The 49,964-nt window shown below is 58.1% G+C and carries 49 protein-coding genes and 1 pseudogene (1 of these 50 running past the window's edge); 20 read left to right on the forward strand and 30 right to left on the reverse strand.

The annotated features are described in order from the left end of the window. The 6 genes from rpmH to ACP39K_RS17915 form a co-directional block, all read left to right on the forward strand. Positions 1-26: the 3' portion of a 50S ribosomal protein L34 gene (gene rpmH / locus ACP39K_RS17890; RefSeq protein WP_000831330.1), read on the forward strand. 115 nt of this gene lie to the left of the window's left edge; the window shows 26 of its 141 coding nt (coding positions 116-141); its start codon lies beyond the left edge, outside the window; it ends in the stop codon at positions 24-26. 17 nt (positions 27-43) lie between these two features. Then, a complete protein-coding gene (gene rnpA / locus ACP39K_RS17895; RefSeq protein WP_004933883.1) occupies positions 44-403 on the forward strand; it encodes a ribonuclease P protein component in 360 nt (119 codons plus the stop codon). Beyond that, on the forward strand, positions 367-624 hold the full coding sequence (yidD, locus tag ACP39K_RS17900; RefSeq protein WP_004933881.1) for a membrane protein insertion efficiency factor YidD: 258 nt from the start codon (positions 367-369) through the stop codon (positions 622-624). The genes rnpA and yidD overlap by 37 nt, the downstream gene beginning before the upstream one ends. A gap of 2 nt (positions 625-626) precedes the next feature. After that, positions 627-2,264: a membrane protein insertase YidC gene (gene yidC / locus ACP39K_RS17905; protein WP_016929601.1), complete on the forward strand. Its 1,638-nt coding sequence runs from the start codon at positions 627-629 to the stop codon at positions 2,262-2,264. Positions 2,265-2,360: 96 nt separating this feature from the next. After that, the gene (gene mnmE, locus ACP39K_RS17910; RefSeq protein WP_060444897.1) at positions 2,361-3,725 is read left to right on the forward strand and encodes a tRNA uridine-5-carboxymethylaminomethyl(34) synthesis GTPase MnmE; all 1,365 of its coding nucleotides are present in this window, start codon (positions 2,361-2,363) and stop codon (positions 3,723-3,725) included. Between the two features lie 147 nt (positions 3,726-3,872). Further along, complete coding sequence (locus ACP39K_RS17915; RefSeq protein WP_273837140.1) at positions 3,873-4,673, forward strand: MBL fold metallo-hydrolase; 801 nt, start codon at positions 3,873-3,875, stop codon at positions 4,671-4,673. 10 nt (positions 4,674-4,683) lie between these two features. Here the strand turns inward: ACP39K_RS17915 and ACP39K_RS17920 are convergent, their stop codons facing one another. Then, positions 4,684-5,805: an amino acid permease gene (locus ACP39K_RS17920; RefSeq protein ID WP_161545154.1), complete on the reverse strand. Its 1,122-nt coding sequence runs from the start codon at positions 5,803-5,805 to the stop codon at positions 4,684-4,686. A gap of 57 nt (positions 5,806-5,862) precedes the next feature. Beyond that, a complete protein-coding gene (locus tag ACP39K_RS17925; RefSeq protein ID WP_161545153.1) occupies positions 5,863-6,756 on the reverse strand; it encodes a hypothetical protein in 894 nt (297 codons plus the stop codon). 193 nt (positions 6,757-6,949) lie between these two features. Here ACP39K_RS17925 and ACP39K_RS17930 point away from each other — a divergent pair. The 4 genes and pseudogenes from ACP39K_RS17930 (at position 6,950) to ACP39K_RS17945 (ending at position 9,909) form a co-directional block, all read left to right on the forward strand. After that, positions 6,950-7,051, forward strand: a pseudogene (locus ACP39K_RS17930). A gap of 275 nt (positions 7,052-7,326) precedes the next feature. Further along, positions 7,327-8,052 carry a 4'-phosphopantetheinyl transferase family protein gene (locus ACP39K_RS17935; RefSeq protein ID WP_033639103.1) on the forward strand — a complete coding sequence of 242 codons (726 nt, stop codon included), beginning with the start codon at positions 7,327-7,329 and terminating at the stop codon, positions 8,050-8,052. Between the two features lie 161 nt (positions 8,053-8,213). Beyond that, positions 8,214-8,780, forward strand: a complete 567-nt coding sequence (locus tag ACP39K_RS17940) for an NADPH-dependent FMN reductase (protein ID WP_004933859.1) — start codon at positions 8,214-8,216, stop codon at positions 8,778-8,780. A gap of 76 nt (positions 8,781-8,856) precedes the next feature. Then, positions 8,857-9,909 carry an alpha/beta hydrolase gene (locus ACP39K_RS17945; protein ID WP_033639104.1) on the forward strand — a complete coding sequence of 351 codons (1,053 nt, stop codon included), beginning with the start codon at positions 8,857-8,859 and terminating at the stop codon, positions 9,907-9,909. A gap of 35 nt (positions 9,910-9,944) precedes the next feature. On the opposite strand, the gene ACP39K_RS17950 is transcribed toward ACP39K_RS17945, so the two are convergent. Then, positions 9,945-11,282, reverse strand: a complete 1,338-nt coding sequence (locus tag ACP39K_RS17950) for an NCS2 family permease (protein WP_004933851.1) — start codon at positions 11,280-11,282, stop codon at positions 9,945-9,947. Positions 11,283-11,516: 234 nt separating this feature from the next. Here ACP39K_RS17950 and ACP39K_RS17955 point away from each other — a divergent pair, with 234 nt between their 5' ends. Next, on the forward strand, positions 11,517-11,921 hold the full coding sequence (locus ACP39K_RS17955) for an NUDIX hydrolase (protein WP_033639105.1): 405 nt from the start codon (positions 11,517-11,519) through the stop codon (positions 11,919-11,921). 46 nt (positions 11,922-11,967) lie between these two features. Continuing rightward, positions 11,968-12,636: a 6-phosphogluconate phosphatase gene (gene yieH, locus ACP39K_RS17960; RefSeq protein WP_016929610.1), complete on the forward strand. Its 669-nt coding sequence runs from the start codon at positions 11,968-11,970 to the stop codon at positions 12,634-12,636. On the opposite strand, the gene ACP39K_RS17965 is transcribed toward yieH, so the two are convergent. The 23 genes from ACP39K_RS17965 to asnC all read right to left on the reverse strand — a co-directional run bounded on the left by ACP39K_RS17965 (position 12,633) and on the right by asnC (position 35,261). Beyond that, the gene (locus tag ACP39K_RS17965; protein WP_033639106.1) at positions 12,633-13,373 is read right to left on the reverse strand and encodes an amino acid ABC transporter permease; all 741 of its coding nucleotides are present in this window, start codon (positions 13,371-13,373) and stop codon (positions 12,633-12,635) included. The genes yieH and ACP39K_RS17965 overlap by 4 nt on opposite strands. A 1-nt stretch (position 13,374) precedes the next feature. Continuing rightward, entirely contained in the window at positions 13,375-14,088 is a 714-nt protein-coding gene (locus tag ACP39K_RS17970; protein ID WP_016929611.1) for an amino acid ABC transporter permease, read from the reverse strand. Positions 14,089-14,169: 81 nt separating this feature from the next. Continuing rightward, complete coding sequence (locus tag ACP39K_RS17975) at positions 14,170-15,009, reverse strand: ABC transporter substrate-binding protein (RefSeq protein WP_016929612.1); 840 nt, start codon at positions 15,007-15,009, stop codon at positions 14,170-14,172. 168 nt (positions 15,010-15,177) lie between these two features. After that, positions 15,178-15,912 (reverse strand): phosphate signaling complex protein PhoU, encoded by a 735-nt coding sequence (phoU, locus tag ACP39K_RS17980; protein ID WP_016929613.1) that lies wholly within the window; start codon positions 15,910-15,912, stop codon positions 15,178-15,180. Between the two features lie 11 nt (positions 15,913-15,923). Beyond that, positions 15,924-16,694 (reverse strand): phosphate ABC transporter ATP-binding protein PstB, encoded by a 771-nt coding sequence (pstB, locus tag ACP39K_RS17985; protein ID WP_016929614.1) that lies wholly within the window; start codon positions 16,692-16,694, stop codon positions 15,924-15,926. 54 nt (positions 16,695-16,748) lie between these two features. Beyond that, the gene (gene pstA, locus ACP39K_RS17990) at positions 16,749-17,639 is read right to left on the reverse strand and encodes a phosphate ABC transporter permease PstA (protein ID WP_004933824.1); all 891 of its coding nucleotides are present in this window, start codon (positions 17,637-17,639) and stop codon (positions 16,749-16,751) included. A 1-nt stretch (position 17,640) separates the two neighbouring features. After that, on the reverse strand, positions 17,641-18,597 hold the full coding sequence (gene pstC, locus ACP39K_RS17995; RefSeq protein ID WP_016929615.1) for a phosphate ABC transporter permease PstC: 957 nt from the start codon (positions 18,595-18,597) through the stop codon (positions 17,641-17,643). 91 nt (positions 18,598-18,688) lie between these two features. Further along, complete coding sequence (gene pstS, locus ACP39K_RS18000) at positions 18,689-19,729, reverse strand: phosphate ABC transporter substrate-binding protein PstS (protein ID WP_004933819.1); 1,041 nt, start codon at positions 19,727-19,729, stop codon at positions 18,689-18,691. A gap of 335 nt (positions 19,730-20,064) precedes the next feature. After that, entirely contained in the window at positions 20,065-21,894 is a 1,830-nt protein-coding gene (gene glmS, locus ACP39K_RS18005; RefSeq protein WP_028128067.1) for a glutamine--fructose-6-phosphate transaminase (isomerizing), read from the reverse strand. Positions 21,895-22,043: 149 nt separating this feature from the next. Then, entirely contained in the window at positions 22,044-23,417 is a 1,374-nt protein-coding gene (glmU, locus tag ACP39K_RS18010) for a bifunctional UDP-N-acetylglucosamine diphosphorylase/glucosamine-1-phosphate N-acetyltransferase GlmU (RefSeq protein ID WP_033639107.1), read from the reverse strand. A gap of 290 nt (positions 23,418-23,707) precedes the next feature. Beyond that, the gene (locus ACP39K_RS18015) at positions 23,708-24,127 is read right to left on the reverse strand and encodes a F0F1 ATP synthase subunit epsilon (protein WP_004933814.1); all 420 of its coding nucleotides are present in this window, start codon (positions 24,125-24,127) and stop codon (positions 23,708-23,710) included. Between the two features lie 20 nt (positions 24,128-24,147). After that, positions 24,148-25,530 (reverse strand): F0F1 ATP synthase subunit beta, encoded by a 1,383-nt coding sequence (gene atpD / locus ACP39K_RS18020; protein ID WP_004933813.1) that lies wholly within the window; start codon positions 25,528-25,530, stop codon positions 24,148-24,150. Between the two features lie 32 nt (positions 25,531-25,562). Beyond that, positions 25,563-26,426: a F0F1 ATP synthase subunit gamma gene (gene atpG, locus ACP39K_RS18025; RefSeq protein WP_004933811.1), complete on the reverse strand. Its 864-nt coding sequence runs from the start codon at positions 26,424-26,426 to the stop codon at positions 25,563-25,565. Positions 26,427-26,485: 59 nt separating this feature from the next. Next, positions 26,486-28,027: a F0F1 ATP synthase subunit alpha gene (gene atpA, locus ACP39K_RS18030; RefSeq protein WP_016929618.1), complete on the reverse strand. Its 1,542-nt coding sequence runs from the start codon at positions 28,025-28,027 to the stop codon at positions 26,486-26,488. 12 nt (positions 28,028-28,039) lie between these two features. Further along, the gene (atpH, locus tag ACP39K_RS18035) at positions 28,040-28,573 is read right to left on the reverse strand and encodes a F0F1 ATP synthase subunit delta (protein ID WP_015376133.1); all 534 of its coding nucleotides are present in this window, start codon (positions 28,571-28,573) and stop codon (positions 28,040-28,042) included. Positions 28,574-28,587: 14 nt separating this feature from the next. Further along, a complete protein-coding gene (gene atpF / locus ACP39K_RS18040) occupies positions 28,588-29,058 on the reverse strand; it encodes a F0F1 ATP synthase subunit B (RefSeq protein WP_004933804.1) in 471 nt (156 codons plus the stop codon). A 57-nt stretch (positions 29,059-29,115) separates the two neighbouring features. Beyond that, the gene (atpE, locus tag ACP39K_RS18045; RefSeq protein ID WP_004093904.1) at positions 29,116-29,355 is read right to left on the reverse strand and encodes a F0F1 ATP synthase subunit C; all 240 of its coding nucleotides are present in this window, start codon (positions 29,353-29,355) and stop codon (positions 29,116-29,118) included. A 49-nt stretch (positions 29,356-29,404) separates the two neighbouring features. Next, positions 29,405-30,184 carry a F0F1 ATP synthase subunit A gene (gene atpB / locus ACP39K_RS18050; protein ID WP_015376132.1) on the reverse strand — a complete coding sequence of 260 codons (780 nt, stop codon included), beginning with the start codon at positions 30,182-30,184 and terminating at the stop codon, positions 29,405-29,407. Positions 30,185-30,206: 22 nt separating this feature from the next. Next, positions 30,207-30,590 (reverse strand): F0F1 ATP synthase subunit I, encoded by a 384-nt coding sequence (atpI, locus tag ACP39K_RS18055; RefSeq protein ID WP_004933796.1) that lies wholly within the window; start codon positions 30,588-30,590, stop codon positions 30,207-30,209. 639 nt (positions 30,591-31,229) lie between these two features. Continuing rightward, positions 31,230-31,850, reverse strand: a complete 621-nt coding sequence (rsmG, locus tag ACP39K_RS18060; RefSeq protein ID WP_015379471.1) for a 16S rRNA (guanine(527)-N(7))-methyltransferase RsmG — start codon at positions 31,848-31,850, stop codon at positions 31,230-31,232. A 138-nt stretch (positions 31,851-31,988) separates the two neighbouring features. Continuing rightward, entirely contained in the window at positions 31,989-33,878 is a 1,890-nt protein-coding gene (gene mnmG, locus ACP39K_RS18065; protein ID WP_033639108.1) for a tRNA uridine-5-carboxymethylaminomethyl(34) synthesis enzyme MnmG, read from the reverse strand. A 380-nt stretch (positions 33,879-34,258) separates the two neighbouring features. Further along, positions 34,259-34,699, reverse strand: coding sequence for an FMN-binding protein MioC (gene mioC / locus ACP39K_RS18070; protein ID WP_016929621.1), 441 nt, complete (start codon positions 34,697-34,699; stop codon positions 34,259-34,261). 100 nt (positions 34,700-34,799) lie between these two features. Further along, positions 34,800-35,261: a transcriptional regulator AsnC gene (gene asnC, locus ACP39K_RS18075; protein ID WP_004933786.1), complete on the reverse strand. Its 462-nt coding sequence runs from the start codon at positions 35,259-35,261 to the stop codon at positions 34,800-34,802. A 155-nt stretch (positions 35,262-35,416) separates the two neighbouring features. On the opposite strand from asnC, the gene asnA reads away from it, so the two are divergent. Then, a complete protein-coding gene (gene asnA, locus ACP39K_RS18080) occupies positions 35,417-36,409 on the forward strand; it encodes an aspartate--ammonia ligase (RefSeq protein WP_016929623.1) in 993 nt (330 codons plus the stop codon). A 4-nt stretch (positions 36,410-36,413) separates the two neighbouring features. Here asnA and viaA read toward each other — a convergent pair whose 3' ends face one another. Continuing rightward, complete coding sequence (gene viaA / locus ACP39K_RS18085; protein WP_004933781.1) at positions 36,414-37,877, reverse strand: ATPase RavA stimulator ViaA; 1,464 nt, start codon at positions 37,875-37,877, stop codon at positions 36,414-36,416. A gap of 2 nt (positions 37,878-37,879) precedes the next feature. Continuing rightward, entirely contained in the window at positions 37,880-39,388 is a 1,509-nt protein-coding gene (ravA, locus tag ACP39K_RS18090) for an ATPase RavA (RefSeq protein WP_103086431.1), read from the reverse strand. Positions 39,389-39,671: 283 nt separating this feature from the next. Between ravA and kup the strand changes: the two genes are divergently transcribed. The 7 genes from kup (at position 39,672) to rbsR (ending at position 47,524) form a co-directional block, all read left to right on the forward strand. Then, positions 39,672-41,540 (forward strand): low affinity potassium transporter Kup, encoded by a 1,869-nt coding sequence (kup, locus tag ACP39K_RS18095; protein ID WP_015379467.1) that lies wholly within the window; start codon positions 39,672-39,674, stop codon positions 41,538-41,540. Between the two features lie 170 nt (positions 41,541-41,710). Then, a complete protein-coding gene (rbsD, locus tag ACP39K_RS18100; RefSeq protein WP_016929625.1) occupies positions 41,711-42,130 on the forward strand; it encodes a D-ribose pyranase in 420 nt (139 codons plus the stop codon). 7 nt (positions 42,131-42,137) lie between these two features. Next, positions 42,138-43,643 (forward strand): ribose ABC transporter ATP-binding protein RbsA, encoded by a 1,506-nt coding sequence (gene rbsA, locus ACP39K_RS18105; RefSeq protein WP_016929626.1) that lies wholly within the window; start codon positions 42,138-42,140, stop codon positions 43,641-43,643. Positions 43,644-43,649: 6 nt separating this feature from the next. Then, a complete protein-coding gene (gene rbsC / locus ACP39K_RS18110) occupies positions 43,650-44,618 on the forward strand; it encodes a ribose ABC transporter permease (protein WP_004933766.1) in 969 nt (322 codons plus the stop codon). Between the two features lie 24 nt (positions 44,619-44,642). Further along, complete coding sequence (rbsB, locus tag ACP39K_RS18115; RefSeq protein ID WP_025304729.1) at positions 44,643-45,530, forward strand: ribose ABC transporter substrate-binding protein RbsB; 888 nt, start codon at positions 44,643-44,645, stop codon at positions 45,528-45,530. Between the two features lie 61 nt (positions 45,531-45,591). Then, the gene (gene rbsK / locus ACP39K_RS18120; RefSeq protein WP_497008739.1) at positions 45,592-46,518 is read left to right on the forward strand and encodes a ribokinase; all 927 of its coding nucleotides are present in this window, start codon (positions 45,592-45,594) and stop codon (positions 46,516-46,518) included. Positions 46,519-46,522: 4 nt separating this feature from the next. Then, positions 46,523-47,524 carry a ribose operon transcriptional repressor RbsR gene (gene rbsR / locus ACP39K_RS18125; RefSeq protein ID WP_025160301.1) on the forward strand — a complete coding sequence of 334 codons (1,002 nt, stop codon included), beginning with the start codon at positions 46,523-46,525 and terminating at the stop codon, positions 47,522-47,524. On the opposite strand, the gene mdtD is transcribed toward rbsR, so the two are convergent. Together mdtD and ACP39K_RS18135 are read right to left on the reverse strand one after the other, a co-directional pair. Continuing rightward, the gene (mdtD, locus tag ACP39K_RS18130) at positions 47,521-48,936 is read right to left on the reverse strand and encodes a multidrug transporter subunit MdtD (protein WP_025160302.1); all 1,416 of its coding nucleotides are present in this window, start codon (positions 48,934-48,936) and stop codon (positions 47,521-47,523) included. The two genes, rbsR and mdtD, sit on opposite strands and share 4 nt — an antisense overlap. Before the next feature lie 67 nt (positions 48,937-49,003). Then, positions 49,004-49,693: a FadR/GntR family transcriptional regulator gene (locus ACP39K_RS18135; RefSeq protein WP_004933751.1), complete on the reverse strand. Its 690-nt coding sequence runs from the start codon at positions 49,691-49,693 to the stop codon at positions 49,004-49,006. Positions 49,694-49,964: the final 271 nt, after the last annotated feature.

Below are 49,964 nucleotides of genomic sequence, written 5' to 3' on the forward strand. Positions count from 1 at the left end.
GTGCTCGTCTGACTGTTTCTAAGTAATAAAGCTAACCCGCTGAGTGGTTAAGCTCGCTTTTCCCAGGGAGTTACGTTTGTTAACTCCCACTCATTTCACTTTCGTCTTCCAGCAGCCACAACGGGCTGGCACGCCGCAAATCACCATCCTCGGCCGCCTGAACCAGCTGGGGCATCCCCGCATCGGTCTTACCGTCGCCAAAAAACACGTCAAACGCGCGCACGAGCGTAATCGGATCAAACGCCTAACCCGCGAGAGCTTCCGCCTGCGCCAGCACGAATTACCGGCGATGGATTTTGTCGTGGTGGCCAAAAAGGGGATAGCGGATTTGGATAACCGCGCGCTGACGGAAGCTTTGGATAAATTATGGCGTCGCCACTGTCGCCAGGCTCCCGCATCCTGATCGGGCTGGTGCGGGCCTATCAGCTCGTCATCAGCCCGCTGCTAGGGCCTCGTTGTCGCTTCCAGCCGACATGCTCTCATTACGCAATTGAGGCATTAAGCAGGTTTGGCATGATAAAAGGCAGTTGGTTAGCATTGAAACGCGTATTAAAATGCCACCCTTTGAACCCAGGTGGCGATGATCCGGTGCCGCCAAAAACCGACGATAACAGAGAACACTAACGATGGATTCGCAACGCAATCTTCTTCTCATCGCTCTGCTGTTCGTGTCTTTCATGATCTGGCAGGCATGGCAAACGGACAATGCTCCGCAGCCGGCCGCACAGACCACGCAACAGACTTCGAACGCAGTAGCCGGTGATGCCGCCAGCCAGGCCGTGCCAGCCAGTGGTCAGGGTAAGCTGATTACCGTGAACACCGACGTGCTGTCACTGACCATCAACACCCGTGGTGGCGATATCGAGCAGGCTAAACTGTTGGCCTACCCGGATACTCTGGGTTCATCGACTCCGTTCCAACTGCTGGAAACCACCCCGTCGTTCGTCTATCAGGCGCAAAGCGGCCTGACCGGTAAAAACGGCCCGGACAACCCGGCCAACGGCGAACGCCCGCTGTATCAGGCGGCGCAGGACAGCTACACCCTGCCGGAAGGCCAGGACGAGCTGCGCATCCCGCTGACCTACACCGATAAAGACGGCGCGGTCTACACCAAGACCTTCGTGCTTAAACGCAACCACTATGCGGTCGGCGTGGATTACAGCATCGACAACAAAGGCGCGACGCCGCTGGAGCTGACCCTGTTCGGCCAGCTGAAGCAGACCACCGAATTGCCTAAGCACCGCGACACCGGCAGCAGCAACTTCGCGCTGCACACCTTCCGCGGCGCGGCGTACTCGTCCAGCGAGGACAAGTACCAGAAATACGCGTTCGACAAAGATGAAAACCTGAGCGTCACCACCAAAGACGGTTGGGTCGCCATGCTGCAGCAGTACTTCGCCACCGCGTGGGTGCCGGCGACCAAGGGTGACAACACCTTCTACACCGCCAAACCGGGTGACAACCTGTCCACCATCGGCTTCAAATCTACGCCGGTCGTGGTGCAGCCGGGCGCTCAGCAGCAGCTGAACGCGACCCTGTGGGTCGGCCCGGAGCTGCAGGACCAGATGGCCCAGTTGGCGCCGCACCTGGATCTGACCGTGGATTACGGTTGGCTGTGGTTTATCTCCCAGCCGCTGTTCAAACTGCTGAAGTTCATCCACGGCTTTATCGGTAACTGGGGCTTCTCCATCATCATCATCACCTTCATCGTGCGCGGCATCATGTACCCGCTGACCAAGGCGCAGTACACCTCGATGGCGAAAATGCGCATGCTGCAGCCGAAGCTGCAGGCGATGCGCGAGCGCATCGGTGATGACAAACAGCGCATGAGCCAAGAGATGATGGCGCTGTACAAGGCGGAGAAAGTGAACCCGCTCGGCGGCTGCCTGCCGCTGATCATTCAGATGCCGATCTTCCTGGCGCTGTACTACATGCTGATGGGTTCGGTCGAGCTGCGCCACGCGCCGTTCGCCCTGTGGATCCATGACCTGTCGGCGCAAGACCCGTACTACATCCTGCCAATCCTGATGGGCGTGACGATGTTCTTCATTCAGAAGATGTCGCCGACCACCGTGACTGATCCGATGCAGCAGAAAATCATGACCTTCATGCCGGTGATCTTCACAGTATTCTTCCTGTGGTTCCCGTCCGGTCTGGTGCTGTACTACATCGTCAGCAACCTGGTGACCATCCTGCAGCAGCAGCTGATTTACCGTGGTCTGGAAAAACGCGGCCTGCACAGCCGCGACAAGAAAAAAAGCTAAGCGTAGTGTAGGGGTTCGGCGCGCCGACCCTTGCAGTAACACCAAAGGCGGTCATTAGACCGCCTTTTTGCATCTTAATCGTCAGAGAGAACCGTTATGAGCACCACCGATACCATCGTAGCCCAAGCCACCCCGCCGGGACGCGGCGGCGTCGGCATTCTGCGCATTTCCGGAAGCAAGGCCAAAGACGTCGCCCTGGCGTTGCTCGGCAAGCTGCCGAAGCCGCGCTACGCTGACTATCTGCCGTTCCGCGACGCCACGGGCGCCACCCTCGATCAGGGCATCGCGCTATGGTTCCCGGGGCCGAACTCCTTTACCGGCGAAGACGTACTGGAGCTGCAGGGCCACGGCGGGCCGGTGATCCTCGATCTGTTGCTCAAGCGCGTGCTGGCGCTGCCCGACGTGCGCATCGCGCGGCCCGGCGAGTTCTCCGAGCGCGCGTTTCTCAACGACAAACTCGATTTGGCGCAGGCCGAAGCGATTGCCGATCTGATCGACGCCAGCTCCGAGCAGGCGGCGCGTTCGGCGATGAACTCGCTGCAAGGCGCGTTTTCCACCCGCATCCACCAGCTCGTGGAAGCGCTCACTCACCTGCGAATCTACGTGGAAGCGGCGATCGACTTCCCGGACGAGGAAATCGACTTCCTGTCCGACGGTAAAATCGAGGCGCAGCTCAACGACGTCATGGCGGATCTGGACAGCGTGCGCGGCGAAGCGCGCCAGGGCAGCCTGCTGCGTGAAGGGATGAAGGTGGTGATCGCCGGGCGCCCCAACGCCGGCAAATCGAGCCTGCTCAATGCGTTGGCCGGGCGCGAGGCGGCGATCGTCACCGATATCGCCGGCACCACCCGCGACGTCTTGCGCGAACATATCCATATCGACGGCATGCCGCTGCACATCATCGACACCGCCGGCCTGCGCGACGCCAGCGACGAAGTGGAACGCATCGGCATCGAACGTGCATGGAACGAGATCGAACAGGCCGACAGGGTGCTGTTTATGGTTGACGGCACCACCACCGCCGCCACCGAGCCGGCGGAGATCTGGCCGGAGTTTATGGCGCGCCTGCCAGGCACGTTGCCGATCACCGTGGTGCGCAATAAGGCCGACATCACCGGTGAAACGCTGGGTCTGACGGAAGTGAATAACCACTCACTGATTCGCCTGTCGGCCCGCACCGGCGAAGGCGTCGATGTGCTGCGCGATCATCTTAAACAGAGCATGGGCTTCACCAGCAACATGGAAGGCGGCTTCCTGGCGCGCCGCCGCCACCTGCAGGCGCTGGAACTGGCGGCGCAGCACCTGGTGCAGGGCAAAGAACAGTTAGTGAGCGCTTACGCGGGGGAGCTGTTGGCCGAAGAACTGCGCCAGGCGCAGCTGGCCCTGAGCGAAATCACCGGCGAATTCACCTCCGACGATCTGCTGGGCCGCATCTTCTCCAGCTTCTGTATCGGCAAGTAACACCGCCAGACGCCTTCACGGCCGGGACAAGCCCTTGTTCCGGCCGTTTTTCTTTTCCGCTCTCGCTCTGCGCGCCTGCTCACAGAGCCGCCGCAGCGTCCCGCGCTATACTGGCCAGTCAGGAATCTCTCTCAGGAACGAGTCAACATGGCATTGACCCTCAAGGTATTGCTGGAAAACCGCCGCGCCGCCGGCGCCAACCCGCTATTGCAGGCCAAGGCCGGGTTAAGCCTGCTGATTGAGGACGAGACGACGTCCATACTGTTCGATACCGGCCCCGACGACAGCTTTCTGCGCAATGCGGCGCTGATGGGTGTCGATCTCTCCCGTATCACCGCAACGGTGCTCTCCCACGGCCACTATGACCACTGCGGCGGCGTCGCCTGGCTGCCGGACAACAGCCGTATCATCTGCCACCCGCAGGTCGGCGATGAGCGCTATGCGGCGCTGAAGGTGCTGGGCCACACTCGGAAAATCAAAAAGCTCTCTTTGGATATCGACTACTCACGCCACCGCATGCAATACAGCCGCGAACCGCTGGCGATCGGCGATCGCTTTATGTGGTCAGGCGAAATCGCGGTGCCCGCACCCCGCGCCTACGGGGTGATCGCCGGGGAGAACGCAGCGGTAGATTACGTTATTGACGAAGGGGTGCTGATTTACAAATCGGATCGCGGTCTGGTGATCGTGACCGGCTGCGGGCACCGAGGGATCGTGAATATCGTGCGCCATTGCCAGCAAATCACCGGAATCGACAGGATCCACGCCTTGATCGGCGGTTTTCATCTGCGCTGCGCTTCCCCGCGCACGCTCTGGCGCGTCCGCCGTTTTTTACGGCAGCATCAGCCGGAAAAGATCATGGGCTGCCACTGTACCGGCGCCTGGGGCCGACTATGGCTGCCGGCAGGGATCGCGCCGGCCACCGGCGATACGCTGGTTCTGGATTAAGCGTGCCGTTTTACACCAACAACGTCGCGATTACCGCGATGCCGGAGCCCAGCACGACGACGCCGATCCCCTTTTGCCTACCGTCGCCCCGTAGCAAAAAATACAGTGATGGGATGAAAAAGACGGTCATCACGATAACGGGTATCGACCAGCCCGAGATGATCTTGATAATGCTCGGGTTGATCGTACCAATAAACGTACAGACAACGATATTCCCTGCGATGATTCTCTTTTTGCCCGCCACGCCGAAGGACGTAATGCCATCGATCACGCCGGTCAACGTGCCGATATAGGCGCCGCCGGTCAGTAAACATAGCAACAGGGCAGCGCCTAACCACGCCATGGCGCTGCCGGTCAAACCGGCGGTATAAAACAGCGCATCCACATTGCGGCTGTTAATGATTGAGATGTCATCCAGCGTCAGCAAACGGCTGATGGCGATAACGATCATGACGATAAACGCCATGATCAGTACCTTGCCAAACAGAATACTGCGTGCCTGCGGTCGCACGGCGCTTTTCGCAAAGCGCTGGATGCACGGGGTAAAGTTAAATGTAAAAAGAAAAATTGGCAGCAGCAGCCACGTCTGCAATGAAATGCCAGGCGACGCCTGCACCGCCTGCCGCCCCCCTGCAGGTTGTAACAGGAAAAACACCGCCAGGATCGCCACCAGTACGATAGAAACCAGTGCCATTCTGGAAATCAGGTGCTCGACTCGCTGACTAAACGCCAACCATGCCGCCGACAGCGCGGCACTCAGCAACAGCGAAATGCCGCCCCTAACCCAGAATCCGTTGTGGAAAAAAGACGCGACGACGTTGACCAAAGTGATGAAATTTATCAGCACGATAATAATCATCGACAAAATAAACAGCACACAGACGATTGCCGCTGCCCGCTCGCCGATAAACGTCGATGATGCCGCCAGGAAATCTTTCTCCGGGTGCGAAATGATGAATTTGAAAAAAAGATAGTGCGCCATCATCGATACCGACATGGCGATAACGATAAACAGCATGAACACCTTCATCCCCAGCACGCCCGGCCCCACCGCCTGCGGCAAAAAGAAAATCCCGGCGCCGAATGCCGTGGAGAAGAAAGTGACTGGCCAATACAAGTGTGAGATTTTCATGATGATGCTCAACCATCATGGCTATGCGCGACACATAGCCAGTTGGCACAAAAAATGTCATTCGAAACAGGATTTGCCGAAGAAGACCAGCAAAGAAGGCAAGGCGAAGTTATCGTAAAAAGTCGCGGCCGCACGATAGCCGTTAAGCACGTTGACGCGTGAACACAGCGGAAAAACGCCAATATGCGACGTATAATTATCAAAGATTTTATTGGAGGAAATACGATACCGAATGGCCCTGAACGTCGCGGCATTTCCCGCCGCGCAGGTCGGTTTATTTTCCTTGATGATATCGAACGCGTGTTCACCCACCGTCATCTTCACATTTCCGTCTTGGCGCTGAAAATACGCCTCTTTATCCATACGGTTTTTAATGTGGCGTTTAAAGCGATCCGCCATGTTTTTCTCACTGACATAAAATGCATTGATATCAATGCCATGACGTTGATTAGACGCCAGAATGTAGTCGTTTATTTTTTCCGGAATGATGTACGGCGATGTCGCCATCTTCCTGAATTCGTTAGCGCCGTCTATCTCGCTGCCATCGCTTTTTTCCATATAGAAATCATTTATTTCCATCAAGAAGTCAGGCTGAACACCGAGCCGTCTGATGGATTCGGCAATGTAGTCAATGCAGAAGCGCGCGGACTTTTCCACTTCACTGCTGACAGAAAAACGATCGTCCAAATTAACCACGGTATGCCCACCGGAAATCACCACCTTATCCGTCAAAAAAGACGATGCCAGCGCGATGAGGTCTTCAACGTTGTTATTTGAAACCTCATTGTTGATAACCTCAGCGATCCCATTCTGATCGGCTTTGTAGACGATAAAGCGATCTTCACCCTTCCAACCTTTTTTGCAGTTACATTTATATTCTTTAAAAACAACACGTTCAGCTGTCTTATAAAAATCGGCGCTTTGCAGCGGCATTAATTCGAGATCTGGCATACCCTTCTTCCCTATTCGTAGCCAATGACGCCAACTTTTTATAACAATAGCTAATGTAAATTTAGTGACCTGACTCTGATAATTAATAAACACCTACAATAAATAGGGTTTTTGTGGGTTTGGTCACATTTTCAAGTTCAGGTTATTTTAACCATTTTTATTATGTGGTTTTATATTTCCAACAAACGAATGCGGAGAGGTGGGCGAGTGGTTTAAGCCAGATTTAAGAAACTAACCGTTTCTTAAATCCACACGAGTCATCGTGTCGTAGGTTCGAATCCTGCTCTCTCCGCCAACTTTTTCTTATCAGGCGGTATTTTATGGGTTCATTGGACGCCGTCGATTCGAAAGCGGCTGGCTTCGGAACTGATTAATTTTATGTACGACCCCATTACGCAACGCGATTTGAGGTCTGAATAACCTTCGCCTTGCATGCCCCCATTCCCTCCTGCACAGCGCAAAAGCCAACAAATCGGATAATCCGCATAGTGTTTTTTGATGATAAATCCTCAACTTAGTCTTAATCTAACACCCCTGCGTTCTTAGCGACCCTCTGTCATGGAGTGAACAATGGCGTGTCATTTTGCCCGATGGACCCCGGCCTCCGCTGTCCTGGATACCCAGAGACTCTCCGACGAAGTGATAGCCGCCACCCGCACCTTTTCCGTTAAGCGCCGCACGCGCTACCTGCAAGGGCGCATTCTGCTCGCCGAAATGATGTTCTACCTGTACGGCCTGCCGACGCTGCCCCCCATCGCCACCACGCCGACCGGCCGCCCCTGCTTCGCCGATCATCAGTTGCCCGATTTTAGCCTCGCCTACGCCAGCAACACCGTGGGCGTGCTGCTTAGCGACGAGGGCAAAGTCGGACTGGATATCGAAGTGATGCGGGCGCGCGGCAGCCGGCAAAGCGCGCTGCAGAACGCGCATCAGACGCCGGCGGAAAGTGCCTGGATCGGCGCGCAGGACGATCGGCTGGAGGCGGAGACTCAGCTGTGGAGCATTCGGCAAAGCGTGCTGAAAATTTCCGGCCTCGGCAACAGCGGCCAGTCCACGCTGCGTCTGCATCCCTTCTCCGGTCACCTGCGCTCCAGCGCCACGCCGGACGTTCAGGTGATGAGCGACGCCGACGAATATCTGAGCTGGGCCTGCGCCGGCAGCCCCGAGCTGGATCGTCTGCTGTGCTGGCGCTACGAAGAGCGCGGCGGCCTGCACAAAGACGGGGAAATATCGCCGCGCAGCCCGGCGGCATCCTCACGCTTCGTTAAACTGACGGGCCTGAAGACGCCAGGTTGACGCGGCGCAAAGCGGATAACGCGGTCTTTACCGCACGAGTTACTGGATTAAATTGTAAAGACAGCTAAATGTTGAGCAATCGCCTATTCTCGACCCGCGCTTTAGCCTACTATTCGCCCATGTTGTACGCTGAATCTGCTCATTCGAAAGGGAGAATCACCATGTCAGACCAAGCCTTAAAAATCGTCACTCTACTCGGCAGCCTGCGCAAAGGCTCCTACAACGCCATGGTGGCCCGCGCCCTGCCTGGCCTGGCTCCGCAGGGCGTCACCATTGAAGCGCTGCCCTCCATCCGCGATATCCCGCTGTACGACGCCGACATGCAACAGGGTGAAGGCTTCCCTGCCGCAGTCGAAGCGATAGCAGAGCAGATCCGCCAGGCCGACGGCGTGATCATCGTCACCCCCGAATACAACTATTCCGTGCCCGGCGGGTTGAAAAACGCCATCGATTGGCTGTCTCGCGTACCGAATCAGCCGCTGGCCGGCAAGCCGGTGGCCATTCAAACCAGCTCAATGGGGCCGATCGGCGGCGCGCGCTGCCAATACCATCTGCGTCAGATCCTGGTGTTCCTCGATGCGATGGTAATGAACAAGCCTGAGTTTATGGGCGGCGTGATCCAAAGCAAGGTCGATGAACAGGCCGGTGAACTGAGCGATCAGGGAACGCTGGATTTCCTGACCGGCCAGCTGTCCGCGTTCAGCGATTTTATTCGCCGCGTGGAGTGAAGGTCTCGCGGCGCCCGCGGGGCGCCGCAACAGGACATGACGTCCGTCAATTTATTGAAATTAAAGCCATAGCATCATGTATTTTTTCATTTTAGCGTTATTTTTCGTTTCCATCACCAGTCCCGCTTTCGCCGCAGACATGCGTTATCCCGCCGGTGAAGAACCGCTGGAGCTGCCTGCGCACAGCGCGCTCAACGCCCAGCTGTCGCGATCTGCGCAAAACCAGGAAGATAAAAAACTAGGCGCCATGTCGCTGTACCTGACGCTGATGCGCGAAGACGGCCGCAATGTCTGGGCGCCCTACCAGCTGGCGGTGTCGTCGGCGGAGAAAGGGCAAACCGAGCTGGCGGAGCGCTACCTGCAGCTGAGCGCCGACCGCGGCCTGTGGTACTACTACAACCTGCTGGAGGACGACGCCTTCAACAGCATCCAGCACTCCGCCACCTACCAATCTATCCTGGCCGCCACCAAAGCGCGCTATCTGCAGCACGCTCGCCGCTATGAAGGCAAGGCCAGCTACGCGATACCGGACGGCGAAACGCCGCCCGAAGGGTGGCCAACGGTGATCTTCCTGCATACCTACGGCAAAGCCGCCGCCATCAGTCCCGAGGAGCGGCTGCTGTTCGGCGAAATGGGCGTGGCCTACATCGAGCTCAACGGCACGCAGATGCTGTCGGAAAACAGCTTCCGCTGGTCGAATTACAGCGACGAGAGCACCCAAACCGCCATTCAGCGTACGCTGCAACAGCTGGCTCCGCAGCTAAAGCTGGATCCCCGGCGGATTTACCTCAGCGCCCGCGGCCAGGGCGCGTTGCACGCCGCCAACCTGATCGCCAAGTACCCGCAGTTTTATGCCGGCGCGCTCTTGATCGCCCCCAACGGCGAGATCAAGCCGGCCCAGCAGTCGCTGGCGGCGCAAAAGAAAATCGTGATGGCGTATTACGATCGGCAGAATTTCAGCGAACAGGCGCTGGCATTGCACTTCGCCAATCTGTTCGGGGAGGATAATCAGGTGCAGACGCTGCACTTCGCCCAGGGGGAGGATGCCGCCGGCAGTTGGCAGGCGCGCTTCAGGCGGCCGTTGCAATGGGTGCTGGATCGGGCGCCGGATGCGACGCCGGGCGTCTAAGATTTCAGGGCCGACGGGCGTCGGCCCTTTGGCTGTCAATGGCCGTCGACGAAGACGATCTTCAGCACGAACAGCAGCGCCACGACCACCACGCACGGGCTGATTTCACGCCAGCGGCCGGTGCCGAGCTTCATCACGCAGTAGGAGATAAAGCCGAGCGCGATGCCTTCGGTGATCGAGAAACTGAACGGCATCATCACCGCGGTGACAAACGCCGGTACCGCTTCGGTCAGATCGTCCCACTTCACCCGCGCCAGGCTGGAGGTCATCAGCACGCCGACATAGATCAGCGCGCCGGCGGCGGCGTAAGCCGGCACCATGCCCGCCAACGGCGACAGGAAGATCACCAGCAGGAACAGCAGGCCGGTGACCACCGCCGTCAGACCGGTGCGGCCGCCGACGGCGACGCCGGACGAGCTTTCGATGTAAGCGGTCACGGAAGAGGTCCCCGCCAGCGAACCGGCCACTGAGCTGATGCTGTCAACGTACAACGCCTGCTTCATGCGCGGGAACTTGCCCTGGTTGTCGGTCAGGCCGGCTTTATCGGTGACGCCGATCAGGGTGCCGGAAGAGTCGAACAGGTTCACCAGCATAAACGAGAAGATGACCCCGGCCAGCCCGATGTTCAGCGCGCCGGCCACGTCGACCTGGCCCACCACCGAGGTGATGCTCGGCGGCAGGGAGAACAGGCCGCCGTATTTCACGTCGCCCAGCATCCAGCCGATCAGGGTGGTGACCACGATAGATACCAGCACCGCCGCGTGGAAGTTGCGCGAAGAGAGCACGGCGATGATGAAGAAGCCGAGCGCCCCCAGCAGCACGTTGTGCGAGGTCAGGCTGCCGATGGTCACCAGCGTGTCCGGATTGGCCACCACGATGCCGGCGTTTTTCAGCCCCATCATGCCGATGAACAGGCCGATGCCGCTGGTGATGCCGACGCGCAGGCTGACCGGAATGTTGGCGATCATCCAGTAACGGATGCGGAAAATGGTCAGCAGCAGCAGGCCGACCGCGCCCCAGAAGATGGCGCCCATGCCCACCTGCCAGGAAATGCCCATCGCCCCGACCACCACGAAGGCGAAGAAGGCGTTCAGGCCCATCGCCGGCGCCAGCGCCACCGGCAGGTTCGCCAGCAGGCCCATAAAGATGCTGCCGAAGGCGGCGATCAAACAAGTGGTGACAAATACTGCCTGGGTATCCATGCCCGCTGCGCCCAAAATTTGCGGGTTAACGAACACGATATACACCATGGTGAGGAAGGTGGTGATACCGGCAATCGTTTCCGTACGCGCCGTCGTGCCATGTTGCTTGAGTTTAAACACGCGCCCAAGCAAGCCTTGCTCAGCGTCAAGGCCAGATACTGGTTTGGTCATTATCAGAATTCCGAAAATGGGAATGGACAGTCGCCGGCTATCCTATAACAAAAAGTGGGGCTTTTGACGCCGGTCACAGGTTTTTTTCGCCGTCTTTACGGCTAAACGCGTCAACGGCTTGTATTTACAGGCATTCATACCCCGTTGCCGCCCGCTGCGTTGCCGTTTGCCGGCACGGCCGATAAAATGGTCTATCGCCCCCTCTGTCCCTATCCGTTAAAAACAGGAATCCGCATGTCTTCGACCTTTATCGATAAGCTGGCGTTGATCGCGCTGAAAGATGACAAAGTGGCGCTGGTGCGCTCGCACAATAAGACGCTGTTTTATATGCCGGGCGGAAAGCGCGAAGCGGGCGAAACCGACGAACAGGCGCTGTGCCGCGAAATCGACGAAGAGCTGACCGTTGCGCTGCAGCCGCAATCCATCGCGTTTTACGGCGAGTTCACCGGCCCGGCGGACGGCAAGCAGGACGGCACCCAGGTGCGCATTCGCTGCTACCAGGCCGACTTTACCGGGCAACTGCAGCCGGCCGCCGAAATCGCCGAGCTGAAGTGGTGCGACAGCCGCGATCTGCCGCAGTGCTCACACGTCGCCGCGCTGATTTTGCACGATCTCAAGGCGCGTAACCTGATCAAGTGATCGCTGAGTCGCCTTGGCGGCGTTAACCCGAAGGAACCTGTCCCGCATGAATCAGATTGACTGCATTTTGTTCGACTGCGATGGCACGCTGGTGGACAGCGAAGTGCTGTGCAGCAAAGCCTATGTCCATATGTTCGCCCACTACGGCATTCATCTGTCGCTGGAAGAGGTATTCAAGAAATACAAAGGGGTGAAGCTGTACGAGATCATCGATCGGGTCAATGCCGAGCAGGGCACTGACCTGGAAAAAGAGACGCTGGAGCCGCTGTATCGGCAGGAAGTGGCGCGGTTGTTCGACAGCGAGCTGCAACAGATTGCCGGCGCCCGCGAGCTGCTGGCACAGGTGACGGTGCCTGTCTGCACCGTCTCCAACGGGCCGGTCAGCAAGATGCAGCACTCGCTCGGCCTGACCGGCATGCTGCCTTATTTTGATGACCGGTTGTTCAGCGGCTATGACATTCAGCGCTGGAAGCCGGATCCGGCGATCGTGTTTCACGCCGCCGAACAGATGCGGGTGCCGGTGACGCGCTGCATCCTGGTGGACGATTCGCCCGCCGGCGCGCAGGCCGGCATCAATGCCGGCATTCCGGTCTTTTACTTCTGCGCCGATCCGCATAATCCGCCGATCGATCACCCGCTGGTGACCACGTTTGACGACCTGGCTCAATTGCCCGCGCTGTGGCGCGAACGCGGCTGGCGGCTGACGGCCGATTAACTGGCCGGCAACGGCGGCTTGTTGCGCCACCAGCGCCAGGACCGCTTCAGCGCGCGGGTTTGCGCGCCGAAGCGGCGGTTGACCGCGTTGGCCAGCAGATCGAGCGCCAGGCAGAATACGAAATAGACCAGCGCCACAAACAGGAACACTTCCATCGGATAGACCATGCTGCGGTTGTTGACCTGGGTCGCCAGGAAGGTCAATTCGCCAACGCCGACGATATAAGCCAACGAGGTGTCTTTGATCAGAGAAATCCACTGGTTGATGAACGACGGCACCATCATGCGCAGCGCCTGCGGCAGCACGATCATGCGCAGCGTCTGCCAGCGCGTCAGCCCCAGAGAAAGCCCGGCCTGCCACTGGCCGGGACCGATCGCGGCGATGCCGGCCTTCACCGCATGAGCCAGATAGGCCGAAGCGATCAACGCCAGCGCACACACCACGGTGGTAATTTCCGGGATCTCGACGCCAAACACCATCGGCAGCAGGAAATAGGTCCAGAAGATCAGCATGATGACCGGAATAGCGCGGAAAAAGCCCAACACCGCCGCCAGCAGCCCGGCGGCGACGCCGCGCGACATCGCCAGCGCCACGCCGAGTAAGGTGCCGAGCACCGCCGAGACCACGCCGGCCATCAGGCTGATCGCCAACGTCAGCGCCGCGCCGCCCAGCGGCCCATCCGGCCAGGTGCCCCACAGCAGGTAACCCAGGTTGTCATGAATCACGCTGAAATCCATCTCAATGTCCTCCCAGCGGTTTACGCTGTTGTCGCCACATGCCCCAACCTTCCAGCAGCGCGATGATGGCGATATACAGTACCGTCGCCACGCCGAACGCCTGGAAGGTGCGCAGGGTTTCGGTTTCGACCTGACGCGAGGCGTAAGAGAGTTCGGCAACGCCGATCGCCATGGTCAGCGACGAGTTCTTGATCACGTTCATGTATTGCCCCAGCAGCGGCGGCAGCGCGATTTTCAGCGCCTGCGGCAGCACCACGTAGCGCATCGCCTGCCAGCCGGTCAGCCCCAGCGCCTGAGCGGCATATTTCTGCCCGCCGGCGACGCCGCGAATGCCGGAGCGGATCTCTTCGGCGATAAAGGCGGTGGAGTACAGCGTCAGGCCGAAGAAACCGGCGAGAAACTCGAACGACGGCCACTCAAGCGGGCCGACCTGATGTGCGCTGTTCAGCCACTGCATGGCGGCGGACGGCAGGATTTGCCCGGCGGCGAAGTACCAGAAGAACAGCTGCACCAGCAGCGGCGTATTGCGAAACAGCGAGCTGTACCCCATCGCCAGCCAACGCAGCGGCCTCAGGCTGCTGTCGCGCATCGCCGCCAGCACGAAGCCCAACAGCGTGGCCGCCAGGCCCGCGCAGGCGGAAAGCCACAGCGTCAGCAGAAAGCCGTGCCACAGCCAGTTCAGGTATTGCGGCGCCAGCAGCCAGTCCAGATTCATGTTCAATCCTTGTCTTGCAGAATGCATCAGGGGCGCAGCAAGCTGCGCCCCTCCGTACCGATCTCACCGCGAGCGGTTAAATCAGGCTTTCGGTTGCTGATCCAAAGGCGCGATTTTGAAATCGCCGCGCGGCTGGGCGGATTTGGTCTCCGGCCCGAACCAGCGATCGTAAATCTTAACCGCTTCGCCGTCGTTTTCCAGCTTGATCAGCGTCTCATTCACCGCGGCGGTCAGGCGATCCTCGCCCTTGGGAATGCCCACGCCCTGATACTCTTTGGTCAGGCTGAACGGCGAAATTTCAAATTCCGCCTTCTGCGCCGCCGGCAGGTTGCCGAGCAGGCCGACCAGCTTGGCGTCGTCCTGAGTGATCGCCTGCACGTTGCCGTTGCGCAGCGCCACGAACGCCAGCGGGGTATCATCGTAGGAGATCACTTTCGCCGTCGGGAAACGCTCGCGCAGGGTGATTTCCTGCACCGTGCCCTTGTCCGCGCCGATGCGCAGCTTCTTGATGTCTTCCGGGGTTTTCAATACGCCTTTGCGGGCGATGAATTTCTGGCCGGTGGCGAAATACGGCACGCTGAAGTTCACTTCCTTGGCGCGCTCGTCGGTAATGGTGAAGTTGGCGGCAATCAGGTCAACCTTCTTCGACACCAGCAGCGGAATGCGGTTGGCCGGGTTGGTGGCGCGCAGCTCCACTTTCACCCCCAGCGCTTTGCCGATCGCGTCGGCGACGTCCACATCGTAGCCCACCAGCTTTTTGCTCTGCGGATCGATGTAGCCGAACGGCGGGTTGCTGTCGAACACCGCGATACGCACCACGCCGGCTTGCTTGATATCGTCAAGTTTGTCCGCGTGCGCGGCGCCGGCGGCGAGGCCGGTCAGACTGGCTAACAACGTTAAGGCCAAAGCGCGATGTTTCATAGAAAGCTCCTAAGTGGTTGATGTCCTGCTGGCGAATAAGCTAGCAAGCGCCACATAGGTCAGGAAATAATATAAAAAGCTATATTTATAACCTTTTTATCTTTACGCGTTTAAGATGGAATAAAGGCGCGGGAAACCGCGCCTTTGAAGGATATTACCCGGAAAGAGTTAGTCGGCCTTTTCGTCTTTACCGCCCGGAGAGAGCAGCTTTTCCAGGGCATCGCCGCCCAAATGACGGAAATCCTGCCCCTTGACGAAATAGAAGATAAATTCGCAGATGTTCTGACAGCGGTCGCCGATACGCTCGATAGAGCGGGCGCAGAACAGCGCGGTCAGCACGCTCGGAATGGTGCGCGAGTCTTCCATCATGTAGGTCATCAGCTGACGCACGATGCCTTCGTATTCCTGGTCGACCTTTTTATCTTCGCGGTAAATACGGATCGCTTCGTCCAGATCCATGCGCGCGAACGCGTCCAGCACGTCGTGCAGCATCTGCACGGTGTGGCGCCCTAGCGACTCCAGACTGACCAGCAGCGGCTGATGCTGGTGCGAGAACTTTTCCAGCGCGGTGCGGCAGATCTTGTCCGCCACGTCGCCGATGCGCTCCAGCTCGGAAATGGTTTTGATGATCGCCATCACCAGGCGCAGATCGCTGGCGGTCGGCTGGCGCTTGGCGATGATGCGCACGCACGCTTCGTCGATCGCCACTTCCATCATGTTGACCTTGGCGTCGCCTTCAATTACGCGCTTGGCCAACTCGCCATCCTGATTGTGCATCGCGGTGATGGCATCGGTCAGCTGTTGCTCCACCAGCCCGCCCATGGTCAGCACCTGGGTGCGGATATGCTCGAGCTCTGCGTTGAACTGGCCGGAAATGTGTTTGTTTAAATTCAGGTTATCCATGATGCTTCCTATCAACCATAACGGCCAGTGATGTAGTCTTCAGTCTGCTTTTTCTGCGGCGCAGTGAACAGGTTATCAGTATCACTGAACTCGATCAGCTCGCCCAGATACATAAATGCGGTAGAGTCGGAGCAGCGCGCCGCCTGCTGCATGTTGTGCGTCACGATCACCACGGTGTAATCGGCCTTCAGTTCACTGATCAGCTCTTCAATCTTGCCGGTAGAGATCGGATCCAGCGCCGAGCAAGGCTCATCCAGCAACAGCACTTCCGGACGAATGGCGATGCCGCGGGCGATGCACAGACGCTGCTGCTGGCCGCCGGAGAGGCTGTAGCCGCTCTGGTGCAGCTTGTCCTTGGTTTCGTTCCACAGCGCGGCCTTGGTCAGCGCCCACTGTACGCGCTCGTCCATATCGGCGCGCGACAGCTTTTCAAACAGGCGAACGCCGAAAGCGATGTTGTCGTAAATCGACATCGGGAACGGCGTCGGCTTCTGGAACACCATGCCGACCTTGGCGCGCAGCAACGCGATATCCGAGTTGTCGGTCAGGATGTTCTGGCCGTCCAGCAGAATGCCGCCTTCCGCACGCTGCTCCGGGTACAGCTGGTACATCTTGTTAAAGGTGCGCAGCAGGGTGGATTTGCCGCAGCCGGATGGGCCGATAAACGCGGTGACCTTGTTCTTGGCGATATCCAGCGTGATGTTCTTCAGCGCATGGAATTTGCCGTAGTAGAAGTTCAGATCGCGTACCTGAATTTTGCTGCTGGAAGCGTCAGTAACCATACTCATCAAGACTTCTCTCTTTTCATCAGCGCCGCCAAAGCGGCGCTCAAAATTTTACGAATGCTTTTTCTTGGCGAAAATTACGCGCGCCAGGATATTCAGTAACAGTACGCACAGGGTGATCAACAGCACCCCGGCCCAAGCCAACTGTTGCCATTCGGCGAACGGGCTCATGGCGAATTTGAAGATGGTCACCGGCAGGTTGGCGATCGGCTGCATCAGGTCGGTGCTCCAGAACTGGTTCGACAGCGAGGTGAACAGCAGCGGCGCGGTTTCCCCCGCGATGCGCGCAATCGCCAGCAGCACGCCGGTGATGATGCCGGACACCGACGCCTTCAGCGTGATGGCGGAAATCATGCGCCATTTCGGCGTGCCCAGGGCATAGGCGGCCTCGCGCAGCGTATCCGGCACCAGCTTCAGCATGTTCTCGGTGGTGCGAATGACGATCGGCACCTGCAGCAACGCCAGCGCCACGATGCCGGCCCAACCGGAGAAGTGTTCCATCTTCGCCACCACGATGGTGTAAACGAACAGGCCCACCACGATCGACGGTGCGGACAGCAGGATGTCGTTGATAAAGCGGATCACTTCCGCCAGCCAGGATTTACGGCCGTATTCCGCCAGGTAGATGCCGGCCATGATGCCCAGCGGCGTACCGAAGAGGGTCGCCCACAGGATCAACAGGCCGCTGCCGGCGATGGCGTTGGCCAAGCCGCCGCCCGCGGTGTTCGGCGGCGGGGTCATCTCGGTGAACAGCGCCAGCGACATGCCGTCGAAGCCTTTGGTGACGGTGGCGATCAGGATCCAGATCAGCCAGAACAGCCCGAACGCCATGGTCGCCATCGACAGGAACAGCGCGAGGCGATTTTTCTGCCGGCGCCAGGCCTGCATTTTGCGGCGGCTTTCCGCCAGAACGACTGCGTTTTGCATATCCATCGTCGCCATGTTAACGCCCCTCATTCTTGGCCAGACGCATGATCATCAGTTTCGACAGCGCCAGCACGATAAAGGTGATAACAAACAGAATCAGACCCAGCTCCATCAACGCGGCAGTGTGCACGCCGGACTCGGCTTCAGCGAATTCGTTGGCCAGCGCCGAGGTGATGCTGTTGCCCGGCATGTATAGCGAAGCGCTGTCGAGCTGGTAAGTGTTGCCGATGATAAAGGTCACCGCCATGGTCTCCCCCAGCGCACGGCCCAGGCCCAGCATCACCCCGCCGATGACGCCGTTTTTGGTGAACGGCAGCACGATGCGCCAGATGACTTCCCAGGTGGTGCAGCCGATGCCGTAGGCCGACTCTTTCATCATCACCGGGGTCTGTTCGAACACGTCGCGCATCACTGCGGCGATGTAAGGAATGATCATGATCGCCAGGATCACCCCGGCGGCCAGGATGCCGATGCCGAAGGCTGGGCCGGAGAACAGCTCGCCAACGATTGGAATGCCCGACAGCACGTCGCCCACCGGCGTCTGGAAGTATTCGGCGAACAGCGGGGCGAACACGAACAGTCCCCACATGCCGTAGACGATGCTCGGAATGGCCGCCAGCAGCTCAATGGCGATGCCCAGCGGCCGCTTCAGCCAGTTCGGCGCCAGTTCGGTCAGGAACAGCGCGATGCCGAAGCTCACCGGCACGGCGATGATCAACGCGATAAGCGAGGTGACCACGGTGCCGTAGATCGGCACCAGCGCGCCGAACTGCTCCGCCGGCGCGTCCCACTCTTTGGTCCACAGGAACGCAAAGCCGAATTTCTGCATGCTTGGCCAGGAGGCGAAGATCAGCGAAACGATGATGCCGCCCAGCAACAATAGGGTAATCAGCGCAGCCAGTCTCACCAGCGCGCTGAAAATGATGTCACCGTTTTTGCCCGGTGCTTTGATGGTCGGCTTGTACTCAGCCATAGATTACTCTCTGTTTGAACCCTGGCAGCCCCAACCGGGATCGGAGCCTGAAGAACTGTGTGGGGCGCGGCGAACCCGCGCCCCTGCGTTGTTAGTACAGCGCTTTACCTGAACTGTCTTTTACGTTGGTTTTCCAGGCCGCACGCACCTGCTCAACCACTTCTGCCGGCAGGGTGGCGTAATCCAGCTCGTTAGCTTGTTTTGCACCGGTTTTGTAGGCCCAGTCGAAGAACTTCAGCACTTCGGCGCCCTGAGCAGGGTTTTTCTGCTCTTTGTGCACCAGGATGAAGGTGGTGGAGGTGATTGGCCACACGTTGTCGCCTTTCTGGTCAGTCAGATCCTGAGCAAAGGTTTTGCTCCAATCCGCACCCTTGGCGGCGTTGCTGAAGCTCTCTTCGGTCGGGCTGACCGGTTTGCCGTCGGCGGACACCAGCTTGGTGTAAGCCAGGTTGTTCTGCTTGGCGTAAGCGTATTCTACGTAGCCGATAGAGCCTGGCAGACGCTGAACGAAGGCGGCGATGCCGTCGTTGCCTTTACCGCCCAGACCGGTCGGCCAGTTAACGGTAGAACCGGCGCCAATCTTTTCTTTCCACTGCGCATTGGCTTTGGACAGGTAGCTGGTGAACACGAACGAAGTGCCGGAACCGTCGGCGCGGCGCACTACGGCGATGTTTTGGTCAGGCAGTTTTACGCCTGGGTTCAGCTTGGTGATAGCCGGATCGTTCCACTTTTTGACGTTGCCCAGGTAGATATCGCCCAGGGTTTTGCCGTCCAGCGTCAGTTCGCCGGATTTGATGCCCGGAATATTCACCGCCAGCACCACGCCGCCGATCACGGTCGGGAACTGGAACAGGCCGTCGGCCGCCAGCTTGTCGTCAGACAGCGGGGCGTCGGAAGCGCCAAAGTCAACGGTGTTGGCCACGATTTGCTTTACGCCGCCAGAGGAGCCGATGCCCTGATAGTTAACTTTGTTGCCGGTTTCTTTCTGATAAGAATCTGCCCACTTGGCGTAAACCGGAGCGGGGAATGTCGCACCTGCACCGGTCAGGCTGGCAGCAGCGAACGCGGACACGGCGGTCAGGGAGAAGGTCGCTGCCACAATACTGGCGACGGTGGTACGCATCAGTTTCATAATCCCTCCTAATGGGATACTTAAAATCGACTTCGAGTCGTTTTAATCAGAGTAAGTATTGCTGCAGGAGGGAAAATAGGACAGTTTGGTGACAGAAAAATGTACGCAATATGACAGTTATATTACAGTGCATTTAATGAGTGTTTGTTTGTATTTAAATCAGAAGGTTAGCCGTGAAACAGCACATTTCCCAAGCAATAAAAAACCGGCTTGGCGCGGCCTATCCGCTTGAATATGACAACGTTTATCACCGAAACGGCAGCGCTGTCATCTTTAAGGTCACTCATGAAAAAAGCCGGCGCTAAGGCCGGCTTTTGCAGTTTACCTGCGGCAAATTACTCTACGGTGACAGACTTCGCCAGGTTGCGCGGCTGGTCAACGTCGGTGCCTTTGATCAGCGCCACATGGTAAGACAGCAGCTGCAACGGCACGGTGTAGAAGATCGGCGCGACGATTTCCTCGACGTGCGGCAGAGGAATGATGGTCATGCCTTCGCTGCTGACGAAGCCGGCGTCCTGATCGGCGAACACGTACAGCTGGCCGCCGCGCGCGCGCACTTCTTCAATGTTGGACTTCAGCTTTTCCAGCAGTTCGTTGTTCGGCGCCACCACAATCACCGGCATATCGGCGTCGATCAGCGCCAGCGGGCCGTGTTTCAACTCGCCCGCCGCATAAGCTTCGGCGTGAATATAGGAGATCTCTTTCAGCTTCAGCGCCCCTTCCATGGCGATCGGATACTGATCGCCACGGCCGAGGAACAGCGCATGGTGCTTGTCGGAGAAGCCTTCCGCCAGCGCTTCGATCTCTTTATCCATCGACAGCATCTGCTCGATACGCGCCGGCAACGCCTGCAGACCATGCACGATCTCGTGCTCCACGCTTTCCGCCATGCCTTTCAGACGGCCCAGGCGCGCCACCAGCATCAACAGCACGGTGAGCTGCGTGGTGAAGGCTTTGGTCGAGGCTACGCCGATTTCCGTGCCCGCTTTCGTCATCAACGCCAGATCGGATTCACGCACCAGCGAAGAGCCGGCAACGTTACAAACGGCCAGCGAACCGAGATAACCCAGCTCCTTGGACAGGCGCAGCGCCGCCAGAGTGTCGGCGGTTTCGCCGGACTGCGACAGAGTGATGATCAGGCTGCCCGGACGCACCGCCGATTTGCGGTAACGGAATTCGGACGCGATCTCGACATCGCACGGCACGCCGGCCAGCGCTTCGAACCAGTAACGCGCCACCATACCGGAGTGGTAAGAAGTGCCACAGGCGATAATCTGCACGTGCTGCACCTTGGCGAGCAGCTCGTCGGCGTGCGGCCCCAGCTCACTCAGGTTGATTTGGCCATGACTGAAACGCCCTTCCAGGGTGTTTTTCAGCGCCAGCGGCTGTTCGTAAATCTCTTTTTGCATGTAGTGGCGGTAAGCGCCCTTGTCGCCGGCGTCATACTGCACCTGGGATTCGATCTCAGGGCGCTCGATGGCGTTGCCCTGTTTGTCGAAAATGTTGACGGTGCGGCGAGTCACTTCCACCACGTCGCCCTCTTCCAGGAAGATGAAGCGGCGGGTGACCGGCAGCAGCGCCAGCTGATCGGAAGCGATGAAGTTTTCCCCGACGCCGCGGCCGATAACCAGCGGGCTGCCGGAACGCGCCGCGACCAGCACGCTCGGATCGCGGCTGTCCATCACCACGGTGCCATAAGCGCCGCGCAGCTGCGGGATCACGCGCTGAACCACTTCCAGCAGCGTACCGCCTTGCAGTTGTTCCCAGTGCACCAGGTGCGCAATCACTTCGGTATCGGTTTCAGAGCTGAAACGGTAACCGCGTTCAATCAGCAGTTCGCGCAGCGGCTCGTGGTTTTCGATGATGCCGTTATGCACCACGGTAATGTAGTCGGAAACATGCGGGTGCGCGTTCGCTTCGGTCGGTTCACCGTGCGTAGCCCAACGGGTGTGAGCGATGCCGGTACCGCCGTGCAGATCGGTTTGTTCCGCCGCTTCGGCCAGCTTTTGCACCTTGCCTACGCGACGCAGGCGACTGACGTTGCCTTTTTCATCGACCACCGCCAGACCGGCGGAGTCATAACCGCGGTACTCGAGACGGCGTAAACCTTCCAACAGAATTTCTGCGATATCACGTTGCGCTACTGCGCCTACAATTCCACACATCAGTTGTATTCCTAATGAACGTCCTTCGTGGACGTTTTCGATGCCTTGACCTGATTTTTGCCGGTTTTACCGTGCGTCCCCGAGCCTGTAGATGGTGGGGTTATTATGTTTTGTATTGGGCTCGTGAATAGAGCCCAACGCAAAACACACTATGGCTTCTTCTTCACCGGGCGCTGCCAGCCCTGAATGTGCACCTGCTTGACGCGGCTCAGGACCAGTTCGTTTTCGGCGATATCTCGCGTCACCGTGGTGCCGGCGGCAATGGTGGAGCCTTTACCGACCGACACCGGCGCCACCAGCTGAGTATCGGAACCGACGAACACGCCATCGCCGATCAGCGTCTTGTGCTTGTTGGCGCCATCGTAGTTGCAGGTGATGGTGCCGGCGCCGATATTCACGTCATCGCCGATTTCAGCATCGCCCAGGTAGCTGAGGTGACCGGCCTTGGAGCCTTTGCCCAGGCGCGCCTTTTTCATTTCCACGAAGTTGCCGACGTGAGCCCCTGCCGCCAGCTCCGCGCCTGGGCGCAAGCGGGCGAACGGCCCCACCGTGCAGTCTGCTTCCAGCACGCTGTCTTCCAGTACGCTGTAAGGGCTGATCTCGCAGTCATCACCGATCACGCAGTTTTTTAGCACGCAGCCGGCGCCGATTTTCACCCGGTCGCCCAGCTTGACGTGACCTTCGATAATCACATTCACATCAATAGTGATGTCGCGGCCGTGAACAAGTTCACCGCGCAGGTCGAAACGCGCCGGATCCAACAGCATTACGCCGGCCAGCAGCAGCTTTTCAGACTGTTCCGACTGGAACACGCGCTCCAGGGTCGCCAGCTGCAGACGGTTGTTCACGCCTTCCACTTCGCTCAAACGCGATGGGTGCACGGCTTCGATTTTCTTGCCGTCGGCATGCGCCAACGCAATGATATCGGTGATGTAAAACTCACCCTGTGCGTTATCGTTATTCAACATCCCCAGCCAGCGCTTCAGATCGCGCCCATTCGCCACCAGGATGCCGGTATTGATCTCATTGATCTGACGCTGCGCTTCGCTGGCGTCCTTGTGTTCGACGATGCCCACCACGTCACCCTGCTCGCGCACGATGCGGCCATAGCCGCTCGGGTCGTCCAGCTTGACCGTCAGCAGGCCAATGCCGCCCTGCGGCTTGGCCGCCAACAGACGCTGCAGCGTATCCACGGAGATCAACGGCACGTCGCCATACAGCATCAATACGTCTTCATCGTCGGCAAAATGCGGCGCCGCCTGCTGCATCGCATGGCCAGTGCCCAGTTGCTCAGCCTGCAGCACCCAGTTCAGCGCGCCCTCGGTCAGCGTGCTTTTCAGCAGATCGCCGCCGTGGCCGTATACCAGGTGTACATGTTGCGCGCCCAGTTTCATCGCGGCATCAATGACGTGTTGCACCATCGGCTTGCCGGCCAACGGATGTAAGACCTTGGGAAGATCGGAATACATGCGTGTTCCCTTGCCCGCGGCGAGGATAACCACGCTCATTGCGCTGTTCGACATAAGCAACCTGATAACTCCATTTTGATAGACGAAAGTAAAACCGTTTAGCGGCGATATTACTACATATTTCTCTGCACGAACCCGGCGCAGGCCGCGCGGGCCTTGGCCTGCAGCTATCGCGGCCAATTCGACGCTGGGACGAAAAAACTGTCGGCGATCGGCGACGTTTCTTTCCCGATATCAGGGGTTATACACCACTCTGTACGCCGGGCTGAAATGCTTATTTTAAAGTAAAAAAAAAGCGACCCTATAGGCCGCTTTCTTAAAGTTGGGTGCAGGACACCCAAACATTACATCGCTTTTCTGGTGAGCTCGATAACGCGCAGTTTTGCGATCGCTTTCGCCAGTTCAGCGGATGCCTGAGCATAGTCGACATCGCCATGAGAGCTGCGAATGTGTTCTTCAGCTTTACGCTTAGCTTCCAACGCTCTCGCTTCGTCGAGGTCAGTACCACGGATAGCAGTGTCCGCCAGCACGGTAACCACGCTCGGCTGCACCTCGAGGATGCCGCCGGACAGGTAGATGAACTCTTCTTCACCGTGCTGCTTAACAATACGCACCATGCCAGGCTTGATGGCAGTCAGCAGCGGCGCATGGCCAGGGAAGATCCCCAGTTCACCTTCGCTGCCTGTCACCTGGATCTTCTGCACCAGGCCGGAAAACATCTGTTTTTCCGCGCTGACTACATCCAGATGGTAAGTCATAGCCATATCACCCTCCTCTCAAGGCGTTACAGTTTCTTGGCTTTTTCCACTGCTTCTTCAATGGTGCCAACCATGTAGAACGCCTGCTCCGGCAGGTGGTCATAGTCGCCGTCCATAATGCCTTTGAAACCACGGATGGTGTCTTTCAGCGATACGAACTTGCCCGGAGAACCGGTGAAGACTTCTGCCACGAAGAACGGCTGAGACAGGAAGCGTTGGATCTTACGCGCACGGGATACGACCAGCTTGTCTTCTTCAGACAGCTCGTCCATACCCAGGATCGCGATGATATCTTTCAGTTCCTGGTAGCGTTGCAGAATGGACTGCACGCCACGCGCTACGTCGTAGTGCTCCTGGCCAACGACCAGCGGATCCAGCTGACGGCTGGTGGAATCCAGCGGGTCAACGGCCGGGTAGATACCCAGAGAAGCGATGTTACGGCTCAGTACCACGGTTGCGTCCAAGTGCGCAAAGGTGGTGGCTGGAGACGGGTCAGTCAAGTCATCCGCAGGAACGTAAACGGCCTGTACGGAAGTGATGGAACCGGTCTTGGTCGAGGTGATACGTTCTTGCAGAACGCCCATCTCTTCCGCCAGCGTTGGCTGATAACCTACCGCGGATGGCATACGGCCCAGAAGTGCGGACACTTCGGTACCGGCCAGGGTGTAACGGTAGATGTTGTCAACGAACAGCAGAACGTCACGGCCTTCGTCACGGAATTTCTCCGCCATGGTCAGACCGGTCAGCGCAACGCGCAGACGGTTACCTGGTGGCTCGTTCATCTGGCCGTAAACCAGGGATACTTTGTCCAGAACGTTGGAGTCGGTCATTTCGTGGTAGAAGTCGTTACCCTCACGAGTACGCTCGCCCACGCCCGCAAACACGGAATAACCGGAGTGCTCGATCGCGATGTTACGGATCAGCTCCATCATGTTTACGGTTTTACCTACGCCCGCACCGCCGAACAGACCGACTTTACCGCCCTTGGCGAACGGACAAATCAGGTCCATTACCTTGATACCGGTTTCCAGCAGTTCCTGAGAGCTTGACAGCTCTTCGTAGCTTGGCGCCGCGCGGTGAATCGCCCAACGCTCTTCTTCGCCGATGTCGCCTTTCATGTCGATCGGTTGACCCAATACGTTCATGATACGACCCAGGGTAGCTTTACCCACCGGCACTTCAATCGGGTGGTCCAGGTTGTTCACTTTCAGACCGCGACGCAGACCGTCGGAGGTCCCCATTGCGATACAGCGAACCACGCCACCGCCCAGCTGTTGCTGAACTTCCAACACCAGTTTTTCGGTGCCGTTTTCTACCTCAAGAGCGTCGTACACTTTCGGTACGGCATCCTGAGGGAACTCGACGTCCACCACGGCGCCGATTACCTGGATAATCTTTCCAGTAGCCATCTTGAATCCTCTACGTAATTCGTAAACCTAGCTTAAACCGCGGAGGCTCCCGAAACGATCTCGGTGAGTTCCTGAGTGATGCTGGCCTGACGCGCCTTGTTGTATACCAACTGCAGCTCTTTGATCAGGCTACCGCCGTTATCGGTTGCGGCTTTCATCGCGACCATTCGTGCGGCCTGCTCGCTGGCCAGGTTTTCCACGACGCCCTGATAAACCTGCGACTCCACATAGCGGCGCAGCAAGGTATCAAGCAGCACTTTTGGATCGGGTTCATACAGGTAATCCCAAGGCGTTTTCTTCAGCTCTTCGTCATCGGCTGGCGGTAACGGCAGCAGCTGAAGCACTTGCGGCTCTTGGGACATCGTATTAACAAATTTGTTGCTGACAATGTACAGCTTGTCCAAACGACCTTCGTCGTAGGCCTGCAGCATCACTTTCACCGGCCCGATCAGATCCGACAGGGAAGGTTTGTCCCCCATGCCGGTCACCTGGGCAACCACGTTGCCGCCCACGGAACCAAAGAAAGAGGCCGCTTTAGAGCCAATCAGCGCCAAGTCGGTTTCGACGCCTTTTTCGGACCAGGCTTTCATCTCCGCCAGCAGCTTTTTGAACAGGTTGATGTTCAAGCCGCCGCAGAGACCACGGTCAGTAGACACCACCAGATACCCGACGCGCTTAACGTCACGCTCATCCAGGTACGGGTGCTTGTACTCCAGATTCCCTAACGCAAGGTGACCAATCACTTTGCGCATGGTCTCTGCATAAGGACGGCTGGCCGCCATGCGATCCTGCGATTTACGCATTTTGGAGGCGGCGACCATTTCCATCGCTTTAGTGATCTTTTGCGTGTTTTGCACGCTAGCGATCTTACTACGTATCTCTTTTGCGCCGGCCATCTCTGCTTCTCCTCAGTGCCAGACGGCCTGCTGTCTTTCAACAGCAGGACCGTTCGGCGTTACCAGGACTGGGTTTTCTTGAAGGTCTCGAGGACGTCTTTCAACTTGCCCTCGATCTCATCGTTGAAGTTGCCAGTTTGGTTGATGTGGTTCAGCAGTTCGGCGTGCTCGCGGTCCGCATAGGCGACCAGCGCGGCTTCGAAGCTCACCACTTTGGCGACTTCGACGTCGTTCAGGTAACCGCGTTCTGCGGCAAACAGCACCAGAGACTGTTGTGCAACCGACATCGGCGCATACTGTTTCTGTTTCAGCAGCTCGGTCACTTTCTGACCGTGGCTCAGCTGTTTGCGGGTCGCGTCGTCCAGATCGGAGGCGAACTGGGAGAACGCAGCCAATTCACGATACTGCGCCAGCGCGGTACGGATACCGCCGGACAGTTTCTTCATGATCTTGGTCTGCGCGGCGCCACCAACACGGGATACGGAGATACCCGGGTTAACTGCCGGACGAATACCGGAGTTGAACAGGTTGGATTCCAGGAAGATCTGACCATCGGTAATCGAGATTACGTTGGTCGGAACGAACGCGGAAACGTCACCCGCCTGGGTTTCAATGATCGGCAGAGCGGTCAGTGAACCGGTTTGGCCTTTAACTTCACCTTTGGTGAAGGCTTCAACGTATTCGGCGTTGACGCGCGCTGCGCGCTCCAGCAAGCGGGAGTGCAGGTAGAATACGTCGCCTGGGTAAGCTTCACGACCTGGCGGACGACGAAGCAGCAGGGAAATCTGGCGGTAAGCAACGGCCTGTTTGGACAGGTCATCGTACACGATCAGCGCGTCTTCACCGCGGTCACGGAAGTATTCGCCCATTGCGCAACCGGCGTATGGCGCCAGGTATTGCAGTGCGGCGGATTCGGAAGCGGTCGCCACCACCACGATGGTGTTGGCCAATGCGCCGTGCTCTTCCAGTTTGCGCACCACGTTAGCGATGGTGGACGCTTTCTGGCCAATAGCCACGTAAACGCATTTGATGCCGGAGTCGCGTTGGTTGATGATCGCATCGATCGCCAACGCGGTTTTACCGGTCTGACGGTCACCGATCACCAGCTCACGCTGGCCACGGCCGATTGGAATCATGGCGTCAACGGATTTGTAGCCAGTTTGAACCGGCTGATCAACGGACTGACGCTCGATAACGCCTGGCGCGATAGCTTCTACCGGAGAGAAACCGTCGTTCTCAATCGGGCCTTTGCCGTCGATTGGCGCGCCCAGGGTGTTAACTACGCGGCCCAGCAGACCACGACCGACTGGAACTTCCAGGATACGGCCGGTGCATTTAACCTTCATGCCTTCGGCCAGATCCGCGTACGGACCCATGACCACGGCACCGACGGAGTCGCGCTCCAGGTTCAATGCGATTGCGTAACGGTTGCCAGGCAGCGCGATCATTTCGCCCTGCATAACTTCGGCCAGGCCGTGTACGCGGATGATCCCGTCGCTGACGGAAACGATAGTACCTTCATTGTGAGCTTCGCTCACTACATTGAACTGAGCAATGCGCTGCTTGATCAGTTCGCTGATTTCGGTGGAATTCAGTTGCATGCTCCAGTCCCCTTAAGACTGCAAGACGTCTGTCAGGCGTTCAAGACGACCGCGAACGCTGCCATCAATCACCATATCGCCGGCGCGAACAACGATGCCGGCCAGTACAGACTTGTCAATTTTGCAATTCAGCTTAACTTTGCGTGACAGACGTTTTTCCATCGCAGCGGCGATTTTCGCCTGCTGTTCGTCGTTCAGCGCGCTCGCAGAGAGCACTTCGACTTCGACGGTGGATTCCAGCGAGGCGCGCAGTTCGATGAACTGCTGCAGCACGGCAGGAAGAACCAGTAAACGTCCATTTTCGGCCATTACACGGATAAAGTTCTGGCCATGTTCGTCGAGCCGATCGCCACAAACCGCGATGAACGTCTTGGACAGCGTTTCTGGCGCAACCGCGCCAGACAGCAGTTCAGAAATCTGTTCATTGCGAGTGACTTCAGCCGCAAACGCCAGCATGTCCTGCCAGCGCTCTACGCTTTGGTGCTCAACGGCAAAGTCAAAAGCTGCTTTGGCGTAGGGGCGAGCTACAGTTACAAATTCAGACATCAGCCCCTCCCTCCTTACAGTTCAGCGACCAGTTTATCAACGATGTCGCTGTTAGCAGCTTCATCCACGGAACGTTCGATGATCTTCTCGGCGCCGGCAATTGCCAGCATCGCGACTTGCTTACGCAACTCTTCACGAGCGCGCTTACGTTCGGCTTCGATCTCAGCCTGAGCCTGCGCCACGATTTTGTTACGTTCCTGCTCGGCTTCGGCTTTCGCTTCATCCATGATCTGAGCTTTGCGTTTGTTCGCTTGCTCGATGATCACCTGAGCTTCTGCTTTGGCAGTTTTCAGCTGGTCGGTCGCATTGGCTTGCGCTAAGTCCAGATCTTTTTTGGCACGCTCTGCAGAAGCGAGGCCGTCAGCGATTTCTTTCTGACGCTTCTCGATGGCAGCCATGATCGGCGGCCATACGTACTTCATGCAGAACCAGACAAACAGAACGAACGCGATGGCCTGGCCGAGGATTGTTGCGTTAAGATTCACAGCACAATGCCTCTTTAAAAGTTAATAGTTTGGTTACGTCGTAGAGGGTTGCTCTACTTACGCGACGGCGAACATCACGTACAGACCCAGACCTACAGCGATCATCGGGATGGCGTCGACCAGACCCATAACGATAAAGAACTGTGTACGCAGCAGAGGAATCAGGTCAGGCTGACGAGCAGCGCCTTCCAAGAATTTACCACCCAGGATGCCGATACCGATCGCAGCACCGATTGCCGCTAAACCCATCATCACAGCGGCAGCCATGTACAGCAGATCCATACTCAGGTTTTCCATGACAGTCTCCAGTTTGTTTCAGTTTAAAAGTGCAAGTGTTTTAAGAAAATCAGTGCTCTTCAGACGCCATCGACAGATAGACGATCGTCAGAACCATGAAAATAAAGGCTTGAAGCGTAATGATCAGGATGTGGAAGATAGCCCAAGGCAAGCTCAGGACCCACTGTGACCACCACGGCAACAGGCCGGCAATCAGGATGAAGATCAACTCACCCGCATACATGTTGCCGAACAGTCGCAGACCCAGTGAAACAGGTTTGGACAGCAGGCTGACACCTTCAAGAATCAGGTTGATAGGAATGAATACAGGGTGGTTGAACGGCTGCATGGTCAACTCTTTAACAAACCCGCCAACGCCTTTCATTTTGATGCTATAGAACAGAATCAGGATAAACACGCCCAGCGCCATCGACAGCGTGACGTTCACATCGGCGGTAGGCACGACGCGCAGCGCAGGCAGGCCGAGGATGTGTTCGCCAACGTAAGGCAGGAAGTCGATGGGCAGCAGGTCCATCAAGTTCATCAGGAACACCCAGACGAACACGGTCAGCGCCAGCGGCGCAATCACCTTGCTCTTGCCGTGGTACATGTCGCGCACGCTGCTGTCGACGAAACCGACCACCAGCTCCACGGCGGTTTGCAGTTTACCCGGCACGCCGCTGGTGGCGTTTTTGGCCACTTTGCGGAAGATCACCAGGAAAAGCGCCCCGAGGACGACGGAGAAAAACATCGAGTCGATGTTGATCGACCAGAACCCAGTCCCGACCTGAAGCTGCGTCAGGTGGTGACCGATATACTCCTGTGGAGTCAAGACTTCTCCTGCAGACATGATGCCTCTTACCCTTATTTAGTTAAGTTCGGTAACTGTTAATCACGGCCGGTGCCACTATCTGCACCACTAACACCGCTAAATAGGTCAGGCCAAGCGGTATAAACTCCGCCTTGAACACCCCCAGCGCCACGATCAGCAAAACGATGGTGATCACGACCTTTAGCCCCTCGCCGATGGCGAACGACCAGGCGACCCTACCGGGCGCCGGCGTTTGCGCCTGATGGCGCAAGGCAAACAGCATAAACATTGCACTCGGCAACCAGGCGGCGAGACCGCCTGCCAGCGCCGAAGCGCTCCATTCCGGGCTTTTCAGCCAGAAAGCAACGCTGATCAGAACAAAAGTCATTAACTGCAAAAACAGCAGTTTGCGTGCGACTTTCCCGCTGTAAAGGGACACAGACATGACGTTTGTTCTCTCCGTACCCCAGAGGGGGTATGCTGAGTGACGTATACAACTGTTTTTGCTGTCCTGAGTCAAGCAGCAAAAAACGAGCAAATTATACGGGGCATACCAACGAATTCAATCGATAAGTAGCGAAAAGGTGAACAATTATTTAAATTTCCCTATTCCAGCCTATTTTCACAAGAAAACGGTCGGAATAATAGGGCGCATTTAATTGTCTGATTATTCCAGCGTTGCGTTTAGAAACGCGAGGCCGATCACAGTAATGTCCCTTCCTGATTTATAGCCGATGGTCAACCAAACCGTCTTTAGCAATTTGAGCGATCAAAAGATTATATAAATCAAAACATTATCAGTTAACTGTTCAAAAACAATCCGTATACCCGATGAAAACCTTTTATTGACAAGCAGCGGGGCAATATTCCAACAGCCAATTAACATTAGCAGCAAACGCCAATCTTTCGCACATGATTGCTAACGTGACTATTTCCAAATGCAATTACTCTATTGTCGCTAATTAGCCGCGTTTTTTGTGTTAATAGAAAGTAAATTAACTAAAAAAAGCGACCAACTAATTAGCCTGCTTACCTTTCTGCTGGGTACGACCTTTAATTCACGCTTGTTTGATCAAAAGCAAACTCAGTTTGCCTTAAGAATCACCAGATGACGTTCGCCTTCCAGTTCAGGCACCTGCAGCCGCACGATGGACTCCAGGCTAACGCCAGCCGGCAGCTGCGTCAGTTCTTCATCCGGACGCACGCCTTTCAACGCGTAAAAACGCCCCTGCCCTTTCGCCGGCAGGTGATGGCACCAGGACAGCATATCCTGCAGCGAAGCGAATGCCCGGCTGATCACGCCATCGAACGGCGGCTCGGCCGGAAACGCTTCGACGCGGCTCTGCACCGGCTCGATATTGTTCAGGCCCAGCTCATGCTGCACCTGACGCAGAAAACGCACGCGCTTGCCCAGGCTGTCGAGCAGCGTGAAATGCGCGTCCGGGCGCACGATCGCCAGCGGAATGCCCGGTAAACCGGGGCCGGTGCCGACATCGATAAAACGCGAGCCCTGCAGATGCGGATTGACCACAATGCTGTCGAGGATGTGGCGCACCAGCATTTGTTGCGGATCGCGCACCGACGTGAGGTTATAAGCCTTGTTCCACTTATCCAGCATGCCGACATAGCCCAGCAGCTGCTGTTTCTGCTGATCGGGCAGCTCAATGCCTGCTGCCGCGAGCAGCGAGTCTAATTTTTTTTGCACAACGGATCCTCTGGCAGGCGCTGAACGACCAGCGGATGGTTAGCTGGCGCAATGAGGCGACTATGATAATTCAGGGCGCAAGTGATGTCAGCGGCCGTTTGGCTACGGGTTGAGCAAACGGCCGCCTGGATGCGGGATTTATGCGCTGCGGCGCAGCAGTCCCTGCTTTTTCAGCCAGATCAGCAAAATCGAGATCGCCGCTGGCGTAATGCCGGAGATGCGCGAAGCCTGGCCGATGGAGTTCGGTTTGTGATCGTTCAGCTTGGCGATCACTTCGTTCGACAGTCCCGAAACCTGACGGTAGTCAAGATCCAGCGGCAGCACGGTATTCTCGTTGCGCTGCTGTTTTTCGATCTCTTCCTGTTGGCGAGCGATATAGCCTTCGTATTTGACCTGGATCTCGACCTGCTCGGCGGCTTGGACGTCGTCCAGCGGCGGCGCGAAGGCGTCGGTGCCGGTCAACTGCGCGTAATCCATCTCCGGGCGACGCAGCAGTTCTTCGCCGTTCGCTTCACGCGACAGCGGCGCTTTCAGCAGCACATTGACCTGTTCGACGTTCTCGGCGTGCGGATGCATCCAGATGTCGCGCAGGCGCTGACGTTCGCGTTCGATTCGCTCCAGCTTCTCGCTGTAACGCGCCCAACGCACGTCGTCCACCAGGCCCAGCTCGCGGCCTTTTTCCGTCAGGCGGAGATCGGCGTTGTCTTCGCGCAGCATCAGACGATACTCGGCGCGAGAGGTAAACATGCGGTACGGCTCTTTGGTACCAAGGGTGCTGAGATCGTCCACCAGCACGCCGAGGTAGGCCTGATCGCGACGTGGCGCCCAGCCCTCTTGTTCATCGGCGAAACGCCCGGCATTCAGGCCGGCCAGCAAGCCCTGCGCGGCGGCTTCTTCATACCCGGTGGTGCCGTTGATCTGGCCGGCGAAGAACAGGCCCTGAATGAATTTGCTTTCCAGCGTCGGCTTCAGATCGCGCGGATCGAAGAAATCGTACTCGATGGCATAACCAGGGCGAATAATACGCGCGTTCTGCATTCCTTCCATCGAACGGACGATCTGCATCTGCACATCGAAAGGCAAGCTGGTGGAAATCCCGTTAGGGTAAATCTCGTTGCTGGTCAGGCCTTCCGGCTCAAGGAAGATCTGGTGCGCGTTGCGATCGGCAAAACGCATGACCTTGTCTTCGATCGACGGGCAGTAACGTGGACCGATCCCTTCGATGATCCCGGCATACATCGGGCTGCGATCGAGGTTATTGCGGATCACGTCATGGGTTTTTTCATTGGTGTGGGTGATGTAGCACGCCATTTGTTCCGGGTGCTGGCTGGCATCGCCCAGGAACGAGAATACCGGCACCGGCGTGTCGCCGTGTTGCGGCGCCAGTACGCTGAAATCGATAGTGCGGGCGTCGATGCGCGGCGGCGTACCGGTTTTCAAGCGGTTAACGCGCAGCGGCAGTTCACGCAAACGCTGCGACAGCGAGATCGAAGGAGGATCCCCGGCGCGGCCGCCGCTGTAATTCTCCAGGCCGATATGGATCTTGCCGTCCAGGAAGGTGCCTACGGTCAATACCACCGCCTTGGCGCGGAATTTCAGGCCCATTTGGGTGACGGCGCCGACTACGCGATCGTTTTCGACGATCAGATCCTCAACCGGCTGTTGGAAGATCATCAGGTTGGGCTGGTTCTCCAACGCGGTACGGATCGCCTGGCGATACAAGACGCGATCCGCCTGAGCGCGAGTGGCGCGAACGGCAGGGCCTTTACTGGCGTTTAGTATCCTAAACTGGATGCCGGCATGGTCGATCGCTGTCGCCATCAAGCCGCCGAGCGCATCAATTTCCTTAACCAGATGCCCTTTACCAATACCGCCAATCGCCGGGTTACAAGACATCTGTCCCAGCGTATCGATATTGTGTGTCAATAATAAAGTCTGACGTCCCATGCGCGCCGCGGCCATGGCGGCCTCGGTACCTGCATGGCCACCACCGATGATGATGACGTCAAATTGATCTGGATAAAACATGGAACTGCACCTCGCCGTATTGCGAACGATCGTATTTGCCCTGGGGTCGGGGATTCTACTCAAGTTTAGACGATCGACCAAGTGGTCCGGATCGTCGGTAATTAAAAGAAGATCTTTTTTATTTAAAGATCTCTTTATTAGATCTCTTATTAGGATCGCGATCCTCTGTGGATAAGTGACTATTCACGATGAAGATCAGCAGATTAAGGAGGATCGTTTGCTGTGAATGATCGGTGATCCCGACGCAGATAAGCTGGGATCTAAAAGGCTTGTTATGCACAGGACAAAAAGCGCTCTACGGTTGTTATTGGGATAACTACGGCTTTTACCCTGCTTTTAAGCTTAGTTATCCACAATCGTTCGCGCGATCTTTAGACGAATTAGAGTAAATTAATCCAGTTTTTTACCCATTCCTCGGCCGGATCCTCGGGAATTTCATGCTCGGTCACGTCGATCTCAAGACGATCGCCGATCCTTTTAGCGCCTCTGGCGATCAACAGATCGTCGATCTGTTTGATCGCGCCGCAGAAGGTGTCGTATTCCGAACTGCCCAAACCGACGGCGCCGAACTGCACCTCGGAAAGATCCGGCTGCTGCTCAGCGATCTGTTCCAGCAGCGGTTGAAGGTTATCCGGCAGTTCGCCGGCGCCGTGCGTGGAAGAGACCACCAGCCAGCGGCCGGTCAACGGCAGTTCATCCAGTTCAGGGCCGTGCAGCATCTCGGTAGAGAAACCCGCGTCTTCCAGCTTTTCAGCCAAATGTTCAGCCACGTATTCGGCGCTGCCAAGCGTACTGCCACTGATCAGAGTAATGTCTGCCATGAACCAACGATCCCAACCTTCTCACTCAAAGTGGCTGCATTGTACGCTGTGAATCGGCTGGGATCTACCTGTGGATAATGTGGGTATGCAATTTGGCGGGTTACGGCACGATGGTGCGCATAATGGGGTTCTGCAGCGAGATCAGCGTTTCGGTAGACTGGATCTCGTCGATGGTCTGGATCTTGTTGATAAGTACCTGTTGCAACGCGTCGATCGATCGGCACATTACCTTAATAAAGACGCTGTAGTGGCCGGTGGTGTAATAGGCTTCCACCACTTCTTCCAGGCTTTCCAGCTTCTTCAGCGCCGAAGGGTAATCCTTGGCGCTCTTTAAGATGATGCCGATAAAGCAGCACACGTCGTAGCCCAGCTGTTTGGGGCTGACGTCGATGCGCGCGCCGGTGATGATCCCGGCCTGCTTCATCTTCTCCACCCGCACATGAATAGTGCCGGGGCTGACGGCGAAGTTTTTCGCCAGTTCGGCGTACGGTGTGCGCGCATTGTCCATCAGGGCGTTGAGGATGCCGCGATCGAGATTATCGATCTGATAAATTTCCGCCATTTAATCCCCCATTAATTAACGATTGTTGAATTCTGTCCGGGTAAAAATGAACGATTAAAAGTGAAAAGGCAATATTGATTAATGGATATTGAATAGTCGTGTCATTTTGTTGCTTAATCGATGGCAACAGAGACAGGTTTACAAGAGATACGGCAATGAAAAAACAGTTTATCCAAAAACAACAACAAATCAGCCAGGTCAAATCCTTCTTCTCCCGCCAGCTGGAGCAACAGCTCGGTCTGATCGAAGTGCAGGCTCCGATCCTTAGCCGCCTGGGCGACGGCACGCAGGATAACCTTTCCGGCAGCGAGAAAGCGGTGCAGGTCAAAGTCAAAACCTTGCCGGACGCCACCTTCGAAGTGGTGCATTCGTTGGCGAAATGGAAACGCAAAACCCTGGGCAGCTACGATTTCGGTGCCGGCGAAGGCCTGTATACCCATATGAAGGCGCTGCGCCCGGATGAAGACCGTCTGACGCCAATCCACTCGGTGTACGTCGATCAGTGGGACTGGGAGCGGGTGATGGGCGACGGTGAGCGCAGCCTGGACTACCTGAAAAACACCGTGCGCAGCATTTACGCTGCGATCAAGGCGACGGAGGCGGAAGTCAGCCGTGAGCATGGCCTGACCCCATTCCTGCCGGAACAGATCCACTTCGTGCACAGCGAAACCCTGCTGCAGCGCTATCCGGATCTGGACGCCAAAGGGCGTGAGCGGGCGATTGCCAAAGAATTGGGCGCGGTGTTCCTGATCGGCATCGGCGGCAAGCTGTCGCATGGCAAATCGCACGATGTGCGTGCGCCGGATTATGATGACTGGACTACGCCGACGGCGGATGGCCTGGCGGGCCTGAACGGCGATATCGTGGTGTGGAACCCGGTGCTGCAGGACGCTTTCGAGCTGTCTTCCATGGGCATCCGCGTCGACGCCGCGGCGCTGAAACATCAGCTGGCGCTGACCGGCGATGAAGAGCGCATGAAGCTGGAATGGCACCAGTCGCTGCTGCGCGGCGATATGCCGCAGACCATCGGCGGCGGCATCGGTCAGTCGCGTCTGGTGATGCTGCTGTTGCAGCTGTCGCATATCGGCCAGGTGCAGTGCGGCGTGTGGTCGCCGGAAGTGCGCGGCGCGGTCGAAGGCCTGCTCTAACCGCCTAGCGCCGCCAGCGGCGCATCAAACGGCTTTTCAACCCGGTATCAAAGCGCCAGATATGATCGAAGATGCGCATGATGCCGGGTTTGCCATAGGCGGACATCGCCACCGCGTGAAAACGTTGCTGGTGGCTTTGTTGCTGCTGTTTCACCTTCTTTATTACCTCCTCCGGCAACCGCTGGGCGATAAAATCAGAAATGATCACCGCATCGGCATCGAACCAGCCGCTCTCCGCCATTTTGGTGACGGTGGCGTTCAGGCAGGCCGCCAGATCGGTGCCGCCGCGAAACTGCTGGCCGAGAAAACGCACCGCCTGCTCAATGCCGCTGGCGGCGGTGAGTTCGTAATGTACGATCTGGTTGGCGAACAGCATGATGTAGCAGCGGCGGTTGTCCGCCAGCGCAATGCGCAGCAGCGCCAGACAGAAGGCCTTGGCGCACTGTTCGTTGAAACCGCCCATCGATCCGGAGGTGTCCACGCAGACGATAAACGGCCCGCGCGGCTGTTGATCCTGCTGCTGGTGAGTGACCTGGCGGATCAGGATCTGTTCCTGCCAGACGTCGCCCTGCAGACGGTAGCTCAGCAGCCGCTTTTCCAACAGGCGGCGGTAGAACTCGAATTCCAGCTCTTCAATCCCCAGTGTCGCCAGCTCCGGCGGCAGCAGGCGCAGGATGTCGTCGCTCTGATGAATGCCGCTCACTTCTTCCGGCAGCGTGGCCGGCACCTGCACCATGACCCTGAACGGCTCCGGCTGCGCGTCCTGTTGCTGCACCGCCTTGGCCTGATAGCTGCGGCCCAGCTGTTGCGCCAGCTTTTTCAGCTCCGGCTGCTGCTGCAAAAAGTTGCCGTACTCCACCAGCCGCTGGTAATCGCCACGCTGCAACTGGCCTTTGCTCATATCCCACAGCCTGCCGGCGGCGGTGTCATTTTCCGACAGCAGCGGCTCCAGCGCGCCGCTCAGCGCCAGGCGCTCCTGCAGCTCCGCCATCAGTTGCTCGCGCTCTTGTTCCAGCAACTGGTGGTGCAGCATGGTGGCTTGCAGCGTCAGGCTGATGCGCCAGCGCTGCAGAAACAGGGTTTGAAAGCTGTCGTCAAGCGGGTGATTGGGCAGATCGGCGGCGTCCACCAGCGCGCGCGCCTGTTCATAAAACGGCGAGACCAGCTGGCGCAGCAGTTCCATCGTGTCGTTGAGGTTGTGATAAAACTGGGTGTTGTTCTCCAACTGGCACTGTTGGTAGCGGTAAAATTCCTGCGCCAGCGCCGGCGGCACCATCGCCTCCTGCAGACGTTCCTTAAGCTGCAGCTTCCAACGCGGCAGATCGCGATCCAGCGCCCGGCGAAGGGCCGGAAACTTTTTAAAGAATACCGACAGCTGCGGCGCGGCCAGCATGCCGACGATCATCTCCTCGATCATCTCGCCTTCGGTGATCGCCAGCAGCAGATCGAGCGTCTCCAGACTGAGCATGGTTACTGGCCGCGCATTTGCTGCTGTTGCTGTTTAACCTGTTCCGCGACCTGCAGCAAACTGGCTTCGATCTTGGCCAGGCCGGCGGCGGGCGTGAACAGACAGGGCTGATGTTGGCTGAAGGCGCGGCGTTGCTCCGCCAGGCGCTGGGCCAATCCGTCCATTTCATCCAGCAGCGCTTGCGGCGTGGCGGTGGCCTGTTTGCCCGGCAGCGCCAGCAATGACGGCTGGCGGCTGACGTCCAACACCGTGAGGTGCAGTTGATCGTCCACGTCCAAATCGATCGGCTGCGCGAAGCCGATGCCATTTAGCTTGGCGCGCACGTCGCCGCCTTTTTGCAGCCAGTTGTCCAGCGCGCTGCTTTCGATGCTCAGATGGTTGACCTGAATGTCATGCAGCTGCAGCGGCTTTTGCAACAGCAGGGTAAGGGTGCCGACGGCGAACGGCGTGGCCGGCGCGTATTGCGGTTTGCGGCTGAACATGCCGCCTTTTTTCACCAGGCTGATGGCCTGCCGATCGCTTTGCTGCTGCTGGTCCTGCAGCCAGCGGGTGTGGATCTGTTGCAACTGGATCAGCATCGACTGCTGCTGATAGGCCGACTCGGTCAGCAACTGATCGATCTGCTGTTGCAGCAGCTTCAGCGAGGTGAGATCGTGCCACAGGCAGTCTTTCAATAGCATCAGGTCGAGCGGGGCGATGGCATCGCGCCCGCTGAAGAAGGCGCAGGCCTGCAGCAGACGCAGGGCTTTTTTCCAGCGCCGATCGGAGACGTAAGGCGCCTGCTCCAGCGCATCCAGCCGCTGGCGCAGCTGGAAGATCAGCTCAAAACAGGCTTCCGGCAGCGCGACTTTGTCGATCTGCGATTGCCACTGCAGAAACTCTTCGTCGCTGATGCTCAGCGCCGCCGGCACCGGGTTTTGGCTTTCGCTCTGGCGGTTGACCAGCAGCGAGCGGAAATTCTGTTTATCCTGCACCTTGTCCAGCCACAGACGGATCAGCATGCGGTCATATAAAGCTTCGAGGCTGTTGTCCGCTTCGGGCAGTTCGTTGGAGGCGGTGACCAGCAGGCGCAGCGGGATCGGTTCTTCGCTGTTGCCGTTGCGAAAACGGCGTTCGTTGATCGCCGTCAGCAGGGTGTTGAGGATCGCCGGGCCGGCCTTCCAGATCTCGTCCAGAAACACGATCTCCGCTTCCGGCAGATAGCCGGCGGTCAGACGCTGATAGCGCCCCTCATCTTTCAGCGCCTGAATAGATAGCGGGCCGAAGACCTCTTCCGGCGTGGAAAAACGCGTCATCAGGTATTCAAAGGAGCGGGCGTTGCGGAAGGCAAACTTCAGCCGGCGCGCGATCAGGCTCTTGGCGATGCCGGGCGGGCCGAGCAGGAATACGCTTTCGCCGCTCAGCGCCGCCAGCAGGCACAGACGGATTGCCTCTTGCCGCTCATAAAGACCGCTCTCCAGCGCGTTGCTGAGGCGGGAAATTCGTTCTGCCAGAAGGGATGATGGCGTCATATAATTGTCGCATTGTCCGAGAGTTAGCCAATCTTGGTCGATAATCCGATGATAAACCACCATTATTTTTAGTGGTATAGCCTGTTGATTAGTAATATTTTTCTAAGTTAAGCCGGATATTCGGTTCACATTTTGTTTATTTTTCGGCTCTGATATAAGGGTAGGCAAGCGGTATAAATGGTGCATACTGTGCGGCTTTCTGGTGGGCGTGACGGATCTTTGAGCCCGTATTTTGCCTGATGCGGATGCATCGCTAACGGATGTTCTGATAAAGAAACGAATTATGAGCGCAGAGCATAAGCAGTCCTTATCGGCGGTAACCTTGGCTGCCATCGGCGTGGTCTACGGTGATATCGGCACCAGCCCTCTCTATACGTTGAGAGAGTGTTTCTCCGGCCATTACGGCTTCGATGTTCGTCCAGACGTGGTTTTCGGCTTCCTGTCGCTGATTTTCTGGATGTTGATCGTGATCGTTTCCCTCAAATATCTCACCTACGTGATGCGCGCGGACAACGCCGGCGAGGGCGGCATTCTGACGCTGATGTCGCTGGCCGGGCGCAATACCTCGGCGCGCACCACTGCGGTGTTGGTGATACTGGGCCTGATCGGCGGCAGCTTCTTCTATGGCGAGGTGGTGATCACCCCGGCGATCTCGGTGATGTCGGCGATAGAGGGGTTGGAAATCGCCGCGCCTGCGCTTGACGCCTATATCGTGCCGCTCTCCATTCTGGTGCTGACGCTGCTGTTCGTTATCCAAAAGCACGGCACCGGCAGCGTCGGCAAGCTGTTCGCCCCGGTAATGCTGCTGTGGTTCATCGTGTTGGCGGTGCTGGGCGCGCGCAGCATCATTTCGAACCCGGAAGTGCTGCAGGCGCTGAATCCCAAATGGGCGCTCAATTTCTTCATGGAATATAAGAAGGTGTCGTTCTTCGCTCTGGGGGCGGTGGTGTTGTCGATCACCGGCGTCGAGGCGCTGTATGCCGATATGGGGCACTTCGGCAAGTTCCCGATCCGTCTGGCCTGGTTCACCGTGGTGCTGCCTTCGCTGGTGCTCAACTACTTCGGCCAGGGGGCGCTGCTGCTGAAAAATCCTGAGGCGATCAAAAACCCGTTCTTCCTGCTGGCGCCCGATTGGGCGCTGATCCCGCTGCTGATTCTGGCGACCCTGGCGACGGTGATCGCTTCGCAGGCGGTGATTTCCGGCGTCTTCTCGCTGACTCGCCAGGCGGTGCGCCTGGGCTATCTGTCGCCGATGCGCATCATTCACACTTCGGAAATGGAATCCGGCCAGATCTACATTCCGGTGATCAACTGGACGCTGTACATCTCGGTGGTGCTGGTGATCATCGGCTTTGAGCACTCCAGCAACCTGGCGGCGGCGTACGGCATCGCCGTCACCGGCACCATGGTGTTGACCAGCATTCTGGTCACCTCGGTGGCGATCAATAACTGGCACTGGAATCGCTTCCTGGCGATCGGCATCGTGACCATCTTGCTGATCATCGACGTGCCGATGTTTTCCGCCAACGCCCTGAAGCTGTTCTCCGGCGGCTGGCTGCCGCTGACCTTGGCGCTGGTGATGTTCATCATTATGACCACCTGGAAGAGCGAGCGCTTCCGCCTGCTGCGCCGCCTGCATGAGCACGGCAACTCGTTGGAGGCGATGATCGCCTCGCTGGAGAAATCGCCGCCGGTGCGGGTGCCGGGTACCGCGGTGTTCTTGTCGCGCGCCACCAACGTCATTCCTTTTGCGCTGCTGCACAACCTGAAGCACAACAAGGTGCTGCACGAGCGTGTGGTGCTGCTGACGCTGCGCACCGAGGATGCGCCTTACGTGCACAACGTGCGCCGGGTAACCATCGAGCAGCTGTCGCCGACCTTCTGGCGGGTGGTGGCCAGCTACGGCTGGCGTGAAACGCCGAACGTCGAGGAAGTGTTCCACCGCTGCGGGCTGGAAGGGTTGCCGTGCCGCATGTCGGAGACGTCGTTCTTCATGTCCCATGAATCGCTGATCCTCACCAAGCGGCCATGGTACCTCTACCTGCGCGGCAAACTGTTCGTCGCTCTGAGCCGCAATGCGCTGCGCGCGCCGGATCAGTTCGAAATTCCGCCGAACCGGGTTATTGAACTCGGCACGCAGGTCGAGATCTAATCCGCCTGACAGGGGCTCAGCATGGCTGAGCCCCTTTTGTTTGCGCTTTGTCCGTGTGCGAACGAAACGTTTCGATAACGATCACACTTCTGCATTGTCCCGGTTGCCTTCCCCTGCCGTTTTTTTAAACTCCCCCAAAGAGCGAAACGTTTCGCTAGCGGAGTGAGAAGATGAAAAAAGGCGTATTACTGAATTCCGACGTGTCTGCCGTGATTGCCCGGCTGGGGCATACCGACCAGCTCACTCTGTGCGACGCGGGCCTGCCGATACCGGCGGAAACGCAGCGCATCGATCTGGCGCTGACGCAGGGCGTGCCGACCTTCATGCAGGTGTTCGCGGCGGTCACGCAAGAGATGCAGGTAGAAAGCGCCATTCTGGCGGAAGAGATTGTGAAACAGAATCCGTCGCTCCACGAGGCGCTGCTGGCGGAACTGACCGCACTGGGCCAACGCCAGGGTAACACCATCAGCGTGCGCTATATCAGCCATCAGGCGTTTAAAGCGCAAACCGAGCACAGCCGGGCGGTGATTCGCAGCGGGGAGTGTTCGCCTTACGCGAACGTGATCCTGTGCGCCGGCGTAACTTTCTGAGGCGCGTATGCAACCTTTACTGCAACTGAAAGGGATTGATAAAGCCTTTCCCGGCGTGAAGGCGCTTTCTGGCGCCGCCCTCAGCGTCTATCCCGGCAAGGTGATGGCGCTGGTGGGGGAAAACGGCGCCGGGAAGTCCACCATGATGAAAGTGCTGACCGGCATCTACCAGAAAGACGCCGGCAGTCAGTATTTTCTCGGTAAAGAGGTGGTATTCAACGGGCCCAAGGATTCGCAGGAAGCGGGCATCGGCATTATCCATCAGGAGCTGAACCTGATCCCGCAACTGACGATTGCGGAAAACATCTTCCTCGGCCGCGAGTTCGTCAACCGTTTCGGCCGCATTGACTGGAAGCGCATGTACGCCGAGGCCGATCGCTTGCTGGCGCGCCTCAACCTGCGCTACAGCAGCCATCGGCTGGTGGGCGAGCTGTCGATCGGCGATCAGCAGATGGTGGAGATCGCCAAGGTGCTGAGCTTCGAATCGAAAGTGATCATCATGGACGAACCGACCGATGCGCTGACCGACACCGAAACCGCCTCGCTGTTCAAGGTGATCAACGAGCTGAAGGCCGAAGGGCGCGGCATCGTGTATATCTCGCACCGCCTGAAAGAGATTTTTGAAATCTGCGACGACGTGACGGTATTTCGCGACGGGCAGTTTATCGCCGAGCGGCCGGTGAGCGAGCTGCAGGAAGATTCGCTGATTGAGATGATGGTCGGCCGCAAGCTGGAAGAACAATACCCGCGCCTTGATTTGCCGCGCGGGGAAAAGCGGCTGGACGTCAGCCACCTTTCCGGCCCCGGCGTTGAAGACGTCAGCTTTACGCTGTATCGCGGCGAGATCCTCGGCGTGGCCGGGCTGATGGGCGCCGGGCGCACCGAATTGATGAAGATCCTGTATGGTGCCGCGCCGCGCAAGGCCGGTACCGTCAGCCTGGACGGCCGCGAGGTGGTCACCCATTCGCCGCAGGATGGGTTGGCGAACGGCATTGTCTATATCTCGGAAGACCGCAAGCGCGACGGCCTGGTGCTGGGCATGTCGGTGAAGGAAAACATGTCGCTGACCGCGCTGCGCTACTTCAGCCGCGCCGACGGCAGCTTGAAGCAGGCCGACGAGCGGCAGGCGGTGGGGGACTTCATCCGCCTGTTCAATATCAAAACGCCGTCGATGGAGCAGCCGATCGGTCTGCTTTCCGGCGGCAATCAGCAGAAAGTGGCGATCGCCCGCGGCCTGATGACCCGGCCGAAGGTGCTGATCCTCGATGAGCCGACGCGCGGCGTCGACGTCGGCGCCAAAAAAGAGATCTATCAGTTAATCAACCAGTTCAAACAGGAAGGGCTGAGCATCATTCTGGTGTCTTCGGAAATGCCGGAGGTGATGGGCATGAGCGATCGCATTCTGGTGATGCACGAAGGGCATCTCAGCGGCGAGTTCCCGATTGAACAGGCCACCCAGGAAGCGTTGATGGCGGCAGCCGTCGGCAAGCAATACGGCGTAAAGCAGGAGTAATCAGATATGAGTTCCCAGACTATCGCAGCTAAGCGCTGGTTCAGTAAAGAGTGGCTGTTAGAGCAGAAGTCGTTGATTGCGCTGCTGGTGCTGATCGCCGTGGTCTCTTCCATGAGCCCGAACTTCTTCACCCTGAACAACCTGTTCAATATTTTGCAGCAGACCTCGGTGAACGCCATCATGGCGGTGGGGATGACGCTGGTGATCCTCACGTCCGGCATCGATCTGTCGGTGGGATCGCTACTGGCGCTGACCGGCGCGGTGGCGGCGTCGATCGTCGGCTTTGAGGTCAACGCGCTGGTGGCGGTGGCGGCGGCACTGGCGCTGGGCGCCGCTGTTGGCGCCTGCACCGGAGTGATCGTCGCCAAAGGCAAAGTGCAGGCCTTTATCGCCACGCTGGTGATGATGCTGTTGCTGCGCGGCGTCACCATGGTGTACACCAACGGCAGCCCGATCAACACCGGTTTCACCGATGTGGCCGACACCTTCGGCTGGTTCGGCATCGGCCGTCCGCTAGGCGTGCCTACGCCGATCTGGATCATGGCGATCGTGTTCATCGCCGCCTGGTATATGCTGCACCATACGCGCTTGGGCCGCTATATTTATGCCCTGGGCGGCAACGAAGCGGCGACCCGTCTGTCCGGCATCAGCGTCGATAAAGTGAAGATTATCGTCTACTCGCTGTGCGGCCTGCTGGCGGCGTTGGCTGGGGTAATCGAAGTGGCGCGCCTGTCGTCGGCGCAGCCAACCGCCGGCACCGGCTATGAGCTGGACGCCATCGCCGCCGTGGTGCTGGGCGGCACCAGCCTGGCCGGCGGCAAGGGGCGCATCGTCGGCACGCTGATCGGGGCGCTGATCCTCGGCTTCCTGAACAACGGCCTGAATTTATTGGGTGTTTCTTCCTACTACCAAATGATCGTGAAGGCAGTGGTGATACTGCTGGCGGTTCTGGTAGATAACAAAAGCAACAAGTAACCTCCCCCTACAGGAATCACGATGATGAAAATGAAAAAACTGGCAACCTTAGCCTCCGCCATCGCGCTGAGCGCCACCCTGAGCGCCAATGCCATGGCCAAAGACACCATCGCGCTGGTGGTGTCCACCCTCAACAACCCGTTTTTCGTTTCGATGAAGGATGGGGCGCAGCAAGAGGCCAACAAGTTGGGCTACAACCTGGTGGTGTTGGATTCCCAGAACAACCCGGCGAAAGAGCTGGCCAACGTGCAGGATCTGATGGTGCGGGCGCCCAAGCTGCTGTTGATCAACCCGACCGACTCCGACGCGGTGGGCAACGCCATCAAGATGGCCAACCAGGCTAAGATCCCGGTCATCACGCTGGACCGCGTGGCGAGCAAGGGCGACGTGGTGAGCCACATCGCTTCGGATAACCGCGTGGGCGGCAAAATGGCCGGCGACTTCATCGCCAAGAAAGCGGGCGCCGATGCCAAGGTGATTCAGCTGGAAGGCATTGCCGGCACCTCCGCCGCGCGTGAACGCGGCGAAGGCTTCAAACAGTCGCTGGATCAGAATAAATTCAAACTGTTGGCCAGCCAGCCGGCCGATTTCGATCGCACCAAGGGTCTGAACGTGATGCAGAACCTGCTGACCGCTCACCCGGATGTGCAGGCGGTATTTGCCCAGAACGATGAAATGGCGTTGGGCGCGCTGCGTGCGCTGCAAACCGCCGGTAAAACCGACGTGATCGTGGTAGGCTTCGACGGCACCGCTGACGGCGTGAAAGCGGTCGAAGGCGGCAAGCTGGCGGCGACGGTGGCGCAGCGCCCCGATCAGATCGGCGTGATCGGTGTGGAAACCGCCGATAAGGTGCTGAAAGGCGAAAAAGTGCCGGCGACCATCCCGGTGGATTTGAAGCTGGTCACTCAGTAAGTCATACCAGCGCCATCGGAACGGGGCGTTTACGATGGCGCGCAATTCAGGAATCAATGCGATGGAAACAGGTAAGCTGGTGGTTCTTGGCAGCATCAATGCCGACCATATCCTCAATATTGAACAGTTCCCCCACCCGGGCGAAACGGTGATCGGGAAACAGTATAAGGTGGCGTTTGGCGGCAAGGGCGCGAATCAGGCGGTGGCGGCCGGGCGCAGCGGGGCGGAGATCGCCTTTATCGCCTGCGTAGGCGCCGATGATATCGGCGAGCGTATCCGCCGGCAGCTGGCGAGCGATCGCATTGATACTCAACCGATTGAAGCCATCGCCGACAGCACCACCGGCGTGGCGCTGATCTTCGTCAACGCCGAAGGCGAGAACGTGATCGGCATTGATGCCGGCGCCAACGCCGCGGTGACGCCGGATTACCTGGCGCGCTACCAACAAAAAGTGATCGACGCCGATGCCCTGCTGATGCAGCTGGAGTCGCCGCTGGAGACGGTGATCGCCGCCGCCCGCCTGGCGAAGCAACATCAAACGCAGGCGATCCTCAACCCGGCCCCGGCGCGCGAGCTGCCGGACGAGCTGCTGGCCATGATCGATATCATCACTCCGAATGAAACCGAAGCCCAGCGCCTGACCGGCATCGCCGTGGACAACGACGACGATGCGGCGCGTGCGGCGCAGGCGCTGCACGACAAGGGCATCGCGACGGTGATCATCACCCTCGGTAGCCGCGGCGTGTGGCTGAGCGAAAACGGCAACGGCAAACGGGTGCCCGGCTTCAAGGTGCAAGCGGTGGATACCATCGCCGCCGGCGATACCTTTAACGGTGCGCTGGTGACCGCCCTGTTGGAAAGCAAGGTCATGGCCGACGCGGTGCGTTTTGCCCATGCGGCGGCGGCGATCGCCGTGACCCGCCCTGGCGCGCAGCCTTCGGTGCCGTGGCGTGAAGAGATCGACGCCTTCTTGCAGCAACAGGGGTGATCCTTTGGCCACCATGAAAGATGTCGCCCGCCTGGCGGGCGTTTCAACTTCTACCGTTTCGCATGTGGTCAACAACAATCGCTTTGTCAGCGACAGCGTGCGCGACAAGGTCATGGCGGCCGTGGAACAGCTGAACTATGCGCCTTCCGCGCTGGCGCGCAGCCTGAAGCTCAATCAGACGCGCACCATCGGCATGCTGGTGACCGCCAGCAACAACCCGTTTTATGCCGAAGTGGTGCGCGGCGTGGAGCGCAGCTGCTATGAACGCGGCTACAGTTTAATTCTGTGCAATACCGAAGAAGACGCCGCGCGCATGAACCGCAGCATGGAGACGCTGCTGCAAAAGCGCGTCGACGGTTTGCTGTTGATGTGCACCGAAAACCACCGGCCATCGCAAGATGCCCTGAGCCGCTACCCGTCATTGCCGATCGTGATGATGGACTGGGCGCCGTTCGAGGGCGCCAACGACATTATTCAGGATAACTCGCTGCTGGGCGGCGAGATGGCGACCGACCATCTGATCGCCCGCGGCTACCGCAAGATCGCCTGCATCGCCGGTCCGCAGGATAAAACCACCGCCCGTCACCGACTGGAAGGCTATCGCAACGCGATGCGTCGCGCCGGATTGCCGGTTCCGCCAGGGTATGAAGTGCATTGCGACTTTGAGTTTGAGGGCGGGGTAAACGCCATGCGCCAACTGCTGGCGCTGGACGAGCCGCCGCATGCGGTGTTCGCCGGCAACGACGCGGTGGCGGTAGGCGTTTATCAGGCGCTGTATCAGGCCGGGCTTTCCGTGCCGCAGGATATGGCGGTGATGGGTTACGATGACATTGAGCTGGCGCGTTATCTGGCGCCACCGCTGAGCACCATTCACCAACCGAAGGATTCGCTGGGCGAATTGGCGATCGATGCGCTGATCAACCGCCTGCAGAACCCGGAGCGCGCACCCCAGGTGCTGGTGCTGACGCCCGAGCTGGTGGAACGCGCCTCGGTGGGGCGCCGTTAACTGGCCGCCTTCGCTTCTTTCTTGCTTTCCTGGCCGCTGATCAAATTGCGGCCATCTTTCCTTCTCAGCAACATAAACACCAGCGCCGACGCCACGGTGACGATCCCCATGGTGATAAAGGTGTAATGGAAGTGGTCGATCATGGTGCCTAACGACAGGGATTCGTAAAAACGCAGCACCGCCGCGCTGATCGCCACGCCGAAGCTGATGGACAGCTGTTGGGTGACCGCCAGGACGCTGTTGCCGGCGCTGGCGTTGGCGTCGTTCAAATCCGCCAGGCTGATGGTGTTCATGGCGGTGAACTGGGTGGACATCGCCATGCCCAGCACGAACAGCGGCAGGATCATCAGCCACAGCGGCATGCCCGGGCTTTGCAGGGCGAACTGGGCGATCAGCACCCCGATGATAACGGTGATGCCGACCAGCGTTTTACGGTAGCCGAACCAGCGCAGTACCTGAGTGACGGTGGATTTCGCCATCAGCGAGCCGATGGCGGTTGGCGCCATCATGCAACCGGCGACGATCGCCGTGTAGCCGAATCCCACCTGCAGCATGAGCGGCATTAAAAACGGCACGCAGCCGGTGCCCAGTCTGGAGGCGACGTTGCCGGCGATGCCGACCGAGAAGGTGCGGGTTTTGAACAGGTCGAGACCGATCAGTGGCTGAGGATGGCGGCGTGCGTGCGCGATGTAGCCGAACAGCATTACGAAGCCGCTGAGCAGAATGCCCAGCGAAACGTAGCTGGCCAGCACCCGCTCGCCAAACAGCTCCAGCCCGGTGGAGATTAGCACCAGGCTCAGGCCGAACAGCATAAATCCAAGGAAATCGAAGCGGCGTTTGGGCGTGGTGAAGTCCGGCATGTATTTGCGTGCATAGAAGATGCCGAGCAGACCGATAGGGATATTGATCAGGAAAATCCAGTGCCAGGTGGCGTAGGTTACCAGCCAGCCGCCCAGCAGCGGCCCCAGAATCGGCCCGACCAGGCCGGGCATGGTGACGAAGTTCAGCACCGGCAGCAGTTCGCTGCGCGGGTAGGCGCGCAGCAGCGCCAAGCGCGCGACCGGCATCATCATCGCGCCGCCGATACCCTGCAGCACGCGAGAGGCGACCAGCGCGCTCAACGTAGGAGACAAGGCGCACAGCAGCGAACCGAGGGTGAATAACGTGACGGCGAAGATGAATACCCGTCGAGTGCCGAAGCGATCCGCCAGCCAGCCGCTGACCGGGATCAGCATTGCCACCGTCAGCGTGTAGCTGATGACGGCCGATTGCATCGCCAGCGGCGAACGCCCCAGGCTTTGGGCGATCGCCGGCAGCGCGGTGTTGAGGATAGTGGCGTCCAGCGCCTGCATAAAGAACGCCATTGCGGCGATCCACGGTAGTCCTGCCATACTGCGCGCGGATTGGGTCATGGTCGGTCCTGGTTAAATGGTCGTCTGTCCCTCGTCTCTTTCTTCTATATATAAGCGGGGAGCGTGTCTAGTCTTTCTCTTTCAGCAGTACCTGGCAGGCGACGAGGGCGCCTGCGCTGTCTCCGGCGAGTATCGCATCGACGATAGCCTGATGATGGCGCAGCTTGATCACTTCATTGCCGGTGATGGCGCGGAAGTAGCTTTGGTACACCGAACTGAACAGGTTGGCGAACGAGGTCAGGAACGGGTTGCCGCTGGCCTCGTAGATGAGCTGGTGGAATTGGGTATCGACCTGGATCCAACGCTCGCGATCAAACTGGGTATGCAGCGCGCGCATTTCCGCCATCAGCCCCGCCAGCAACTTGGTTTGCTGCGGGCTGGCGTGGTTTGCCGCCAACGCGCAGGCCTGCGGCTCCAGCGAGGTGCGCAAGATAAGGAAGTGTTGCATCACCTGATCGAAGTTTTCCCGCGTCATCCACCAGGTCAGTAAATCTTGATCGAGGAAATTCCATTGGCTTTGCGGCATCACGCGGGTGCCAATGCGCGGGCGCGGCAATAACATGCCTTTGGCGGCTAACATCTTCACCGCTTCGCGCACCGCGGTACGGCTGACGCCGAATTGCTCGCCCAGTTCCATTTCACCAGGCAGGATGCTGCCGGCCTGATAATCGCCTGCCAGAATTTGTTGGCCGAGTTTTTCTGCAAGCAGATAAGAAAGATTGCGTTGGGCGGCCTGTTGTTGTGCATTTAACGGCATGGCTGCGGATCCTTACTGACATCGTTATTTCTATTTTACTCCAGTGATCGCCAGCTTTTATGGCTGTTTGCCTGAAAAAGTGACATAAATTCGCCGCTTTTTCGCCCTTTTGTTGAAAAAAAACGCGCTTGAAAAGTTTTTTGCATTTAGGGGTTGCGGCCCGCCGAGAACTCCCTATAATGCGCCTCCACTGACCGGGAACAACGACTGACAAGCCGCCGGGTCAGCGAGAAGAAAGCGAAATAAACGCTTGACTCTCCGGGCGAAAAGT

The organism is Serratia sp. EC4 (assembly GCF_059652115.1).

Excerpts from the sequence above, each read along its gene's own strand:
- phoU (WP_016929613.1), bottom strand. The coding sequence starts at position 15,912 with ATGGATAACCTGAATTTAAACAAACACATTTCCGGCCAGTTCAACGCA.
- ACP39K_RS17935 (WP_033639103.1), top strand. The coding sequence starts at position 7,327 with ATGGCGTGTCATTTTGCCCGATGGACCCCGGCCTCCGCTGTCCTGGAT.
- ACP39K_RS17920 (WP_161545154.1), bottom strand. The coding sequence starts at position 5,805 with ATGAAAATCTCACACTTGTATTGGCCAGTCACTTTCTTCTCCACGGCA.
- kup (WP_015379467.1), top strand. The coding sequence starts at position 39,672 with ATGAGCGCAGAGCATAAGCAGTCCTTATCGGCGGTAACCTTGGCTGCC.
- asnA (WP_016929623.1), top strand. The coding sequence starts at position 35,417 with ATGAAAAAACAGTTTATCCAAAAACAACAACAAATCAGCCAGGTCAAA.
- mioC (WP_016929621.1), bottom strand. The coding sequence starts at position 34,699 with ATGGCAGACATTACTCTGATCAGTGGCAGTACGCTTGGCAGCGCCGAA.
- rbsA (WP_016929626.1), top strand. The coding sequence starts at position 42,138 with ATGCAACCTTTACTGCAACTGAAAGGGATTGATAAAGCCTTTCCCGGC.
- glmU (WP_033639107.1), bottom strand. The coding sequence starts at position 23,417 with ATGTCGAACAGCGCAATGAGCGTGGTTATCCTCGCCGCGGGCAAGGGA.
- pstC (WP_016929615.1), bottom strand. The coding sequence starts at position 18,597 with ATGGCTGAGTACAAGCCGACCATCAAAGCACCGGGCAAAAACGGTGAC.
- ACP39K_RS17970 (WP_016929611.1), bottom strand. The coding sequence starts at position 14,088 with ATGAATCTGGACTGGCTGCTGGCGCCGCAATACCTGAACTGGCTGTGG.
- ACP39K_RS17940 (WP_004933859.1), top strand. The coding sequence starts at position 8,214 with ATGTCAGACCAAGCCTTAAAAATCGTCACTCTACTCGGCAGCCTGCGC.
- pstA (WP_004933824.1), bottom strand. The coding sequence starts at position 17,639 with ATGGCGACGATGGATATGCAAAACGCAGTCGTTCTGGCGGAAAGCCGC.
- atpA (WP_016929618.1), bottom strand. The coding sequence starts at position 28,027 with ATGCAACTGAATTCCACCGAAATCAGCGAACTGATCAAGCAGCGCATT.
- pstB (WP_016929614.1), bottom strand. The coding sequence starts at position 16,694 with ATGGTTACTGACGCTTCCAGCAGCAAAATTCAGGTACGCGATCTGAAC.
- atpG (WP_004933811.1), bottom strand. The coding sequence starts at position 26,426 with ATGGCCGGCGCAAAAGAGATACGTAGTAAGATCGCTAGCGTGCAAAAC.
- atpB (WP_015376132.1), bottom strand. The coding sequence starts at position 30,184 with ATGTCTGCAGGAGAAGTCTTGACTCCACAGGAGTATATCGGTCACCAC.
- pstS (WP_004933819.1), bottom strand. The coding sequence starts at position 19,729 with ATGAAACTGATGCGTACCACCGTCGCCAGTATTGTGGCAGCGACCTTC.
- ravA (WP_103086431.1), bottom strand. The coding sequence starts at position 39,388 with ATGACGCCATCATCCCTTCTGGCAGAACGAATTTCCCGCCTCAGCAAC.
- atpH (WP_015376133.1), bottom strand. The coding sequence starts at position 28,573 with ATGTCTGAATTTGTAACTGTAGCTCGCCCCTACGCCAAAGCAGCTTTT.
- rbsC (WP_004933766.1), top strand. The coding sequence starts at position 43,650 with ATGAGTTCCCAGACTATCGCAGCTAAGCGCTGGTTCAGTAAAGAGTGG.
- ACP39K_RS17915 (WP_273837140.1), top strand. The coding sequence starts at position 3,873 with ATGGCATTGACCCTCAAGGTATTGCTGGAAAACCGCCGCGCCGCCGGC.
- atpD (WP_004933813.1), bottom strand. The coding sequence starts at position 25,530 with ATGGCTACTGGAAAGATTATCCAGGTAATCGGCGCCGTGGTGGACGTC.
- ACP39K_RS17975 (WP_016929612.1), bottom strand. The coding sequence starts at position 15,009 with ATGAAACATCGCGCTTTGGCCTTAACGTTGTTAGCCAGTCTGACCGGC.
- yieH (WP_016929610.1), top strand. The coding sequence starts at position 11,968 with ATGAATCAGATTGACTGCATTTTGTTCGACTGCGATGGCACGCTGGTG.
- rbsB (WP_025304729.1), top strand. The coding sequence starts at position 44,643 with ATGAAAATGAAAAAACTGGCAACCTTAGCCTCCGCCATCGCGCTGAGC.
- atpI (WP_004933796.1), bottom strand. The coding sequence starts at position 30,590 with ATGTCTGTGTCCCTTTACAGCGGGAAAGTCGCACGCAAACTGCTGTTT.
- mdtD (WP_025160302.1), bottom strand. The coding sequence starts at position 48,936 with ATGACCCAATCCGCGCGCAGTATGGCAGGACTACCGTGGATCGCCGCA.
- ACP39K_RS17950 (WP_004933851.1), bottom strand. The coding sequence starts at position 11,282 with ATGACCAAACCAGTATCTGGCCTTGACGCTGAGCAAGGCTTGCTTGGG.
- glmS (WP_028128067.1), bottom strand. The coding sequence starts at position 21,894 with ATGTGTGGAATTGTAGGCGCAGTAGCGCAACGTGATATCGCAGAAATT.
- mnmG (WP_033639108.1), bottom strand. The coding sequence starts at position 33,878 with ATGTTTTATCCAGATCAATTTGACGTCATCATCATCGGTGGTGGCCAT.
- ACP39K_RS18135 (WP_004933751.1), bottom strand. The coding sequence starts at position 49,693 with ATGCCGTTAAATGCACAACAACAGGCCGCCCAACGCAATCTTTCTTAT.
- ACP39K_RS17955 (WP_033639105.1), top strand. The coding sequence starts at position 11,517 with ATGTCTTCGACCTTTATCGATAAGCTGGCGTTGATCGCGCTGAAAGAT.
- atpE (WP_004093904.1), bottom strand. The coding sequence starts at position 29,355 with ATGGAAAACCTGAGTATGGATCTGCTGTACATGGCTGCCGCTGTGATG.
- viaA (WP_004933781.1), bottom strand. The coding sequence starts at position 37,877 with ATGCTCAGTCTGGAGACGCTCGATCTGCTGCTGGCGATCACCGAAGGC.
- yidD (WP_004933881.1), top strand. The coding sequence starts at position 367 with ATGGCGTCGCCACTGTCGCCAGGCTCCCGCATCCTGATCGGGCTGGTG.
- ACP39K_RS17925 (WP_161545153.1), bottom strand. The coding sequence starts at position 6,756 with ATGCCAGATCTCGAATTAATGCCGCTGCAAAGCGCCGATTTTTATAAG.
- rbsK (WP_497008739.1), top strand. The coding sequence starts at position 45,592 with ATGGAAACAGGTAAGCTGGTGGTTCTTGGCAGCATCAATGCCGACCAT.
- asnC (WP_004933786.1), bottom strand. The coding sequence starts at position 35,261 with ATGGCGGAAATTTATCAGATCGATAATCTCGATCGCGGCATCCTCAAC.
- mnmE (WP_060444897.1), top strand. The coding sequence starts at position 2,361 with ATGAGCACCACCGATACCATCGTAGCCCAAGCCACCCCGCCGGGACGC.
- ACP39K_RS17945 (WP_033639104.1), top strand. The coding sequence starts at position 8,857 with ATGTATTTTTTCATTTTAGCGTTATTTTTCGTTTCCATCACCAGTCCC.
- ACP39K_RS18015 (WP_004933814.1), bottom strand. The coding sequence starts at position 24,127 with ATGGCTATGACTTACCATCTGGATGTAGTCAGCGCGGAAAAACAGATG.
- ACP39K_RS17965 (WP_033639106.1), bottom strand. The coding sequence starts at position 13,373 with ATGGATTTCAGCGTGATTCATGACAACCTGGGTTACCTGCTGTGGGGC.
- rbsD (WP_016929625.1), top strand. The coding sequence starts at position 41,711 with ATGAAAAAAGGCGTATTACTGAATTCCGACGTGTCTGCCGTGATTGCC.
- yidC (WP_016929601.1), top strand. The coding sequence starts at position 627 with ATGGATTCGCAACGCAATCTTCTTCTCATCGCTCTGCTGTTCGTGTCT.